This is a genomic window from Lysinibacillus sp. NPDC096212, from assembly GCF_044763105.1.
GTDB lineage: Bacteria > Bacillota > Bacilli > Bacillales_A > Planococcaceae > Lysinibacillus.
On sequence record NZ_JBIWFQ010000005.1, the window covers coordinates 141,254 to 198,339 of the forward strand.

Sequence of the window (57,086 nt, forward strand, 5' to 3'; positions counted from 1 at the left end):
CTGTGCGAAAGCGAAGCGTCAGCAACAAATGTTTTATCTGTGCGAGAGCGAAGCGTCAGCGGCAAATGTTTTATCTGTGCGAAAGCGAAGCGGCAGCAACAAATGTTTTATCTGTGCGAAAGCGAAGCGTCAGCAACAAATGTTTTATCTGTGCGAGAGCGAAGCGTCAGCGGCAAATGTTTTATCTGTGCGAAAGCGAAGCGGCAGCGGCAAATGTTTTATCTGTGCGAGAGCGAAGCGTCAGCAACAAATGTTTTCTGTAGCGAAAGCAAAGCGGCAGCTACAAAACGCCCAGCCGGAACGGAAATCACCCTCACGCTATAGCGATAAACGCAATTCTCCCCTCAGCATAAAGTATTATCAGAGCAATAATGAAACATCCAATATTTAAGAAAAACAGGAAATCTGATTTTATGGTAAAATAGAAAAAACAATTCTTTAGGAGATTTAAAAAATGATTTTAACAAAGCAACAAGCAATACAAGCACTTAAAAAGAACAAATTTATCGGTTTTACTATTAAAACAGGAAATATTATTATGAAAAAAATAAATAAAACCGAATATAATATTTTTGTATTTGAAGAAGGCAAAGATAAACCTGTACGTTATGTAGGTTCTATTATGAACATCATGGCGACAATGAGCGACAAAGCTTCTAACAAGGATTTCGTCATTGTGGAACAGCTTTCAACTCCAAATAAAGAAGAGGCTGAATCTGTAGAGAAAGATGAAGTCAAAGAAGTAGTTGAGCCTGCAGAGAAAGCTGAAATTAAAGAAGCTGCTAAGCCTGTAGAAGAGAACGAAGTCAAAGAAGCAAAAAAAGAAAAAGTAACGAAAACAGCTGATTTCGATGAAGAAAGACGTGCTATTTCAGGTTACGAGGGCTTATATGCTGTTACAGCGAGCGGTCGGATCATTACAGTGCGTGAAAATCGTCCATTAGCTCGATGCAACGATGAATATGGTTTCCATATTGTTCGACTAACAAAAGAGGGTACTGCTTCAAGTCACAATGTATTTGAACTTTGGAAACAGGCATACCCTGAACTTGAACAAACTAATTTTAAAGGTGCTTTAAAAGCGAAATATGGTACAGGCTGCAAGCTAAGCGATAAACCAGGTATACACTTTTAACTCTTTTAATGAGTGTCACAGAATTTTGCAGAAGCATAATTGATTTATAAAAATCCCCAGCGTCGTTGCATTGACGCTGGGGATTTTTAAATTATGGTAAGGAACCTACTATAATTTGCGATTGATATTTATTCCCGCTTGATCACACAGATTTCGATAATAAAACCCCTAAAAATAGATTTATCGATAAAATAACCTCTTACTTTTTAGTAATTCATACAATGGACCTTTTCTAAAACTTACGACTATCATATTCGTTTCTACTTAGCATATATTTTTTAAAACAGCTTAAAGAATATATAGGGTGGAGGATTCGCAGTTGAGTGCAATGATACTTGGTGGTTTTCTTTTTTTTAGTGCTAGCATAGGAGGAGCTCTAGCTTGGGTATTCTCTAGGCTATTCCAGCATACAACTCATGGATTATCATTACTAAGTGGAGGATTTTTAGTTGGCATACTTGTAGTAGACGTTATTCCTTCTTCTTTTCACATGTACAAATCAATGGGCCTTTTACTTGGAATTTTGATGGGTTATTTAATGTTTGAAATACTTAATAGTTTATTTCACACTTCCCATACACAAAACCCCTCTGTATCACTACTTGCAATCGCTATAATCATCCATACTATTCCAATGAGTCTTACTGTCGGACAGTTACTAGGGAAATCCGCATTAAGTATTGCCATAACAGCTTCCATTATTCTACATCATCTACCAGAAGGCTTTGCACTATCAACAGCATTACTATCACAAGGAGAAAGGCTATGGAGACTCTTTATGTATTTTGTAGCATTCTCGATTTTCTTTAGTATTTTTATACAGATCGGCCAATATTGGGAGTTATCTGATAAGGCACAAGGAGTACTAATGGGCGTATCGATTGGGTTAATAGCAACAGCCAGTATTTCAGAATTTATTTTGCATCATATTCGTTCAGTATCACGAAAATCCTTTATAGCGTATATTTTATTAGGATATTTATTAAGTCATGTATTTCATATGCTAGTCGAATAAAAAAGCAATCCACCCAATATTGTGGATTGCTTCTTCTTTTAATTATTCATCATCACTAATTAACATTATTGTTAGTGATAAGATTTTAGCGAACTGTGCACGTGACAGATTACCTTTTGGATTAAATTGACCGTTAGCTCCATCAATCACACCTAATTGCTTTAATAATCCGATTGATTCAACAGTTTCCTTACGCATTTGGTTTTTGTCTGCAAATGGGTTATTTTTGCTAACCTTGCTTACATCAAATTCCATTGCTTCTAAGTATCTTGCTGTTACAAATGCCATTTCCTCACGTGTAACAGGTTTATACGGCTCAAAATTAGCACCATCAAAAATATCGATTAGGCCATATTCCTCTAAAATCGCTACTTCTTTCGCGCCCGGGTATTTTGCCAAATCTTTATATGTAGCAGGACCTTCATAATCTTCCTTCACATCTAATCCTGAAGCACGGAAAATCATAGTAGCTAATTGTCCGCGTGTTACTTGTCCATTTGGATTAAATGTTGTAGCAGATGTACCATTAATAATGTCTAATTGGAACAATAATTGGATATGTCCCTCTGCCCAATGCCCAATAGTATCCGTGAAGTAACCACCTGGTTTTAAGTCAAAATCCTCTTCTTGAATTGATCCAATAAAATCATTCAAATCTTCATCAGCTAAAGCTTGCCATTTCCCTTCAGCATAAACTTCCGCCTTAAATGCATTTCCAGATGGAGTAAATCTCATTTGAATAGAGTCACCGAAAACCTCTTTAAATTCTTTTTGTTCTTGTGCACTCATTTCAGTAGTTTTCAATAGTCCTTGTAACGAAATCTTTAATGTCATATTATTTTTCGTCGTTACTAATGTCATCTCTTTATCTTCATAGGCTAATTTAGAGATTACTAGTGTTTTATAAAGATCTTGGTATGTCATCGATTGCGCTTGTTTAGTCGCTGCAACAGCATGTTTTGGGTGGATAATGCTAGAAACATCTACAGTTTCTTGAGCATTTGCTTGTAATCCAAAACCTCCTGTAAAACATGCAATACTAAGCGCGCCAGCTAAAAACGTCTTTTTCATTATACTTGCCCCTTTCAATTCATAAATTCAGTGTACTAAAACAACCGTTAGTAAATCTATAAAAATATGTAAATTATTCAAAATTATAAGAAAGTCCTATATCCCCTAACGTAAAAAATTACTAAATCTCCACAGAATCTCAGGGGGTATATTACTTAATTTCTACAATGTATCATGTACTTTTTCCAATAAATCAAACGTAATGTACAATTATTCTTCGTTTAGAATAAACACCATATCATAAATATGCTTTATGTCTCTTTTTATTTATCTAGGAAAATTAGTATACCTATTTATTCTTTAGTAGGTATAAAGTAGATAACCAACACCCAATCATGCGAAATAATCAAGGGATTTTCTTTGCGTGGAAAAAAATTCAATGCTAAGTATAGTTCTATTTTATTCTATATATTAAAATATTTGATAAATAGAAGATTTCGATCTTAAGAAAGGAGAGTTTTAGTACTTGGTAAATATATTACAACTTATAACTCTAATCAGTATCATTATAGCGATTGTCTTTCTTATTCTTGCAGTATTCAATTTCATAAAGTTGGATCGAATTAAAGCACTAAAAATGCTGAAATTAACCGCGATTCCCATTATCATTATCATTTTTTGTACGTTGGCCCATTTGGATATTTCACCTAAATCTTAAGCAAATAAATCAGATGTGGCTATTACATATAAGGAAAAACCCGCAGCTAAAGTAGACTCAACAGAAGATGCAACTTGGCAGGATAAAGTTGAAAAGGTTGCTTCTTTTAATAGCACTCCTTCTAAGAAGCTCGATACAGTTGATGCCTTCGCTAAAAAATATCCGGCAACAAAGGCTTAAATCAAAGAATTCGAGGATTACATTATAGCCGAATATAAGAACAAAAAATATTTAGCAAATGTACAAAATGATGAATATATGCTAGGAAATATATTTAAGGCATATGTAGTGAATAGATACAATGGAGAAGAAGAAACACCTATTAACGATATTGTCTCTGGGTTTTATCAAAATTCTAATTATACTTTTAAGGGACTCGAATCCACTAATAGTAATGCAATAAAATATAATGAACGCCAAATGGACAAAGCATTAGCAGCTCTTGAACATTAAATGTCACTCTCTCGGGTGACGTTTTTTTTATTTTCGGTGGAATTCATTCAGCGTAGATTCTTTATATCATTATAATAATCGAGGCTTTTATTTGATTTTTCAATATCGAAAGAAGTAGTATGGAGTTGTAATAAGGGATGCACACCCTATCCAAACAATTATATTAATGTAACAATTTCAAGGGAGGAATTTAGGATGGATTATCAAAATATTACGGTTGCAGGCAGCGGTGTTCTAGGTAGTCAAATTGCTTATCAATCAGCTTTTAAAGGATTTAATGTAACGGTATACGATATTAATGATGAGGCATTAACAAATGCACAAGATCGTATCACAAAATTAAAACCGTTATACCAACAAGATTTAGGTGCGACTCAAGAAGAAGTGGATGCTGCATATGCACGTTTATCATTTAAAAGTGATTTATCAGAAGCGGTTGCAAATGCTGATCTTGTGATTGAGGCGATTCCTGAAGTTGTTAAAATTAAAACAGAATTTTACACAAACCTTGGCAACGTTGCCCCTGCTAAAACAATCTTTGCGACAAACTCATCAACGTTATTACCAAGCCAATTTGCAGAAGCAACTGGTCGTCCAGAGAAGTTTATAGCGCTTCACTTTGCAAATACGATTTGGAAAAACAACACAGCCGAAATTATGAAACACCCAGGCACTGATATGAAAGTGTTCGATGAAGTCGTAGAATTTGCACGTGCAATCGGTATGGTTCCACTGCCATTATATAAAGAACAACCAGGTTACATTTTGAATTCTTTACTAGTTCCATTTTTAGATGCTGCTGAATCACTATTAGTAAAAGAAGTAGCAGACCCAGAAACAATCGATAAAACATGGATGATCGGAACAGGAGCACCACTAGGTCCATTCGCCATCCTTGACATTGTCGGTATTAACACTGCATTCAACATTGTAGAAGCAAAAGCCGCTGCTACTGGTGAAGAAAACTTTAAAAAATTAGCCAATCTCTTAAAAACAGAGTATATCGATAAAGGCAAACTAGGTCGCGCAACAGGCGAAGGCTTCTATAAATATCCAAACCCAAACTTCGCAAAGCCTGATTTCCTAAAAGGCTAGGATAATTAATCAATAAAACGATGTACATAGTGTCTACGCTATGTGCATCGTTTTTTTGAGGTGTCTGCAATTTGAAGTGATTGGGTTGGCCAGGAATGTGATCGGGTAGCTACTCAATTTGCTCGGGTAGGCTGCGAATTTGATCAGGTGGCTACTTAATCTGCTCGGGTTGGCCGTGAATGTGATCAGGTGGTACCCCAATCTGATCAGCTAAGCCACGAATGTGATCGGGTGGTACCCCAATCTGATCAGGTAAGCCACGAATGTGATCGGGTGGTACCTCAATCTGATCGGGTATGACGTGAAAATGATCAGGTAGTAACTCTAACCGCTCGGGTAACCTGTGAATGTGATCGGGTAGCTACTCAATCTGCTCGGGTAGGCTGCGAATTTGATCAGGTGGCTACTTAATCTGCTCGGGTTGGCCGTGAATGTGATCAGGTGGTACCCCAATCTGATCAGGTAAGCCACGAATGTGATTGGGTGGTACCTCAATCTGATTGGATAAGCCACGAATGTGATCAGGTTATACCTCACCCTGCTCGGGTATGACGTGAAAGAGATCTGCCACTAACTCGAGACAATCGGATTTACCAAGAACTATTTACTCAAACTGATCAGATTTGCCAAGAACTTAATTAGGTTTCCAACCCGAACCACCTTGGATATAGTTCACGAGAAAAAATCCCAAAAGCTAGGCGCATCTTGAAACTTTACTGTTGCAAGCTTTTCTATAATTTTCAATTTAATTTCTTGCTCCAAGTCTTCCCTTTCTTGATAATCTGTATTGTGCAAACAATGTTTAATTTTAGGTATGAAATTCTCTATAATCGTTAGAGTCTCTTCGTTATGTTGATTTTCAAAATTTGCCATAAGTCATTCCTCCTTTTTTCTGAGTGTATTATTGAGTTTATTTAAAGCCTTCCTGTGAAGGTTTGATATATTCTGTGGAGTTGTTCGTAATGTTTGAGCTATTTCTTTTATAGAAAGTTCTTTTACATAAATCATCTCTAAAATTTGGAGCTGTCTAACCGTTAGTTTTTGTAAGGATTTTAAAAGCTGTTCATCTTCAATATTGTCTAATAGCCCTTCCCCAACAATAGTATCAAGTTCCTTTTCAATGCTTGCATCTTCTACTTGCTCTTTTGCAGTTGTGCCACCTTCTTCTGATAAGCCCTTATCTAATATTAATAAAGTATGCTTTTGCAGATTTTTCCTTTTTTTATCAAAATCTAAGCTAAAGAAATAAATTAAATTACTAACGTATTTGATCTTCCTAACATTTATATAATGAGATTGAAAAGATTCATCAACGAGTTTTTTATTAATATCAGTTGGATATAAGATCGCTTTTTGCACCAAATAAAGATTTTTGGAATCCGACAAAAAGCTTTTTATAATTGGATTGTTTACCTGTTCATTATTCCTATAGAAGAATTCCTCTATTTTTTGATTATCTTTCTCCATTTAATAATCCCTCCTATATATCCGCCCTCTTTCTATATAAAGTGAATGTAGTATCTATATTATAAACCAAAATAAGAACAAATGTTCTTAAAAGAGAATAAAAAAATCACCTTTTATACAAAAAAGGTGATTTAATCCAACTTCTTCAACTATCTAAAATAGCTTTTATTTTCTCTGGCTGATAACCTTTAATTTCCTCCGCTTTATTATCAGTGACTACTAAAGTAAATGGGATAGCGCTACTATTAAATTGCTTAAACTCCTTTAATACGTGCTCTTCATTAATATCCTTATTAATATAAGTAATATTATTTGCTTCTAACCATTCCTTTAACCTGACACAATATTGACATTCCTTGCTTGAATATACCGTTATATCATATTTCATCTTAGAGACTTCCTTTTTTCTAAAAGAGAACTAAAACATTAAAAACGAAATCATGCACAAAATAATATTTTTCAACTGGAAGGTTGTCTTTATTAAAGAAAGATTCTCTTTACATATTACAATTAAAATTTTGGTGATATAGCCAAGCGGTAAGGGTCTGTCTAGCAGATGTCACGGATTTTGAATAAGAGGGAGGGTGATTTACATTATGACACCAGAAAATGTTCCCATGTGGATTAGCTTAATAGGAAATTTTGGGTTCCCTATTGCCATAACAGTCTATTTGTTCATTCGCTTTGAAAGGAAAATAGATAAATTAGAGGCTGTCATCATGGAGTTATCTGAAGTTATAAAATCTCTTAATTACAAAAAAGGAGGGTGATCCATATAGAAATTGAAAAATTATTGGCTTGTTACTGTAAAGCGAGAGAAATTCAATCATTTTATACAAATTGCTTAACTAATGATAGTCTTTCTCCAAAAGAACGCGATTTACTAATAAATCTTATTAAAAACGCCAGTACTTCTTCTAATTTATTGCGTGAATATTGTCAGCATACTAATGAAATATGATCTTTTTACAAATAAACCCACCAAATAATTTAGGTTATAGACAACCTAATTTTATTTGGTGGGTTTTAATTTTTAACGGAATATTCCATTGCCAATTTTCTTACATCTTTCATCCAATTAATGTATGATTGTATGAACAGGAGGGGAATTTTATGATAGCCTACAAGAGAATAGCTATACTATATCTTCTTATAATAATCCTTAGTATATTTATTGCTACACAGATGAACAGCATATTAAATGGATTGTTGGTTCTTGCTTTTTTGTATTTGTTGTTTATTGGCCTTCCTTATTTATTACAAAAAAAGGTGAAGTTTTTCGAGATGTTTTGGAGTTGGTTAACAAAAGGTGAGCGAATAGGTCCTAAAAATTAATTTTTTCCAAAACAAAATAAAGAAACACTCTAACTGTTCTACCGTGTAGGCCCAAGCGGCTCATCGAACGCCTCAGAAAAGCGCCCAGTCGGAACTGAAATCAACCACATGTTATTGTGATAAGCCTTATTTTTCTTAGAAAGTAAAAATCACATCTTGTATATTATGGTAAAATGCGATAGAATTCATTAACTGTATTTGGTGTTGAACAAAACGGTTCTAATTGTACTGGCTTTTTCTTGTATGGAAGTGAAGTAAAGTAAATATATATCCTAATATCGAATGTTGAACTGGGCCGCTTGTTCAATAAAATACAAATTTTTCATTGTAGTAAATAAATTCAGAATAGTACAAAAAAGCGGAGCACCTTCTAACTTTGGCTCATCTATCCAGGTTCTAATTAATTCCATGACATTTAACTTCTATCAGCAAGTATTTTTTGTACTTAAAGCGAAGCGTCAGCGGGTGTTCAAACATCTGCTTAAATTTAAATGAAGGGTGGGAGGGTCTAAATTGGGAATTGGATTAGTTGCTTTGGGATTAGTATTGGTACTAGGAGTAGCTTTTATGATAAGTCTTGGTAAATCGAATAAAAAGAAATATATAATTTGGGGAATAACTATGATGTTAGTAATCGCTCCTTTATTCTCAGGGGTTGTTTCTATTCTGTATGGGAGATATGAAGGTGAGGGGTTTGCGGCGGTCGCACTAATGATGGTCATGTTTCCACTTCTATTTTTAACTGGACTTGTGCTTCTTCTTTTAGGAATTTTAAAAAAAGGGAAAGCTAAATCTATTAAGCCAACGGATGCGTAACAGCTTTTATTGCTTTTCATATGAATTTCATTTGTAAGCGTCAAATAGCGCCCACCTGTTACTCAGGGGGCGCTATACATTTAAACAGTGATTATGTAGAGTTGACCGGAACCTCTATGGCAGCGCCTTTTGTTGCTGGTGCCGCTGCACTTATTATAAAGATGATAGATCGTACTGAGCCACATTTGATTTCTATGTATGTGTATGATTACTTATTGTCGCATGCTCTTCCATTGGAAAACTTCTCAATCAATCAAGTCGGAAATGGTTTTATTCAAGTGAAATAAGCAACTACTTAAGGAATGTAATCAAGGCCATGACGTTTAAATTCTTTAGCAGATTTTTATTCCAAGCATACTATACATCAATACAAGGATCGATTGGAGGCAATTATGACTAGCAACAATAAAATTGCATCGACCAATATTGTGCTGTCAATTTTACTTGTTCTAGGTATTACCTATAATTATTTTTACAATCAATCACCCATTCAAATGGAACGCTTAGGTCATTTAGGGTTTTGGTTAGCTTTCCCTTTATCAATAATCAATATAGTCCTGAGTTTGAAGCTACTGAAAAATAAAACGGGCAAGCGCTAGTAGCTATATACGACACAAAACCCCTAGAAAAGATTCTAGGGGTTTACTTGATAATGGTATTTTAAATTGACTTTTTAAAAGATCCATTAAACGGACACATCAATAGAACCGCTGGATGTACTGATATGACTTTGATTATTTTGACTTGCTGCTTTAAATGAGCGCCAAGCTTCTGTATAAATCGCATTAAATTCACTTTCACGGAGATGTTCTTCTCGTGTACCAATCGCATGCCAACCATTATGGGGCGAATAGGTAGAAGTAATATTCCCCCTCGCATCCTTCACCTCTAAATAGCTCACATTTCCACGCTGCATGAATGGTAATTGCCTTAACATTTGTGCTATCGAGCCTTTACGATCAGGTGATGCTACAGATACAAAACTCTTCTTTAATGTCCTATAAGAAGAATTTTTATGCCCACCAAATTTGTCATTTTCAAAATCTTTTTTAGCTTGTGCAATAATTGCTTCCTTATATTTTTCTTCACTCATCGCTGGAGCTGATTTTGTCGGCATCGCATTTATTCCTGAAAAACTTGGCATTGAAATAGGTGTTAATTTACTTTCAACACCTAACAATTTTAATGCATCACTACTTATAGTTGGAAATCGCATTTGTACCTCCTATATTTGAGAGAACATTATAATTAGTTACATTATTATTTACTCATAGTTATAGTAAACAGTTAATTTTGGAGAGGAATATTTCTTCCATGAACTACCTGCTAAAATACTTACATTTGTCCCATTATAATAAATAGACCATGTACCGGCAGCTGGTTGTCCTATAACTCCAGTAGTTATTTCAGTTTTATTAAGCGAACCCCAAGGGGCAGAAGTATAATTGTCCATAGAATCATTTTTGATATGCACTCTATTAGAAACAATTGCTCCGTTACCTCCATATGTGAGACCACTATTGGCATCAACTACCACTTTAGTAACTACAGCATCAGATGGTAATCCAGAAAAATTAAATGTAGCTACACTAGAATCTCCACTTGTTTGTTGAGCAAGAGTTAGACTCATTGTATCCCTAGAAGTAACCGTTTTTGAAGATGATGCAGCAAGTGTTGTAGATGTTGTGAACGAAAACATCATTACTACTACAAGCAGAAAACTAAAGAATTTCGTAAATTTCATTTCAATGATCCTCCTTCGTAAAGATAATTAGGTATTATTACCAAAAATAAACCTAACATTGTTATTGTTAGTATTTTTTTACAATAACACCTCTATTATCATATCGGATAGGCAACCAAAATTTTTAGTTTAAATTATAGAACACTCGCTATGCTTATGAAATAGATGTTCTACTAATGTTACATAAACATGCTACTACCCCCTTTGCCCCTAAAACTTTTCTTGGAGAAAACCCATAAAACCTTATACACTCACATACAAAACGAGTTTACGCATCATTAGAATTAGGCAGTAACGACAAAGGGCAAACCCTTGTCATTACTGCCTTTTTGGTTGAATCACTAGTTATTATGTATACAGTATTTTATACATTGTTGGTTTCATAGTGTTTTTCGACTGGTTCACCAACAAATAAGTAGCTATATATTTGTAAAGGTCGTAGGAATCTCCGACCAAGTCAGTTTCATGTACTTTCACCACAAAACTCCCTAAAATGGAAATGACAGCATAAAGGAGATTCTAAATTATGAAATCTAACACTATGGCGCATCATTTTCATACATTACAGAAGCAGCGAATACACTACCTACCTTGTATTCAATCACTCTCGCTGGAACAACTCTGGCATCGTGAGAAAGAAGAAAAATGGTCTATCGGTGAACATTTCTATCACCTTTATCTCATCCTAAAAATGCTAAAAACAGCAACAAAATTTTCCTTACTACTCACCCCTTACGCAAAAATGCGAAGAAACAAGCCTTACGCTACTGAAATACATGATATTTACGAGGAATATAAAAACAAAAAAGGACGAGGCATGAGAGCACCAGGAATATTAGTGCCTCCTACAAAAATTCGTTTTACCTTGAGCACCGCTGAAATCGAACAATTACTAGTAAACGAAACGAGCGCAATGCAAGAATTAGTAAAAAATATTGAGGAGGATATTGCCGGGCATATTATCTTTCCAGATCCCATTGCCCACTATCCTAACCTTATTCAATCTATCCAGCTCCTTGCCATCCACGAAAAACATCATTTTAGAATAATGGAGGGGCAATATAATCGATTGAGTGCATCTAGCGAAGTTTTAATTTAAAACAAAAAAATAAGTAGATTTTATTTATGAAAAGAGGTTTGAAATATGAAGATTCTAGGAAATGTTATTGATGATCAAGGAAGATGTAAGCACTATTTTAATAAGGTAGATACAATTTCACTTAAATTTAAATGTTGTGGAGAATATTATCCTTGCTATAAATGTCATGAGGAAAATTCAAATCATAAGATTCAGCCGTGGAAGAAAGAAGACTTTGATGAAAAGGCAATATTTTGTGGCGTATGTAAAAGTGAATTAACGATTCGTGAATATATGAATAGCACAAACTGTAAGCATTGTAATACACTTTTTAACCCAAATTGCAGTAAGCATTTTCATATATACTTTGAGACGGATAATAATAATTCTACATGTACTTTCTAAATAGAAAAGCCTTTGAAGGGATAATGCCTTCAAAGGTTTCCTCTTAGGATCTATGCGTAATGATTATTTATCATACTTTTGAAGAAATGCTTTTACTTTCTCCTTGGCAAATTGCGTGCTCAAACTACCTGGATTTGCATCAAAGCCATGATCGACCTTTGGAAGAAGATAAAGCTCATGCGCTACACCGCTTTTAGTCAGTTTCTCGTCTAAAACGTTCGCCTGCTCTACAGGAACAATACGATCCCCCGTTCCTAAAAACGTAATAGTTGGTGGCGTATTTTCCTGAATATAGCATATAGGGGAAAGCATCTTATAACGCTCAGGGTATTCAGATAGTGAACCTCCAATGTACTTATTCATAACATCTTGGACATAATGCATACTTGGATTGCTCTTGTAAAACAAAGTCATATCTGACGGCCCACACATGTTAATCACCGCCTTGATTGGTACATCCGGTACATCCGTTGATGGTGGTAAATGCTTATCTCCCATACTATATGTAGCAAGCATAGCTAGATTTCCCCCAGCAGACTCACCCATTAAAATGATTCTGTTCGGATCAATCTTATACGTATCTGCATGTTGCACGATCCAACCTAACGCCGATTTAACATCCCCTACTTCATCTTTCCAACCTGCTTCAGGAGGCATACGGTATTGGACATCAAAAACAGTGTACCCTTGATCATTCATCCACTGATTCCAGTCTTGAACTTGGCCTTTATCTCCACTTACCCAACCACCCCCATGCACTTGAACAATGACAGGTGTTAAAACATCCTCTGATTTTTTCTTTGCTGGCCACACATCGAGCTTTAATTCAATGCCGTCCGTAGTTTTCCCATACACCACATCTACACTAGGCTTTGTTGAGATATTTTGTTTATAGAAAAAAAGTGAGCTAAGAGAAACCGATACATTCTCGCTTTTGGCATAGCTTTTCATATTACTAATTGGCTGCACAGTTAAAAAAATTAATAACAACAAAATAGGAATTAGAACAGTAAGAGCAATTAAGGTTTTCTTCCAAAAAGAAAGAGCTAGTAAAACTATTATTATTAATGCTGTAATTACTAGAATAATCGGAAATATAGAAGCCCCCCATGCAAGTAGACTCATTATTTTATCCATATTACTTGGATTTAAAATATAGTATGCCACTATAATGATAATGAAACATACTATCACAGAGAGGATTGTGAGTAGCCACTGAAGAAAACCTCTAGGTCGCCAATTTAAATTTGCTTTTGTCTGATCCATCTTTTAAAAATCCCCCATACTACACCATATTTTTATAATGCCTTAAAACATAAGATTTCTAGTAAATATTTCAAAATCCATACTTTAATATAAATGATATGCCACATTGAAAACTTTAGGAATAACAATCTCCATTGTTCAAAGACTCCGTTGTGGTTACCTGGAATCTGCATGTTTAAAGCACCTTATTCTGTATGTAACATGCGCGAATCCCAGAGTTGTAGCTGATTGTCCTCAAATTTCAGAATTTGTAGAAAAATATACAAAAAATGATTTCGAAACTTTATAGCTGATGGTTTTGTAATAACATAAGCAAAAAAGAAAAGCAGGAGTGCCGTGATGAAAACAAAAAGAATCTTAGGAAAACCCTCTGTTTAATTGGAAGTAAAGCATCATTAATCTAGTTTGAACATCACTTTAAAACATTAAGGAATGAGTTAAGTCAAGTTATCTGAATTATCAATTTTTGACAATAAAATAGCAAAAGTTGATTATAAAACTTTATTGCAAATGGTATGGTATTCACATCACAAAAAAGAAAAGAGGAGAATTTATAAAATCAAAAAATTCCGAAAATTATTAATGTTTAAGGTGTTTAAGTTCGTCTAAAAAAATCATTGATTATAAAATAATTCATAAATCTAAAGAGTTAGAAAATGAAGATAATAAAAGTAATACTCTTTTTTATCATAATTGTAATATCTCTTGTGATTTCAGAACGTGGAATCATATATTATTTGATGTCAACTCCAGAACCGGGACCGGTAAATCCATATCCGTTATCTGAAGTGACACCATTTGTGCGCCATGGTATCGCAGCGTTTATTGTCCTAGTAGCGCTTTGGATTACAAATAAAATAATGCATGTTTTCTCGCTCATAAAAACTAAATTAGTAAAAAATCCTTCTTAGCCTTGAAGTTTGCCTTCAAGGCTATTTCTCTTATAGTGGCAATTTGTTCGTCTCATACTTACTCGGGATGTGTTTTACACTGCTACGCTACCTCATTTTTCCACATGCATTTAATTTTCAAAATACTTATTGCTTAACTGTCTTCAATTTCGGAAAACTCTTTTAGCCACTCTGTCATTCTACTCATAGCATAATCCTGTTCAAATTGGTACCAATGATTTTCGATGCCTAATTCATTAATTTTTTCTTTAAAAATTCGAAAAGGTTTTCTTCCGTTAAGTACATTGATTAAATGCATCGTAATCGGATCTGATTGCTTTTTAGCAAAACTGACCATGACATCATACATTTCAGATGATGAAACGTTTGGAATCATCACTAAATCCACAGCCACTTCCTCATCATCCCAATCAATCTCAGGCTCACCAGTTATAAATTCTGGCGCATCCAAAAGTACTTCACCCGTTCGACGATTTAACACATACGATATGCCATTATCATTTCCATTTAAAAATATATCCACAAGTTCATCTAGTAGTTTCAATTTCCTCACCTCATATTAGTGCTACACGGACAGGGGTAGAATGCCTAAGCTCAGTCAAAAACTGCATAAAAAAGAGCCGAAAAGATTCGATTCGGCATTTATTCAAACATTCCTATACTGAGCTCCCTACAAAACGATTCTATCGTGTCACGCTCTTCTTTTGGCAATGCTTCGTACTCAACCAGATATTGTGCTGAGAAGTCTTCTAGCTCCTTATAACTGACTTCTCTTGTCAGGACGATTCCATTGACCTCATTAGCCAATTCGTTTGCCGCCACAATATCCGTAAACGCAAAGGCCTGTTCTTCGTCATCCGTAAATGTAAGAAGGTCAATTTCCCCCTGGTAATAGCGATTATCTACTTGCACTACATAATATCTAATTGAATCCATTATACACCTCCCTAATTCATGATTTTCATTATTACCTTCTTACTAAAAATCCATCCCTCATCAATTCGTACGGGCGTTACCTTCAATAAACTGATGAATCCCCATGTAACAACGCAGTTATAAAAACCCTGACTTTTCTAAAGTAGCATTCGTAAAAACTTTTCAAAATTCACGCCTGCTTCGCGAGGAATCTGCTCCTTCGACGTAGCTTCAATTGAAACGGCTAAAAACGTCTCCGCAAGCTTCATCGACTCAACTAAATCCTGCCCGCGCATCATGCCACCCATAATGACGGATGCAAACAAATCACCTGTCCCTGAATAGCTCTCGCCGTTATATTCTCGGATGCTAGAAAATGAACGATGTGCATCGATATACATATTGCCTACATAGCGCTTATTCGCATCTGCTGGCGGCGGATTCAAACCGGTAATAATAACGTTCGCTCTAGTTTCCTGCTGCAGCTGATGGCCCGCTTCCTCTAAAGCCTGAAGATAATCTGAATCGTCCTGATAGCTTTGTAGCTTTTCGTATGATAAACCCGTAAGCAAGCAACATTCTGTAATATTTGGCGTAATAATATCTGCACACTTCACCAGCGCCTTCATACGATCAAGCAACTCGCCTGTATACATTTTATAAACCTCGCCCAAATCGCCCATTACCGGATCGACAAGCAACGTTGTTTCACTCGAGTGGAAGACGTTTAAAAACCGAAAGATATTATCGATTTGCTCCTTCCCTGTCACAAAACCTGTGTGAATACCATCAAAAGTCGCACCAAGCTTACTCCACTCATCCACAAAGTAGTCCATCTTTGACGTTAAATCCTCACAATAAAAACTAGAATACCCTGTTTGCGCCGTTAATATTGCAGTTGGTAATGGCACCGCCTGAACACCCATCACTGACAGCACAGGTATCGCAGCCGTTAACGAGCACTTCCCAAAGGATGACATATCCTGAATTACAGCAACTTTTTTCATCATACTCTCCACCTAACTAATCCTGCATGTATTCTCTTCATCGTATCATAATTAGATAGATGCGAAAATGCACTCCCTTATAGAAAAACAAACTGACCTTTAATATTTTTATCAAATTGGCACTTTTATGATAGTCAGTCCTTTGCTAAAGTAAAAATTATTAAAAAATTCATCCTAGCGAGGACATGCAAATGCAAAATATACAAAGTCAACCCTATACAAAACCACGTACGAAAACATTTGATTTAGTCATTACTTCAATCCTTGCAGCACTTGTTTTCGTCGCGACAATGTTCATTAATATAAAGCTACCATTCGGGCAAGGTGGACTTATTCACTTAGGGACATCCATGCTTTTGATCGCGTCGATTTTATTTGGTCCTAAAAAGGGAGCACTTGCTGGAGCAATCGGAATGGGCTTATTCGATATCGTAGGTGGCTGGTTAATTTGGGCGCCAACCACAATAATCTCCCGCGCATTACAAGGCGCCATCGTTGGGAAAATCGCTTGGTCTAAAGGTCATAGAGGCGACAATATTGGGTTAAACATTTTCGCAGCAGCTGTTTCAATGCCTGTGATGATGGCAGTCTACTATATCGGGCAAGCGATTATGTTCAAAAGCTGGGTTGCCCCTTTAGCATCCATTCCAGGAGACGTAATCCAAAACGTTGTCGGTTTAATTATCGCTATTCCTGTATGTATCGTGATGAAAAAAACACCGTATTTTAAAAAGAATTTTTAACTTCTTTCAAAAGAAGTTAAAGCCTCTGGCGGATGTCACGGAATCGGAAAGGAGTTCTTAAAGGATGTTAGCCTAAAATCATCGCATCCATGCGATAACGGCTAACTGACCTGCATCGGTAAAAACGCCACGTCCTGTGGCATTACCGAAATGACCGACATCGTGTCGGCCCTCACGCAGGCCTTAGCACAAAGCCGATTCCGGACGCAATTATGCCGAGGCATAATTGATTACTACAAAATAAACACGCCATCTTGTTGTTTTGCTGACAGCATAGATGACGTGTTTTTTGGTTGGCGTTTCGTTTAAAATTTCAAGTCGCAATAATGGAGGATTTTTTCCATACTATATCTTTAGGGCGAAAATGCCACGAGTAAAATTGAATTAACCTAAGGAGTGGTTAGGAATGAACGGAGATGCTATCGTTTGGATCGTTCTATTACTATCTATTGTAGTTTGTGATTATTTAGCAGCCTATTTATACAAAAATAAGAAGATCCCTATATGGGCTTCTGCAATTGGCATGGCGGTTTTAATCCCAGTAATAGTCGGAAGCTTTGTGTATTTAGGGGTCAGTTATGCTAAAGCCTTTGAACCAGATAACACAAGAGAAGGGATTGCTTTTGCAGGAGGATTTATAGCGGTGATCATTGCATTAAATGCAATAATTATGTTCGTTATAGGAGTTATTTTAAATATTTATACATTCGTTAAAAAGCATTAAAACAATCATGTGTTATAAAGCATAACTGCTTGTACTTGGCGTTTTCAATATAGAATGCTCAAAATCTAAAGCTAAATTAAAGGGAATTGTTAGCTCACTTTCACAAAAGTATTTCGAAATGACTTTTCAACCTTTTCTGAATGAATAAATTTGATTTTCAATAATGAAGGTTTTTTTTCATACTATATGGTGGAGGTGAAAAAATGCCAAGAGTAAAATATATAAATTCTGACGTTGACTTAGTGGCAAGGATGATGAGAGCAGAAGCTGTAGGTGAAGGAAATCAAGGAATGCTATATGTTGGCAATGTCATTGTGAATCGTGTTATAGCAGAGTGTCCAGACTTTAAAGATTTAAGAACCATTAATGATGTCATTTATCAGGTACAGGGAGGAAATTATTCTTTTGAAGCTGTTCAAAAAGGTAATATGTTTTACCAAAGAGCGCGACCTAATGAAAAAAGATTAGCAAAATTGACTCTGGATTATTGGCGAGATCATCCAGCGAAATACGCACTTTGGTATTTCAATCCATACGCACCATGTCCTCCAACATGGTACGGTCAACCTTTTACTGGTCAATTTAAAAATCATTGCTTCTATGAACCAGCACCTGATACATGTGAAAGTGTTTATCAAGGATAGGTAGCTATTTTCCTTTTTTGTTACAGTTTTTCTGTTGAGCCTTTTACAGTCTCAAAATATTAAAGTCTATAAATAAAAAAAAGACATTCTACCCAAGTAGTTTGTCTTTTTTGTATCAATATTTTTTTGTAGATATTATTTAAAAATCTACCACGCCATTCTTGTGCTTTAGTTCAAATATTGTTTGTGATTTAATTTTATTTGTATTTTTCAGGTATGCGTTCTCCATTTCTAAACGCTCAATTTTTGCTTGTAATGTTTCAAGAGAGCCTTCAGCTTCTCTTACATTTTTGGATTGCTTCTTATTGGTTTCTTTTTTCTTGGGAGAACGTCCCCTTTTCTTTGGCTCTAGAGCTGTTAGTCCTTGTGTTTTTAATAGCTTTGTCCACTGATATATTGTACTCGGAGAAGATATATTAAATTTACTTGCTGTTTCTAGAAAAGAAGCACCTGTTTCGTTCATAAAGTTTAGTACGTCTAGTTTAAACTGAACAGGATACGTTGTATAACTTTTTTCAAAACCTTTAATCCCTTGAGCCTTAAATAATTTTACCCATGTGATAATTTGATTTTGATTTGAACCAATACTTTCTGCAATCTCTTTATAAGTCTCTGTTCCATTTAAATAACGATTCACTGCGTTTAATTTTATTTCAACTGTAAATTTAGACATATAAACACCCCATTAATGTTAGTTAAGACACATATTTACGGGTCATATCAAAATAAGAAATTTTCTTTCTTATTGCATTCTCTTTTTATTTCTCGTCATTTCCCATTTTTTAATGGCCAACACGGAACCAAAGAAAAATACCGTGGCAACCAATATACCTACCGGAAGACTAGTCACAATGTCTGCAGGTAATACAAAAGTAAGCAGAGGGAAAGCATACACAGCTGGTAAACGGATGCCAACGATATGCAACAAAATAAACATTAGCAACATAGCTAAAATCGTAATGAGTATCCAAGAATTAATATTCAAATACAAAAGCGTTCCTACAGTTGTTGATATGTTCAGTAGCAATACTTGCTTAAACGCCATTTTGCTACTGTACATTGGTTTTTGAAGCACTTCATACACGGCGACAAGGATGACCGCAAGCTGCTCATAACCAACAATCGTGACTGAATCAATCCAAACCAAATTGAGGAATATAAAAACCAACATATACTTATACTGAATTGGCACTTTCTTTACCAATCCCTTATTTAATCCAAATAGGAGAACACCACGCATTAAGAGGAGCGTGAAAATGAAAACCGCTATAATAATTCGACCTCTCCATAGCTTAGTTGCAAAGAATTTTGCAACCTTGGAGACGATTGCTAACTATAAATCTAATATTCTTACAGCAGAACTAGTGCCTATTCTAGATGCACCAGCATCAACCATTAATTTTATATCATCGATGTTACGTACTCCGCCCGATGCTTTGACCCCAACATTTGGTCCAACTGCTTTTCTCATGATCGCAACATCTTCAACAGTTGCTCCGTGCAGAGAACAACCTGTGGAAGTTTTAAGATAGTCCGCACCCGCTTTTACAGATATTTCGCAAGCACGTACTTTTTCTTCATCCGTTAATAGACATGCCTCTATAATAACTTTTACTAGGGCCTTTCCTTTTGCAGCGTTTACAACTCTACTAATTTCTTTTTCAACTAGCATATTGTTTTTATTTTTTAATGCCCCGATATTAATCACTACATCTATTTCCGTAGCCCCGTTACCAATTGCATTTAGAGTCTCAAATACTTTCGTCTCAGTAGTGCTCGCACCTAAAGGAAATCCTATAACTGTGCAAATATTAACATCTGTTTCACGTAAAAGATCTGCAGATAAGCTTACCCAAGCAGGATTCACGCATACAGACGCAAAGTAAAATTGTTTTGCCTCTTGGCATAAATTAATTATTTCTTTTTCGGTAGTACAAGGTGAAAGTAATGTGTGGTCTATTAATTTTGGATAGTCCATAAATATATCAACTCCATCTTCAAGATATGTTTAGTGAAATTAGGTGATCTGCGTTTTTTTTACCTCAAGAGCTTTTTATGATAGACCAAGAGGATTTTCATTTAATGCTACTTTTTTCAAGCCTAATCCATTTGTTTTCATTTCTAAAACCATTATGTGAAAAGATAATTGTGAATTGTGAATCATTCCACATATTTAATTTATAAACCATTTATTTTAGCCTATATGGATGTTAAATTACCCATGTCTCTTATAATAAAGGGTTTATCATTTTTTTGACCATCCAGTACATTTGTTTTTTACCCATCCATTTATAATTAAAAAAAGAGACAAAACTGGTCAAATCCTAAAAAAAAGCGAGAAATCAATTTTAGAAACATTGATTTCTCGCGCTTTTCTGATGTGAAATTTTCATAGTGTTAAAAAATAAAATGGTTAAGGTTCGCACCAAAATTATCTGTTGCTGTCACTTCTTTAGCACTACGTAAATCAATCCCTCGTTTTGCCAGAGGGTCATACTTAACTGACACCTAAATTTCATTAGTTTTTCAATAAAAAGAATCAAAATAGTTTAAAGTTTAAAGCGAATGAAGTGCTTCTGCAAACCTTTTGATTCCTTCTTCAATTGATTTTTCATCTTCCCTTGAGAAAGTAAAACGCACAAAATTCTTTTTAGACCCAATTGTAGAACCGGGGACATAAATTACTCCTCTTTTAATGGATGTCTCAAGTAATTGGACTTCATTAAAGTCTTTTAATATTTTACACCAGATATGAATCCCCCCTTGAGGAACAAAAAATTCCACCTCATCCTTTAAATAATGAGTAAGACTTTTAACAATTTGATTTCTTCTTTTTTCTAATTCCACAACTAATTTATTCATATGAGATTGGAAATTTTCTGATTCTAAAAAATCATTAGCAATCCATTGTGTAAAGCTTGAATGACCAAAGTCTATTTGCTGTTTTGCATCGGATAATCTTTCTATTACTGATTTGGGCCCTATAATCCAGCCAATTCTTAGTCCTGAGGCAACAATTTTGGACAATGAGCTAATGTATAAAACATTTCCGTTAACATCCATTGATTTAAGTGTAGGGATTTTTCTCCCTGTAAAAGCTGTTAAACTATATGGATCGTCTTCTACTACTGGGATTCCTAGTTCGGAGGATATGTCTAAAATATCTCGTCTTTTCTTTTCATTCATGACAGAACCTGTAGGGTTTTGAAAATCAGGATTTAAAAAAATCATTCTAATTCGATGTTTTTTATATAATGAGCGTAAATCTTCTGGTTTTATGCCATCCTTGTCCACAGATAAATAATGTATTTGAATGCCTGCTGTTTTGAAAATTTGAAGATTATAACTGTATGAAGGCTCTTCTAGCGCAACTGCATCTCCTGGTTTTAACAAACACTGCACGATTAAATGTATGGCTTGTTGTGCACCAGATGTAATGAGAATGGAAGCGGGATCGGTTTCTATTTGACGATACTGTCTCATATGTTTCGTTATTGTTTCTCTAAATATCTCATTCCCTTGTGGATGATCATATCCTAAGCTCCCGATAAAAGAACGGGTAAAAGTAATCTCCCTTAAATAATCCAACGGGAAAAGATCCTCTGACAATTCTCCACTAGCTAAATTGATTAGTTTATGTTCAACCGCTTCTTTTCTTATTCTCTGCGTTACAGGTTGATTAGGTAAAAAAGGCCCCGCTTCAATATATCTATTCCAACTAGGAATGCGTTTATTTGTAATTCCCCAGATGTCTTTACTGATTGTTGTACCGCTTCCTCTATTTCTTTCAATCAGTCCATTGGATTCCAACTCATCATATGCACTTACAACAGTGCTTCTGTTTATATTAAATTCTTTAGCTAAAAACCTTTCAGACGGTAAGGATTTATCAGCCGGAAATGTGCCATCTGCTATCCCTTTTTCAATATATTCGGCAAGTTGTTTATATATAGCTTTCTTTGATTCTCGATCTGGTTTCCAATCCATAAAAACTCTCTCCTTAAAATTCCTAATTGTTCCTATCCCCAAAAATGGGGGTTCAATAGAATTATCCTGTATTCTCTTTTATCAAACTGCAATAACTTCCTCTAATCTTTTCGATTAAAAAGAATTATTTTAAATAAATCACACTCATAATAAACCACCCATTTAACCTTTAATTTAACCATCCACTTTGTTTATCAAACCACTTTTGCATTTTAAAAGCTTGATATAATCCCTTTTTTCACAAAAAAATTATATCAAAATATTTTTTTCATTTGAGAACGTTTTGTGATAGATTTCATATTTTCTTGCCTTTCGATTTTTATGCAACTAATATGAAACTCGAATTGTGAATCAAATTCCGCACAAACCCTTATTAGCCTTTAAAACATACAAGAATAATTGAAAGGGGTTTGTCTATGAAAAAGATGTGGATCAGTTTCATTAGCTTTTTCACTATTGCCACTATATTAACAGGGTGTGAACCGTTGTTAGTATTGGATCCAAAAGGGCCTCAGGGTCAAGTACAAGCTAAAGATATAATGCTATCGATTTGGATTATGTCCGTTATCCTTATCGTTGTGTATGTCATCTTAGCTTATATGTTATTTAGATTTCGCGCGTCTAAACAAAGCGCAAACTATAAACCTCCCTACATTAAAGGAAGTACACTAGTTGAAATAATTTGTGTTGGTATACCTGTATTGATCGTTATATTCCTATCAATTGTTTCAGTTCAAAGTAACAACAAGGTTGAATCAACACCTGCAGAATATAAGGACAAAGAACCTCTTGTCATTTATGCTGCAACATCTAACTGGAAATGGCACTTTAGCTATCCAGCAGAAAACATTGAAACAGTTAACTATCTGTATATTCCTGTTGACCGTCCAATTGAGTTTAAACTCTACTCTTACGGACCTATTACAAGTTTCTGGATTCCGCAGCTTGGGGGGCAAAAATATGCAATGTCAGATATGGTGAATACATTGCATTTAGGTGCTAACACACCAGGTGAATATATGGGACGAAACGCAAGTTTTAGTGGTAAAGGATTTGCTGAAAATACTTTTAGAGTCGAAGCAGTACATCAGGAAGAATTTGATAGCTGGGTAAAGGACATTAAAAATACTTCTCCAGAAATAACGGAAGAAAAATTTGATAATTTACTAAAGCCAGGTCATGTGGATGAAGCTTCGTTTAATGGGACTCACTTAACATTTTATCCGGCACCAGACAGTGAACATGGTGAACATTAACACAGGTTTCTAATTCATTAGAATAGTGTTCATTCAAACACCACTAATTCTTATGATGAATCATTTAATTATTAAAATTCCACTATTTTACTATAGAACTCTTGAAAGGAGTATTAATCGTTATGGAATTCTTTGAACGATTTGCTATACCTCATCCAAGTGCTGCGATTTACGGATCAATGGTTGCCATTGCACTAACGATTATAGCAATCATTGTCGGATTAACTTTTTTTAAAAAATGGGGCTATTTATGGCGTGAATGGTTAACGACAGTTGATCATAAGCGAATTGGGATTATGTATTTAATCTCTGCATTACTAATGCTTTTCCGCGGTGGAGCAGATGCGATTATGATTCGTGCTCAACTAGCTGTACCTGATAATAAATTACTTGATGCTCAGCACTATAATGAAGTATTCACTACTCATGGGACTGTGATGATCATCTTTATGGCAATGCCCTTCATTATGGCATTTATGAACTTCGTTGTACCATTACAAATCGGGGCTCGTGACGTAGCTTTCCCAAGGTTAAACGCATTAAGTTTTTGGTTATTCTTTATGGGGGCAATGCTCCTAAACATTTCCTTTGTCATTGGTGGTTCACCTGATTCAGGTTGGACAAATTACTTCCCTCTAGCGAATAACGATTATAGCCAATCAGTAGGTACTAACTATTATTTATTCGCTCTACAAATTTCTGGATTGGGCACATTAATGACTGGTATTAACATGATCGCAACGATTCTTAAAATGCGAGCACCTGGTATGACATTAATGAAAATGCCAATGTTTACATGGTCTGCTTTAGTAGCTAATGTTATTATCGTTTTCGCTTTTCCTGTATTAACAGTAGCACTTGCTATGGGGACTATGGACCGCTTATTTGGAACTAACTTCTTCTCAACAACAAGTGGTGGTATGGATATGCTTTGGGCCAATTTCTTCTGGGTCTGGGGACATCCTGAAGTATATATTCTAGTGTTACCAGCGTTCGGTATTTACAGTGAAATTATCTCCACCTTTTCTAAGAGAAACCTTTATGGATATAAATCTATGGTTGGCTCAATGGTGATTATCTCCTTCCTATCATTTTTAGTATGGACGCACCATTTCTTTACGATGGGACAAGGAGCTTTAACAAACAGTGTCTTCTCTATTACAACAATGGCGATAGCCGTTCCAACAGGAGTTAAGCTTTTCAACTGGTTATTTACACTTTGGAAAGGAAAAATCGAATTCACGACTCCAATGCTCTATTCATTACTATTTATCCCCACTTTTACAATTGGTGGAGTAACCGGAGTTATGCTCGGAATGTCAGCTGCTGACTATCAATATCATAATACGATGTTTCTAGTGGCTCATTTCCATATGGTTATTATTCCTGGTGTTGTATTCGGTATGTTAGCCGGTTTACATTACTATTGGCCAAAAATGTTTGGCTTTATATTAAATGAAAAAATCGGAAAATTGACAGCTTGGATTATCGCTATTAGTACGCTTGTGGCGTTTATGCCAATGTTCTTCTCAGGTCTCGATGGACAAGCACGTCGTATGTACACATACACTGAAGAAACTGGTTTTGGCATATGGAATATGATTTCGTTTGTAGGTGCAATTGGCCTAGCAATTGGATTTGCCTTAATCGCCTATAACGTTTACTACAGTATTCGTTACGCATCAAGAGATATTGGCTCAGATCCATGGGATTCACGTTCACTAGAGTGGGCTACGCCAAATCCTGTACCTCATTATAACTTTGCTATTTTACCGCATGTTAACTCTACTGAAGCTTTCTGGGATTCAAAGTATAATAATCATGTTTTATTCCCAGATAAATATGAAGAAATTCATATGCCAAATAACAGCGGTGTCCCATTTATATTAAGCTGTATTTTCTTTGCTTGGGGCTTTTCTTTTGTATTCGGAATGTGGATTCCAACGATCATCACTACCATTGGGATATTTATATGTATGGCTTTACGTTCTTTAGAAAAAGATCACGGACATTACGTATCTGTAGAAGAAGTAATAAAAACAGAAACGCAATTGCGAGGTGCTAAATAATGAAGATTGATAAAACACTTCCACTCGAATATAGTACACAACAGAATCAATTAAACATTCTCGGTTTTTGGATTTTCCTAGGCGCCGAAATTATGCTTTTTGGAACGCTCTTTGCAGGTTACTTCGTTTTATTTAATCGTGTTGGTAACGGTCCAACTGGGGCAGAGATTTTCGAACTCGCGCCTGTCCTATTTGAAACATTTATACTCCTAACAAGTAGCTTTACGATCGGGTTAGGAATACATGCCATGCGACATGAAAACAAGAAGGCCATGATTACATTCTTCGTGATCACACTACTTCTTGGTCTAGCATTTATAGGTTTTGAAGTTGCTGAGTTTGCTCACTACATTCATATTGGTGCAGGACTACAAACAAGTGCTTTCACAGCTATATTACTAACAACACTAGGAACTCATGGAGGTCACGTAACATTCGGTGTATTCTGGGGATTCCTTATTGTCCTACAACTAATAAAACGTGGACTGACTCCACAAACAGCTAATAAAGCTTTTATTTTCTCCCTATATTGGCACTTCTTAGATGTCGTTTGGATCTTTATATTCAGCTTCATTTACTTGAAAGGAATGGTATAAAATGAGCAATTTATTCCCTCTTAAACAAGTAATAGGTTTTGCACTTTCAATAATCCTAACTTTAATCGCAGTTAGTGTTTATTTTCTGGATGTATCCTTTCCCATTATTATGACGATTTTACTTGTCACAGCATTTATTCAGGCAACCCTTCAACTGATTGTGTTTATGCACGCAAGTGAAACGAAGGATAAAGGAGCAATCTTTACAAACATTTACTATGCTTTAATTATTGCCCTTGTTACAGTATTCGGGACAATATTATGTATGGTTTGGGGATATTTATAATATCATTATATAAGCAGACAAATACTCTGATAGAAGTATTTGTCTGCTTTATTACATACGAAATTAATTAATAAATTATATATTTGTGTACCTTTTATCTGTTCAAGTAAAAGTAAATTTACTATATAATGTTGAGAAAATATTTGCGCTATTCTCCAAATAAATTCATTGGTACGGTTTTCAAAAATTCTCTCACTTCTCGAATGCCAGGAAGTTCACTTTCTACAAGCTCCACCCCGACAATTTTTGCTAGTGGCTGAAGCATCGGTCTTAATTCTTTAGAGACAAATATTTTACTTGGTCTTACCTCTAAGCCTTGTAAAAATGCCCATAACATGCCTTGTGCAATTGGTGGCGTTTTAGGCATAGAAAGCATTTCGTGTTCAATAACTAAATTGCTTCCTCGTTCAACAAGCATACCAGAAATCGGATAAACAGTGCGGTTCGTTTCTTCCGACTCTACGCCAAAAGGCATATAAAATAAATCATATTCTAATTGTAATGCACTTTTAGGTTTTTTCTTATATTTTGCTTTTTCAAACATTGATATTTCCTCGTAGCACTCATACGTTGGCTTCGTCATATTTATTTGCAAAATATAGATTTCTTGTAACTCACCATCCATTTGCACTTTAAACGTTGGATATTGATGTGCAGCTAGCTGCGGATATTCCCAGTCATCCTTCCGAGCTTCTGTAATATTAATCATCCTACTTACAACATCAATTAAAAGCTCTACCTCAAGATAATTTGGTCTTTCAGGATGCGTTCCCTCCAGATAGCTACGGAATTGAATCCAATTCTTCTTCCCTCTATACGACAGCCCATAATCTTTAATTAGCAGATAATCTGCTGTATCTAATTCTTCTCTATCAACAAAATTCACAGTTAAAGCATTTAAACCATAGGAGAAATCGCTCGATAAATTTTTCTCAAAAAGAATTTTTTCTAAGCTATTATAGCCAAGCTCCATGTCAAAAATCATTAATCCAAACTCTTCACCACCAGCTCCCATAACAGAAACAAGTACTTTGTAATCTACATCTTCAAAGTGAATGGCTACGACTTCATCATCCCTTAAATATTGCCATGGCTTTAATTTTTTTAGGTCATTAGTAAGCTCCAATAAAGTAAGATAATCTGGCTCCAGGTTTTCTAGTAAACTATTTGCCTCTTCATCCTCCCGTATCAGTTCATTAATTTCCTCCAAATCAATCTTGTCCATTTTACCTGTATGAATATTGCCTGCTCCAGCAATACATAAAGGAGTTTCAGAGCTCATCGGTAAATCCTCATTGCTCTCTAATCGAATAGTAAATGATGCACTATTATCAATTACATGTGCAATGGCTTCATCACCGGATTCTCGAAGCCATTCATCGACCAACTCTTCATCTGTATCTAATTCCTTATCATTTTTAGGTAAAAAACAAATCTTTTCTTTAGATACTCGTCCATCTTTTTTAACCATTTCAAAATCAAAATAGTCTGCCCCATCCAAATCAAAACTTAGTAATATAATTTCATCTAGCAAGGAAAAACTACTGCTCTTCGGTAACAATAACTTTCGATAAATCTCCGGTTTTTTCTTACTTTCAATATGCAACTGTATCATTGTTTACCCTCCTTCTTCTATTTGTTAAAGGATGCTGATGAAGCTATTGCTAATCTGCTTTCACACACAAATGCAATAATCACTTGCTCTATCTCTTCATTAAATACTTCTACTTTGTAGCTATTCTCAAAGTGAACCACTTTCTATTCACTTTACTAACAACCTATCCGTTCTGCAATACTTCGAAATCTATTTCTCACCAATTGTCACATACCTCAATACTTGTCGTGTTAATTGTGAAAAACAGCCTAAGTTGTCTAGTAACAGCGCTTTATCGTAATTATAAAATCCACATTTTAGAAAGCAAAATATAGTTTTCTGACTTTTATCAATTTTTGTTCAATTATTGACAAAAGTTGATTTTGAAACTTTTATAGACTGGTGGCATAGGGTTATCTATAGGACTTTATATGGACTTTAATACCTCTAATTAAATAAATAAGTCGAATTTTTACTAGTCTTCTTTTCTTTCTTATAAGGATCATCTGTGATTTCAAACTCCAATCAGAGCCTATTTTTTCTGATTTTTATCAAATTTCGTTCAATTATCGACAAAACTTGATTTTGAAAGATTTATAGCTAATGGTATGGTATTAACATCCCGGGGAAAAAGTAAAGAAGAATGATTATGAAAACAAAATAATGACAATTTTATAGAAAAATTTAATTTTATAAAAAAGGGTATCAATACAAGGTATCAATTCTTTGATATCCTTTTTTAATCGTTTAAAAGAAGGTGAAATCTTTGGGTTATATACTAATAAATATATTTATTTTATTACTTATCGTTTCATTTGCTGAATCATTAATGTATTTATTTAAAATAAAAAATACAAAATTAAAAAGCATTTTAACTTATATAGTAATGGCAGTAATAACGTTTATTACAAGTCAATATATACCTAATGATTATAAGGAATTTACAAAAACATTAGCTATAGCATTTTTAATTATAGCATTAGTATCTTTGTTTAAAAAAAACACAAATATTAATTAAACTAGTTTAAATTAAATATATTTAAGTTTATTAGTTTAATTTAGAGTGGAGATATTAAATATGTAGTAGGTGAAGTTGTTAATCATTAAGGTAGTAATTGCCTCAATTAAATTCAAAGTCGAATCATTTTTATAACTTCCAAAAATTGACTTAATGTAATCGATATATATGGCCTTTAGCAATAACTTGTTTCTTTTCACCTTTATACGAATAGGGAGAGTTATTACATTGAATAAAATTTAGAATGAAATGCGGCGTGATGTTCATAACTAGTCTATCCCCACTTTTTACCAAAGTAGACGAAAATCTATTTTCTACTATTTACTTAAGTATCGCTGTAGTTGGGGTTGGCTCGATGTCTTTATTCAATATAAAAAGAAGATGAAATACATTTTAGAAAATAGTAATTGATACTATAAAGCTCAATATTATATGGTAACCCTACCATACCTATTGAGCTTTTTAATTATGCTCTCATAATTCTCAGGTTCTATAGATGGTCCAAAGTTTACGCCCATATAGTTTTAACTTATATATTTTCCTAATAATTTATATAAGTACATAACATTATGTCCCATATCTTATACAATTATCGTAAAATAAAAACACAGACTTTTAAAATTAATACAAAGGGATGACTTACTTGCAAATACCTACATATGAACAATTTATGTTTCCTTTTTTAGAATATCTAAAAGATGAAAACGAACATACATTAAAAGAATTATATGAATTTTTACCTCAATATTTCAATTTATCAGAAGAACAAGTAGAAGAACTTCTCCCTAGTGGAAATCAAACAGTTGTCGTTAATCGAATAGGTTGGGCACGTACTTACCTTAAAAATGCTGGTCTAATCAACAGTCCAAAACGCGCTGTATTTAAAATTACACCCGAAGGCTTTAAACTTCTTCAAGATTCGTCTGTTAAAGAAATCAATCAGAACGTATTAGAACGCTACCCCCAATTTTTAGAATTTAAAAATCGTACAAAACCTTCCACAGATTCTGAAATAAAAACAGTTATTTCTGAGGATTCCAGAACCCCATTAGAAATTATGAATGAAAACTATCAAATCTTAAAGCAGTCCTTGCAAACTGAACTATTAGAAAAAATTATGAAATGCTCTCCTCAATTCTTTGAGCAACTAATTGTAAACTTAATCGTCGCAATGGGTTACGGGGGATCGATTTCAGATGCTGGGAAAGCCGTAGGAAAATCTGGCGATGGTGGAATCGATGGCATTGTCAAAGAAGACGTCCTAGGATTAGATAAAATCTACTTACAGGGAAAACGTTGGGCAAACCCAGTTTCAAGACCTGATATCCAAGCATTTGTTGGAAGCTTGGTAGGCTTTAAAGCTAACAAAGGTATATTTATCACTACATCTCGCTTCACAAAAGAAGCCATTGCATATTCCGAGAGTATTGATAAATCATTAATTTTAATTGATGGAATGAAACTTACTGAGTTAATGTTTTTATACAATGTAGGTGTATCGAGTGTTCAAACCTTTACGATAAAGCGTATAGATTTAGACTTTTTTGAGGAGAGCTAATAATAAGAAAATGCAGCGAGCTTCATTCGAAGATTGCTGCATTTTTTTGACCATCTGTTATGTTCAACAGAATTTTGTAATTGCCCTTATTTTCGATAATATATTTAATACTGCTGTCTATCTTAAATAAAGAATTAATATTTTCAAATCATAATTTTGTTTTCTATTCGTGTACTATATACATCAATTATTGAAGGAATATATGCATATTTACGTGCCAACAAATCACTGACTGAGTTATAACTACTAAAATCATTATCTATTTCCATTTTCATCTCACGATTCTTGCCTACACCATAAACACGTACTAGCCAAATTTCATCCTTATACTGAATGAATTTTTCTAATTCAGGCTAAGCCATACGTGCAGAGATTGGTCCTCCTGACATTTTAGACGTCCCTGGGTAAGTGCACACCCTTGCACTCGACTAACTCTCTACTTCTGTATTCGGCGTTCGGAACTTACATCCTATCGTTCATACACATGCTGGGTACAAAAAAAAGAAGAAGTAACTAAGTTACTTCTTCTTTTTTTATAGACATGTCCATTTGTCTTATATTACGCCATTTATAAACTTCCGAGGTATAGCTGACTCCCTTTTCAAATACATGGTGCCAAAAAAGTGTTTTACATATTATTTTCCTAAGAAAGAATTTAACATCCATATATGTTTTCAAGAGTTGAATATATAGCCAAAAGCATATCTCCAGTAATTTCATCCTTTACGGATTTCGCAATTTCCATTCCCTGTTTTAATTCAGTTATCATTTGAGTAAAGTCATTGACTGTTGATTGTACCATTTGTTCTGCTGTGTCATTTCCTTCTGCTTCTTTAATCTATGCAATCTCCAGTACCCCCTTCATTGTTAAAGATGGTGCCCTATCAAAATTGAATAATGTACTGTTAAATTGTTGGTACCAGTAAACTAAAGCAAAATAATTGAAAGCAAAGAAATTTCATATTAAAATAACATATAGATTATCGATAATCTATAATATATAACATTTTTACTAGCCACTCTATACACCCAGCTATTAAAATAAAGAGACATTAATTTATTGGAGTGGTTTGATGGGATTTAGTGAAAATTCAATTTCAAAAAAAACAATTGCAGAACAAATAGCAGAGCAATTATTATTTCGCATATTTTCAGGTCATTATGTACAAGGTCAGCGTTTGATAGAATCGGAAATCGCAAAAGAGCTACAAGTAAGTCATGCACCTGTCCGAGAGGCTCTATATCTTTTACAAAAAGATGGTGTAGTTGAAAAAATACAGCATAAAGGTGTAAGTGTTAAAATTATTTCGGATCAGGAATTGAAGGATTATTTAGAGACGCTTTATCACTTGTTGGATATTGCACTTACAAAGTGTGAACAAAAGTGGAATGCCGATTTTCAAAATGAACTATTACTTCGTTTTGAAACCATGAAACAAAGAAAGTCCGTTGAAAATATTTACGAGTATGTTGTATCGTTTGCCCACTTGTTAGAATTGTTTTTTGTTATTACAGGAAATATTGCGATGTTACGTTTCTTTAAAGAAACCATATTTGTTACAAATGTCGCAGCACAAACTAAATGGAAAATGAATCTAGTTGAATCCTATCATATGTCCATTCATACGTTTATCAAGTGTATAGAAGCCTCGAATTTTGAAAATGCACGAACGGCTATTAAAGATGTTATTTTATGGCATCATTTTAATTAAATTGTTTGGGGGCAAGGTATATGAAAGCAGCAGTTTGGCATGGTGTAAAAGATATTAGAGTTGAAGACGTTGAATTACGAGCTTTAAGAGAAGATGAAGTGAAAGTAAAAGTAGCATGGGCCGGTATTTGTGGAAGTGATTTACATGAATATCAAGAAGGACCAGTATTCATACCAGTTGATCAAAAAGCGGATTTAACTAAAGAAATTGCACCGCTGACAATGGGGCATGAATTTGCTGGTGTAATCGAAGAAGTTGGTTCTATGGTTACAAACTATAAAGTAGGAGACCGTGTGGTAATCAATCCTACATTAACATATAGAAAGAAACATGAAGATATAGATCGCTATGATGGATTTAATTTCATCGGATTACATGGAAACGGTGGGTTTGCAACATATGCTAACGTACCTGAATCAAATGTACATCATTTAGCAGACAACCTAACATTACAAGATGGTGCTTTAGTAGAACCGATGGCTGTAGCTGTACAAGCTGTTAAAGATGCTGGAGTTACTTTAGGAGATTCAGTTGCAATTTTCGGCGCTGGACCAATTGGATTATTAACAGTAATCGCTGCTAAAGCATCTGGTGCAAGTAAAGTCATCGTATTGGATTTATCTGATGATCGATTAGAAAAAGCGAAAGAATTAGGTGCAACCCATATTATTAACTCTGGTAAAGAAGATCCTGTTCAAGCAGTTCGAGCTATTGTACCAGATGGGGTGGATGTGTCCTTTGAAGTTGCTGGAGTTGCGCCTACTTTTAAACAAGCTATTGATGTAACAAAAGCACGTGGTAATATGATGATTGTTTCTATTTTTGCGAGACCAATTGAGTGGAATCCAATTCATCTTACAAACACTGGAGTGAATATCTTATCTTCAATTGTTTATACACCAACAATGTTCCAAAGAACAATTGATGCAATGAGCACTGGTCAACTAAATCCACAAGGAATAATCACAAGTCAAATAAAGTTGGATGAAATCGTTGAAAAAGGTTTTGAAGCGTTAACAAACGACAAAAACCAATCCAAAATTTTAGTCGAATTAAGTGGAGTAAAATAATCAACAATAGAGTAGATTTAAATCTAGCCTTTAAAAAAGGAGCATGGCCTATATTTTAGCTATGCTCTTTTATTTGTGATATTATGGCAGCTGCTCATATTGGAAAGAAACAATCATCCAATCAAAATATGACCTTGTATTAGCTTTGTAAAAGATTTGGTCAAATCTAGCAAGGGAAAGCCGTAGGAAAATCTGGCGATGGTGGAATCGATGGCATTGTCAAAGAAGACGTCCTAGGATTAGATAAAATCTACTTACAGGGAAAACGTTGGGCAAATCCAGTTTCAAGACCCGATATCCAAGCATTTGTAGGAAGCTTGGTAGGCTTTAAAGCAAACAAAGGAATTTTTATCACTACATCCCGTTTTACAAAAGAAGCAATTGAATATTCCGAGAGTATTGATAAATCATTAATTTTAATTGATGGAATGAAACTTACGGAGTTAATGTTTTTATACAATGTAGGTGTGTCGAACGTTCAAACCTTTACAATAAAGTGTATGGATTTAGATTTTTTTGAGGAAGGTTTATAAACCGAAAGAAAAATGCAGTGAGCTTATTTGAAGTTTGCTGCATTTTTTATGGTATATCAATATTTATATTAAGATATAAATTATTGTCTTAGTGGACTTTTCCTCTAACCAGGTATACTTCCTATCTGTTATAGTCCAGGGAATTTTGTGATTGCCTTTATTTTATGTAAAATAATAAATACCGCCGTCTTTTTTATGTAAATGAATATTTTAAAAGCTCTCCAGTAATATCCTACTAATTGATAAAATTCTTACTTAATCAAAATATTAAATAAGGTAACACTAATAAGCATCTACATCTACATCTAAATACATAATTGGCTCATCATCTTTTACATCCACCACTTTTAATCCAAATTTTCCATAAAAATTAATCAGCTTTTCAATTTTCTTTTTACGTTTTTCCTTACTTAATTTTGATTTTAATGGAGCTGGTTTTAAAACAAGATAATCGATATCTAAGACTTTACAAAATCGAATAAAATCATATAGTGCTTCGCTACCATGTCCTTGTCCACGGTGTTTCTTTAAAATCTTTATTGTGCTCAACGATTAAAATTTTCTTTTTAAAAATATCTACATCTTCATTTTGAATTTGCTCTAAAAATTTTATAATAACGTAATGTTCATCACTTGAAATAGAATCCGCTACATCACCAAATGCAAGTTCACTATTAAAAAGCTGAGCATTAAAAATATTATAATGAATATGTCCGATTTTTTTCTGTGTGTATTCATTATCTCTAATGATAGTAGAACTCCCTTTTACATAATTAAACTCATCATCAATAGTTAACATATTATTTAGTTCAATAACTATAAGAGTATCTTCTGCATACTTTTTCAAGATTAGCTTCTCCCCTTCCTATTTCTTCTTTACTTCCATACGCTATGTTAGAGAAAAAACCAAGTAATCCCTATATTCGTTTCGAACTTTTATATAATTCATTTATTATTTTCTACTCGTGTGCCATATACATCAATTGTTGATGGAATATATGCATACTTCAGTGTTAACAAATCACTGACTGAGTTGTAACTACTAAAGTCATTATCTATTTCCATTTTCATCTCTTGATTCTTGCCCACACCATATACACGTACTAGCCACATTTCATCCTTATACTGAATGAATTTTTCTAATTCAGGGTAAGAAATTGAATAGACCGCGCTTGTACTTGTTGATGTTGTACCCTTCACTTCAATTTTTATTGGTTTTGGAGGAGACTGTGGCTGTAGATAATCGAATGCTGTAATATCGTATCCTAATCCGTCACCTTGTGTTTGCGCTACATGCTCTACCTGTTCTCCGTATTTTTCGCCGAATACTTCTATTACTTTCTTTTTCACATATTCAAATACTTTTTGTTCTGCTATATCACCAATTTCTTTAAGCTTTCTCAAGTCTTTTTGTAGCTGTTGTTGACTTACTACTCGGCCACGTTTGTTAGTACCTCCTGCTACTCTGTTACTAACCCTAGACTCTCCCAGCTCGTAACTAGAAGTCGAAAACCTCTCCTCTTTAATTTCACCATCTTCTATTAGTTCTGCTTCTGCTTCTGCTTCTGCTTCTGCTTCTGCTTCTGCTTCTGCTTCTGCTTCTGCTTCTGCTTCTAAGCTACCTTCGTTAAGAAAGCTATCAAACAAACTAGCCCAGGCTTCTGAACAGGGAAATAAATAAGCCTGATTTCCTCGTCCATTTTCTTGAAAGGCTGAATATTTTTGCGGACGATCAGATTCCATATCTCCCCAAACATCTCTAATCATAATTGGATGTTCTAAAATTGTGTAATCTACATCCACCTTATACCCTTCATCTGACCATAGATTTTTCTCCTGTAGCTCATGCGGTTGTTCTGCAATATAACAATCAGACGTTGTTATGCCTACCGCTCGAATTGCTTGATCATAACAACTGTAAATTTTATTACCAGCCTTAATTGTAGCCATTCGTTCGTACGCATGGTTGCTATTTCCATTTTTATTTTTTTGTGGGGACCACATATATCCTCCGCTAATTTCTTCCTCATGTGTCGCATTTTGCATTACAATAAAATTACTCATATATTCACCCTTAATAGTCCAATAAACTTTCCGTATAGTTTTTAATATTATTTAAAAATTGTATTTTTACTATAATTTATGATTACTATATTGTCAAAAAGTTCATCAATAGGTAAATTTAATTAATCGTGTACAGTTAGGATCTATCAATGATTTTTTTACAATTCATACAATTAGTTTAATATATTCAATACGACGAACTTCCACAAAGTTTTAAGGATATATACTTAGCCATCAAATGTACGTGATCATTTCTAGAAGGTCTACGAACATTTCAAATATGCCATTTTCTAAGGTGATAAGAAAAAAGATATTGCACAAGAGTTCAACTCCCGTTCAATATCCCTATTCTTGAAAACATGTTATCACTGCATTTACAGTTATTGTATGGAGACGGCGGGAGTCACTACACACCGTTAAACCGTATTTACATAGTTACGATAAACCGTTATATATCAAGGTTTTATTCATTTTCTTGTGAATAAAATTACGATGGAAAGTAATGTTGTAAAACATATTTTGTACTTTTTTTGTACTTTATTTGTACTGAAAACCAAATGTTATTAACACGAAAATAAGTAAAACCATTGTTGAAATAAAATACTTTAAATACCATTCCCGAAGACCTTCTTCTTCCTCATATCCTTGTGGCATAAAGAAAAAATTATCAACGATTTTATAGATGCGTTTTATCATAATATATCCCCCTCATACTTCCAATGCAATTGCTCTTGTTGTTCCATGTATTCAAAATGAGTCATCTTCTATCTCCAACCTTTCTAATGCTTCTCTTGCTGTATCACCAGCATCATGTTCAACTACAGAATCCATATATTCATCAGAGTTGTAGCTGTATTCACGTAAATAATTTCTTTCATCCGCATAGAATCTTAATGCTTCAATCAATGCTTCTAATTTATCCATACTTATTCCCCCTTCACCATTCAAGCCAGTTTTCTAGATTTGGTCTACTACTTATTGATTGTGGAAGACTATCCCTTTCATCTAACCAATTATTGAAAGGCACCGGACGCTCTCTATGCGGTTTGTCCTCCGCAGTTAATGAATTAATCGACTTATTATTCAAACGCTCAACAGCCCTACTATAAGCCCCTACAAATATTGCTCTTAATGTACTAGCAATTGTTAATGTACCGTTCGCAATATCACGGATAATGTTAGCTAAAACATCTTTAGCGTTCACAAAATCACGTATATCGTTCATTTCTGTGGCTAATATGCATTTATGCAGTTGGTCTTTTAAATCGTCACGTATAGGCAACGAGTGCATGAAATCGAACAACATTACTTGGTACTCATTCATCCATTCCTTACAAGCTTCTTTTTCAGCATGAGCGTAATTATATATATCTTGTAAATTGCTTGTTTTTAAATGATTAAAAGAATTAGATGGTTGGTTTTCTGAAAAAGTCTCAGAAACCGTGTCATCACTAATGTCTTGCGCTGTCTCTCGTTGGGACACGCTCGATGGGACATATGGTAAAACACGATAAATACTAGCCCCTTTAATGCCGTTCAATTTAGTAGATGCTACCTTTTCAATGATGCCAAACTCAACCAATTTCTTAACGCTACGGTAAACAGTCTTTGTACTGATTTCTAATGCCTCAGCAATTGTGGCAGCCTTTAAATGACAAGCCCCAGGATGTTCCAAAGCGTGACTAGCAAGCTTGAAAACGATGGCACGTTCTGATTCTGTTAAGTCGTAATAGTGAGCCGCCATATGGTCCTCCACACTCTTATCCATATCTGCTACTGATTCAAATGTTTTGTAAGTTGTTAAATATTCAAATGCCATCGTTTTCACCTCGCTTTCTAATCACGAACCTTTGTGGATCCTAAACAGAAAAATTATTCGTCTTTTCTTAATAAAGATATTTACACTCAATGTTTTCTGCGCGTTGCTGTTGCTCTCTTAATTTGATTAAAATACTATCTAGCTTCTGCATAAACTCATCATTACTTGTTGGATAATCTGAAATGCGTTGTTCAATCTCAGTAATATTTTTCAAAAAATACATTTCAGCAAAGGTTTTTAAAAATGCAAAGTCATCAAGCGAGACATTAACTTTTTCCGTCATCCGTTACACCTACCTTTTGTTATTTAAAAACTCAATCGAGAGCACCAGCTGTGATGCCCCCTGTTCAGCTTTTAAATTTCCCCATAATTTGGTTCGCAGTTTATACAAACATCATCTGGATAATCCACAATATTTACATCTGCTTCATTAAAATTTTCACCGCAAATTGAACATGTAATTGTTTCAGAGTCAAACCAATCAAGTGCTTTATGGCTTTCGGCAATTATTTTGTTTGCTTCATATGCTCGTCTTTGATAGAAGCTATATTCAAAAATTAAATTACTGAATTCTTCTAAAGTTATATGTCCTGCTCCATACTTTCTAAAAGCTACAATAGCTGAAGGCTTTAACTGCTCCGCTTTTTGTACATACCCTTTTTCTAAATCGATGTTTAAATTTAATGCCCCTACCCAATATTTTTTTGTGTGTAGTTTGTACATAACACCATTCATTCTAATTCCGCCTTTCGTTTTTTAATTTCGTAACACGTAAATTAAATACGTATAAAATAACTTAATTACATAATAAATAAAACAAAAAGGTATGTCAATTACAAATTGCGTAATTAATTAATTTGATTTATAATTGTGTTATGAAATACAGATAAAAGGGGTGAATTGTTTGGCGCGAAAAGAATTAAAATTACGCTTACGTGTACTTCTTGCAGAGCGTGATTGGGAACAAAAAGATTTAGTCGAACGTACAAATTTAACAAATCGTGCAGTTAGCGAAATGGTAAATGGTAAACAAAAAAGCTATCCAAAGGCGTCACTTAATGAACTAATAAACGCTTTCGGGATAACCGACATGAACGACTTATTTAAAATTGTGGAAGTAGAAGATAATGAAGAAACAGATAACTAATTTGGTTGTCTGTTTTTTTTGTATGTACATCGAAGGTACAATTCCCTAAAATGGTAATAATAAGGGGGTTCTATAGAATGAAAAAATTAATATACTTAATAACACTTTTAGCTCTATTACTCGTAGCATGTGAAAAAGATGAAAAAAGTTTTAACTTCACTGTTGATGAATACGAGACTGCTTTAAAAAATATCATTAATGAAAATAAAGGTAATTCATTCATTGAAATGAAGGGTAAGGAGATAAAAGACGGCAAATATCAAATTGAATTAACCAGTGGGATTCTTGTAATTATAACTCCTGATAAAGACAGTAAAGTAAAAAATGTTAGCGTTGGGGCAACTTCAAATGCATTAATGGTTCAAAATAAAGAAGTGCAAATAGCATTTAAAGCTTTACTTAAAAGTGTAGATGACACACTAAGTGCAACTCAACAATTAGCTATATTTGATAAATTAAAAATAACAGGAAATAGCGATATGCTTGATCGTACAGAAGTCTACTCACTTAACAATATTATGTATACATTTAAAGGGAGTATCGAGAGGGATGCTATCATATTGCAAGCTAAACCAAATTAAGTCACTCAAACGAGTGGCTTTTTTTATTGAAAATTTTTAACAAAACAGTAAAATAAATCACCTATATCTATTTACTCTAGTATGTAGTTATGCTATAATAAGAGTATAGAAAGGGGGTAAGAAAAATGGAGATTGAAAGAGTAGTAGCGCTAACAGCGTTCATCAACTTAATAATCACACTGATTAACTTACAGATAGTGATTAAGAACAACAAAAAAGACACCACTTCAAAGAAGTAGCGTCCAACAAAAGTTTTAAAAAGAAGGTTAAGGCTAGCACCCTTAACCTTCACATTAAATATAAATGATTTTCTGATGATATACAATCAAAATGAAAAGAAGAGGTGATTTTCATGACAACTTTAACTTTAATTTTCACAGTTGCATCACTATTAGTTATTGGTGCAACAGTTGTTATAATGAGAAGAAAATAATAAATGCTAGGTGGTATAATCCTATGTCAAAAAACTACTCTTTCAATAGCAAAGAAGATTTTATTAAATTAGTTCAAACTGAAATCTTAACATCATCAGAAGTGTTGGAGGAATTGCAAATTTCTAGACAATCATTAAATTCACTTGTAAAGCGTGGAAAGTTAGTTCCTATCAAAGAGTTACCAAGAGATAGAATGTTTTTACGTGAAGATGTGGAAGCTAGAAAAGAAGCAGCAAAAGAATTATATGCTAAATACAGACCATATGACGAATAAACACAAAAAGCCCAGGTACTCACCGTTTTTATGATGAGCGCCTGGGCTTCAGTATTGTTATGATTAAATTCAAAAGGTACTGTTCTAATTTTGACTATTTCTTATTATTTCTACGCTGTTGAATCGTCATATGCAATCCTAATAAACGGTCTGTAGTCATGTTACCGTTTTGTAAATCCTTCAAATGTGAAGATTGAATAATACCATCCTTAATAGCCTGTGCGATATAATTTTCTGTTTCTGTTTTCATAGCAGGTGAACCCGGATTCCAATTTGTATTTGTCACTTTATTTCCCTCCTTTTTATCTGCCACAATTAATTGAACTTGTAATTTACTATTACTTGGTACGATTACTTGTCCTTCTAGCTTGTAGCCTTTCGGTATCTTCCAAGATGATTTAACTTCAAAATGAGGTCGGTCAATACTTCCTACCCAATCACCGCCCCATGTAATACCTAACTTACGAGCGATAGCACCAATTCGATTGAGCGTTGTCACGTCATATAATGATTTTGGAGGGCTTACTGCAACGTCCCATGCTAAACGACTACTGTGATTACTTGAAAGCGTCCAAGTAACAATTTGCCCTGGTCGTGTTCGTCCTTGTGCATATAGGTATTTTTGTCGTTCCTGAGAGCGATATGTTTCCGTGATGAAGATATTTTTAATACCAGCTTTAAAACACTCTTGAAACAACAATCGGCATGCTGTTTGTGCAGCTATTAATAGTTCAGAAAGATCTCGACATGTAGTAGTAACACTTGTACTCATTATGCTTCTCCCTCTTTCTTCATTTTTCGTTCTTCAGCACGTGCAAGCTTCGCTTCAATTTCGCTACGTACCCACTCAGTAAGCTTTGTAAGTAGCCAGTCTGGGAACCATTGTCCCCAACCTGCACGAATAGCGTTAGCAGTCATCGATTGAATAATGTGATACAACAATCCAGCTGCTAATAAACCAAATACAACCCCAGGCGCACCGAAAATCATATCTAACAAATGTCCACCTGCAGGTAGAAGCAATAAAAAGAAGCTACGGAATAAACCATCGATACCATACGATGACCCGTAACTTTTATCTTTCTTACTTGCACGAACTCCACTAATCCAATCCATTACTAAAAAGAAAAAGAGTGCGGTCATCGTATACATTACGACTTCGCCCTCTCCATACAAAAATTCAAATAATGGTACAAAAATAGCACCTACAAAACTAGCTATTAATCTTTGAACATTTTCCATAGAACACCTTCCAAATGTTATGACTTATCAATAATTTCAACTGGTTGTAATCCTAACTTTTGTCGATTTTCATTAATTCGTTGTTTCCCTTTTTCGCAGTATTCCGGCTCTAATTCGAAACCGATCCATTTACGTCCTGTGTTGTCGCATGCTACAGCCGTTGTAAATCCGCCCATACAATTGTCTAACACTGTATCGCCTTCGTTAGTGTAAGTTTTAATAAGATACTCAAACAATGACAGAGGCTTTTGAGTTGGATGAAAAGTACCACTATCACGCGGAAAATCAACAACCGACTTAGGATAATTTTTCTTTTTTACAACATGAGGCTTTTTTAGTGTGTCATTATTTTTACCTAGCACTTGCATTCTAGGCGAATTCTTAATAATCACTTTAGGCTTAACATATTCAACACCTTGTGGATTGTAGGTCGGTAGCCGTTTATAAAAAACACATACATTTTCATGATTCTTCATTGGCATTCTATTAGCATTTGGGAACCCTGTTACATGATTACCTTTCTTCCAAATCCACTCATATCTAAACAATTTAGGATTGGACATAATTAATTTACTGGTAAATGGCTGGCTTGCGGTTAATATAATTGCTCCGTTATCTTTTATAATTCTCTCGTACTGCTCCCATAAAAGCTCAAATGGAATGATGGAATCCCACTTGCAATTTGTAGTTCCATAAGGCAAATCGCACAGGATCATATCAACCGAATTGTCAGGTATATATTTCATACCTTCCAAGCAATCCATGTTATAGATGGTGTTTTCGCAAATTTTCATTTCTTTTTTCCTCCCGATATGTAATAATAAATATCAGATAGGAACATTTGTTCTTATTGTGAAGTAAGAGGTGTGCTTTTATGCACGCCTCTTTTTTTATTTCATGTGAAATCCCAAGCGTTTGGGATTTTAAACAATAAAAATAACGCTAAGCTTCTGCTTGCGTTTCTCTTAAATCATATTTGAATACATGTACGTTTAGTTCTTCTACCTCACCTACTTTAATCTGTTGGTGTAATAAATTCGTAAGTAACTTTCATTACTTGGTTGTTGTTCTTAGTGATTGGTGCTGCAAGTTTGACACGAGAACCAATGTACATTTTATCGACTATATACCCGTTTTGTGTATAAATCTTGTCTTGGCGAATAGCACCAACTGCTCCACTAGTTAGGATTGGATAGTTGAAATCCTCTTCATGATTCCAAAACCTACCAGAAACGATAAAGCCTTCAGGAATCTTGAAAAGGTAACCACTTGAATAGCTCCCTGATGAACTGTTCTCCATCGGATATACTTTCTTATCAGCGAAAGTAGTACCATCAAGAACGAACAGCTGTTTTGGTGTAGAGTATTCGCCGATATAGAACTCATTCTTCACCGGATCGTAATCTATCCCACCAGCGTTTTGGAGTGTCCAAGTTTTTTCCTTTACTGGAGTGGCTGTCAAATCGCTAAGAGGCATTGACCATAAAACATCGGCAGCATCTTTAACAAAGTAAAACCTATCACCTTTGATTGTAAAGTCTCGGAAGTTATTTACTGGCTTATTGTAGCTGGCAATAAGTGCAAGTGTTGTAGCGTCCCTAATTTCGATTTGTTTATCGGCACTCGGTTTAAACATGTAAAGTTTATCTTGGTGTTCAACTACTTTGACTATACCGACCAATTCAGGAACAGGCTTTTCTCTATAAGGTGAACCATTTACGGCACCGCTTATAGGTTCGAAATTGATACTTTGGAAAGTTCCATTACCTTTTTCTGTTGACCAATCGAATACTAGCTTCGCTTGTCCGAAGATTGTGCGGGATTCATTACGATTAATGTTTCCCTCTTTCATATTCGTTGTGTTACTGTCTGAATTGTCTGTTCGTGCAAATGCTGTAGCGTTCGCCTTACGTAACCATTCATTCATCGGATCTTCTGGTGAGGCATCATTCGTCAAAATAATGTAACGGAATAGATCCGCATAACGTTCTGAGGCCAAGTAGTTAGTAGTTACACCATCTGAATGTCGATATCGTGTGAAGATATCACTAATGTAAGAGTTAAAGACATGCTTCAACACACCCTGTGAGATAAAGTTATGTGTTTTCTCTTCATGTTGCAACTCCCCAGATTCTGCATCGAACAATTGCACAGTAATTAATCCCTGTACTTGTCCTTTTTGTATGATTTGCTCTACAACATCCTTCATGATTTCACCTCCAACGTAATGACCGGTTCGTTATGCTTCACAGCAGTACGGAAACGATCTACTTGACTCTTGTGAACTTCATCACTAAGTGGACCTGGCCATATCGGAACACCAATAGGGCCTCCACCTCCACCATTCATTACAGCATCAACTAATGCCTTGTCCCATTCTTCTTCCGTGCCTTTGTATCCTGCAGCAACAGCCGCAGTATACGAATTGTCACCTTTAAGTGATCCAAGCCATTCTTGCTCTGTTCCTTTAAAGCCGTTATTAACGGCTACTTTGTAAGCTGAATCCCCAGGATTCCCTTTCGGACCTGGTAGACCCTGCTCTCCACTACCACTTGAAGATGTTCGAGGGATAAACTTCTCACCATCCCAATATTGCGGTATGACTGCGCCAACTGCATCACGGATTAGCTTCTTTTTTGTAAAATCAACACCTTCTCCGCCTGGTACTACAAAAACTTGCTTTACATTATCCCAACCCTGACTAGGTATAGGGCTTCCCAATGCATCACGGATTAACTTTTCTTGATTAAATTTTGTCATATTATCACCTTCTGTAGTTTGTTAATGGCATCCGCTTGCATTTTATTTGTGTAATCTTTAATTTAAATCGAGGATAGTCTCTACCTTCGTCTATTGTCCATACCGTATCAAAATCCCATCCATCGAATGTTGATTGTGTTTGCATTTCTGTAGTTGTACGTGCCTCGGTGTAAATTTCTGTTACTTGCTTCCAGAAATTTGACCATACTTCACCTGTTATAGGTTGTGCCCTATAATAAGGTTTTGGCCACCATGAGGGAGGACCTGTACTATTCCATTCAGGCTCCCAATAATCACGATCTTTATTGTACTGTGATTCGTAATTTACATATAATTTATTATCTGTGCCTCTTATAAACATTTCTTCAATATAATTTAAATCGCTAGACCAACCCCGCATAGTTACACCTAACGATACATCACAATAACAGGAAATTATTTCAGCACCGTAATTTTTAGCAAAAACATCCAACTGTTTCCTACTACGTGACGAATAGTTATAAATCTCTACACATGTATAACAATTCTCAACATTACCACTATATAGAACGTTAGCAAATGTACCAGCCTGTATATACTTATCATCTGGCTTATCTTCATCTTGTACGCCACCAATTTTACCTGTAACATAACAATCTTTTATAACAGCATTGGAATAGCAAACAAGCCCTCCCGCCAATCCTGCTGTTATATCTACATCAGCAGAACACCTATTTATTATTGTCCCTGTACCAGCTGAACTTATCAGGCCGCCTGTACTACTGTGTACATTTGTGGATTCCATTTTGCCTGTTACATGGCAATTGGTAATTGTACAATCGTTTGTTGATGATACTAAAATAGCTATCCAGGTCCATAACGTGTTAGTAATATACGCATTATCAATCGTGATATTTAAAAGTGTTGCTTCTATTGCTGAGCTGATAAAAGCTGGACCCTCAATATCTTCAGTGATTGTTAAATTACTTATCGTATATCCACCACCATTATAGGTACCACCAAACGCTTTACCTTGATAGCCTATTGGTAGCCATTCAGCACCTGATAAATCGATATCCGCTACTTGTTTATAATAATACTTAGGGTTTTCATTATTTTTATTCCTCACATTGATAAGGTCTTGTACAGTTTTAATTAAAAATGGGTCATCTTTTGTACCAGTTCCACCACTAAACATCATCCCCCTCTCCTTCTTCCTCTTCTTCTTCTTCAATTCCCTCTTGACACATGGCTTGTACACTTATATCTACATTTCCGCTTTCCAAGCCTATCAAATTAATTTTAACGCCTGTATATTTATCTTCTGCATCTTTAATTAATTCCCATAGTGCTGTTATCGGCTCTGCTTGCTCTACCTGGCCAATCCCCGTAGTCACACTAATTACTTCATCGTAGGAAGTTGTAAAAAGAAATTCAGCCCCGTCACTATCTGCTGATACAGTTTCTGACTCTAAATAATACGTTGGTCCAAGTAAACCAGGGTCAACAACCTCATCATTTTGTGCTGTAAATCTAAAAGCATACCAAGCTTGCCTATGCTTTGATGAGTCAAATTCTGATGGTGGTTTTTCAAGAATACTAATAACAATGTACATCACATTTTTACGTGGGAAAGTCCAATCCTTTATACCCTCGTATGATCTGACAGTTCTTATACCTTTACTGCTGTAAGTACGTATACTAACGTAATAAGAACGATATTTTCTTAATAACTTCAAGCGTAATCCATTGTGTTCGAGTAATGCTTTATAAAATATTTCTGCTTGAATAGCATTTAATGAAGGACTAGCAGGTACTAACACACCATTTAATTGTAAACAATTCACTTCTCCAATACGTAACTCGAAAAGAGGTTCAAATGGTATCTTTTCGAAAGCAACTCCATACATCACATTCTTATGAACAGTTGGATCAAATTGTGAATTTGGAACTTCTGAAATAGTAATTAATAAGTATTCTGCACCATCACGCGGTAGTTTCCAATTGAGCAACTGATCCCTTATCGTTTCATACTCGTACACAAATGGAACACCGTCAGAGCCGAACGTCACAATATTTATTTTATAATTACTAAATTCAGGCCTTAATGATAATTTAATACCTCCGTACTCTTGCATCAGGTGATAGTTTAACTTGACAGAAAAATCATCAAGCTCTATATTTTCCCCTTCTGTGTCAATTAACAAGCTACTGTTGCCTAACATGTTGTTCTTACCAATTTTAAATTCACGTAACGGGGCAATATAAACTTTATTGAATTTCACTGCATAATCTCTTACTTTGTGAATCTCTGGATTAAGTTGTTCGAGTGGCACTTCACTTATGGTAATACTGATTGCTTGCATTTTAGGTTTTGGAAATGTCCAGTTACTCATAACGTCAGTTATTTTCTCAAGTTTGTATTCTTCAAATTGATTGTCCTCATACCACTCACTAATGTACACGTGGTACTTACTGTATTGGGGCTTAACCTTTAAAGACATACCTTTTAGTTCACCTTGGATATAATAATCAATAGAGGTAGATATATTGTCAGGTAAGATTTCTTCCTCGCCAAGTTCGATCCCATCAAGAGCCATACAATTGATCTTGCCCATTTGCCAACTCTGTAAAAAGTAATTTAAGGTAGGGTCTTCTTTCTCTTCATATCCCTTATCTTCATTCATGACATTCACAATATCACGTATAACTTGCCCTACATCCAACTTCGGTACTTCTTTAAATAAAGGATTATAGCGTTTACCTACGATACGTTCCGTTGCATCAATGGCTAAATCTGTATCAATCATGCGAACGGTATCCCCTAGCTCAGCTGATACGATTTCTTGCTGTTGAGAGCCTGACATTTTACTAAAATCGATAATGTCTACTTCATGTGCATATTCAAACGAAAAATTTTCATCCAAATCAATTTTTTGTGTAATCGATTGAATGTTTTTCCCAACCTCTAACTTAAGGCTTTTATTGGCACCACGTCTGTTATGAATCGTAATGACAAACTTGTTAAATTCAACTTCTAACCCATTTTGGCGTGCAAATTCATTAATGCGACTCCTACCACCTTTAGCGCTTGGCCTATAGTAATAATAACCGCCTGCTAAATCAATAATCTGAAATCGGTTCATGCCCCAGCATTGTGAAATGATACTCCGTGGTGAACCCTCATAAAATTCTTCTTCATCTTCTGCTACAAAGGGCGCTTCCGATGGATTATTTAATATATAACTTACATGCTCAAGCATCAGCTTAATTGCTTTACTTCGATCACGCTGCTTGTCTACCCCAGCAATAATAAAATAATCCCTATCCATTTCCACTAAATTAGGATAGTGTAAAAAGGAGGGGAATATATTTTCAGCCATTTGTATGTCAGCAGTGTATTGGTCATTGATGACTTCATAAATCTCTGCGTTAATGACATTTTCAAGCGTACCGATAAGCGATAGATTGCTATGATTTAAAACCTTAATATCGTAACTCATACAGCCACCATATCAGGTGAACAACGGAACGTTGCCCAAAATAACCCGTCATCCACGATACGCTCAAAATCTTCACTAGAAATAAACTTGGCCATGTATGCCCACTTTGAATCTTCATCAAAAATTAATCGCTCTTTCTGCGATGATTTAAAATAACCACGCAAAGCCCGACAAGCATCATAATAGGTTTGACCAGGCAACGGTGTAAGTAGGAATTGTATGCGAATTTCAATATCACTTTCACTATTATCAGTTACCACTACACTGCCACTAACCTCCGGTAATTTTATAAATGAATCACTAAATTCACCAAAAAGGGGCCTCTCGGTGTCCATAACCTCAAGCCCAAATCGTGAACAGTGTATTCCTTTAAATGTGATGTCACGCATACTATTTCCCCCTTCGATCACGTTGCTGCTGTTCATAAATTTGACGTGTAATTTTCTTAACATCAGCTTCTTCGCGAATAATAAATTGTGCGCCCTCTAACATGCGTTCATAATTATTGTGAATTATTTGCGGTTCTTGTTGTCCTCCACCTGCTGCATCAAATATTGCTTTACCAATTGCACCTAACACTCGCTCATTAAGAGGTAATACGGCTTCTGGACCAGCTTCTCCTACCCCGTGTAATCCATTTCCTGTATTAAACAACGTTGGCTTATTAAATACGCCACCTTTTGCATGCCATTGAATATCGATTTTAGGAAGCCCTTCACCGAACCAATCTAATGGATTGATAGAGCCCTTAATACTAAATTTAGGCTTCTTGAGCTTTGGCCAATTAAAATCGAATTTAAAGAATCCCTTAATAGCATCTATTGCTTTTTTAACGGCATCCTTTGCTTTGTTTATTGGTGTCTTAATGGCCGAATAAATAGAATCCCATTTTTCTTTGACCTTCCCAAGCAAATCACCGAATGAAAAGAATCCTTTGATTTTGTCGACAACAGTCTTAGCAATATCGGAAATTTTTGACCAGATATTCGAAAAGAAGTTAGAGACACCTGTAAAAATTTCAACTGTCTTACGTTTTATTGTGTCCCAGTTTTCAACAATCGTTTTTACTAATATGCCAACTGGTCCAGTAACGACAGCAAGGATGGTTTTCCAGTTTTCCTTCAGGAAGTCGACTATAGCGCCACCAGCTTTTTTAAAAACGCCAACAATAAAATCCCATAAATCTGTGAAGAATTCTGCTATAGAATCCCAGTTTTCAATAATTAACGGAACTGCTATGGTTAACGCTGTGACCGCGATACCAATTGGTCCTGTTAAAGCGCCAAAAGCAAGTCTTAAAGCTGGTAAGACTTTCGAGGCTAGATTAGCAATGACCGGAATGAGTTTACCTAAAATCGAAGCAAAGCCAGCACCACCCTTTCCACCACCAAATAAGGTTGTTATGGTGTATACTGCTGGGCTGAGTGCGGTAAATGCACCTACTAATGTGCCAATAGCACCGACAACACCAACAATAATCGATGCTAAAGTGGAATGTTCTTTTGCGAAACTAGCAATACCCGATACTACTTCAGTAATAACACCAAGCAACGGATCAAGTCCTTCTTTTATATCTGATATGGCTTGTTTTAATGAAACCATCGGATCTGTGTCTAATTCATTCGCCATTTTGTTAATTTCTGCTTGACCTTCTGAAACAGTAATCTGTCCATTAGCTACATCATCTAGCACACTAACAATTGCATCGCCCTGGTCTTCCCACATAGTCCCGAAAATTTCAACGCCAATCGTTTCACGTAAAGTAGCATCTTCTATTGTTGATAACCATGTTGCCATCTCGGAGAAAGCTTTCGAACCTTCTTCGCCACCTTTAGCAATCGCTTTTCCCCATCCCTCTAACTGAGAGAATAAGGCTTGTACAGCAGCACTGTCAGGAGGGTCTTTTGCTATCGCTAACTTTTCGGCATTCATGGCTTTAAATGAATCTAATTCAGCTTTGTGCGCTTCTCTTACAGCATCCATTTCATCACTTAATCTCTCATTAAGTGCTTCTTTACGATTAGTATGTTCCTCTTGAAGTGCCGATAATTTCGCCTGATTCACTTCTCGTAACGCATCAATCTGTGCCTTATTAGATTCACTAAGTACCTTTAATTCCTCTTGTTTGCGTTGTTGAAAAGCTTCTTTTTGAGCGTTATGCCGTTCTTGTAAGCCTGCTTTTTCAGCTGACTGCATTTCTTTTAATGCATTTTTCCGCTCATCAAGTCCACTTTTTAACGATTCTTTTTCGTTTGCAATTTGCTCCGAAAGTTGTTCTTTTCGAGTTTCAGTCTCTGTTTTAAGCGCTTCTTTTTTAGAATCCGATGCTTCTTTTACTGAATCTTTTTGGCCTTTTAAAACTTCAATTTGTTCTTTGCGATCTTCTCTGATTTTTTCAAGACGTAACCGTTCTTCAAAATCACGTAATTCTCGCATTGCGTTCTGGCGATCCGCGTTCGTTTTCGCATTATTTACACGTAAGGTTAATTCAGCACGCTTCTGTGCGTTTTCTTGCTTCTTAATGGCTTTATCTTCAGCTTCGGTTTTAGCATTTAATGAATTTATTTGATTGTCTAAAGCTTTTAACTGATTATACTTTTCTTCATCAATAAGCTTCATGCGCTCTTTGTATTCGTTGTCTATGAGCTTTATTTTTTCTTGAGAGTTTTTCTCAAAAATTTTCAACTCTTCTTGTTGCGCTTTTTCAAGCTGACGTAACTGTTCTTGCTGATTTTTAGTTAATGTCTCAGTTTCAGCAGTTAATCTTTTTTCCAATGTTTTTTGTTGCTGTTCATAGCTTTTAACCGTAGCATCATAATTAGCACTTAATTTTTTTTCGAGTGCTTTTTGTTGCTGGTCATAACTCTTAGATACAGCGTCATACTCATTTTGCAACATTTTATCTAAAGCTTTTTGTTGTTGAGCATGACCTTTTGAGATGGTCTTCTCTCGATTACTTAGCGATTTTGCCATGGCAGCTTCTTGTTTAGAAAAGTTAGCTTCCATCGCGGAGAGTTGTTCATCTGACATTTTTTGCGTATCCCCAACAACATCGCGAATAGCGTCCTTCATAGATTCTTTCAATCCATTGCCCATTTCAACAGCGCGAATACGCCCTTCTTTCAAGCCATCTAGCAAGTTGTCGATATTCCAGCTTTTTTCTTGAGCAGCTCTCGCTAAGATAGTTTCAATCTCCTGAGCATTGTAGCCCGCTCGTTTTAGCTGTCCGCCATATTCGCTTATAATATCGAGCTGTTCAGGCGGGAAACCGATTTTCAATAAACGACTAATTAAGTTGGTTGCCTCGATATTGGATATACCAAGAGCTTTGCCAACTTCATTCGTTTCTTGAATCAGTTCAGTAAAATCGATTCCACTATATGCTCGGGCAATGACAGCTGCACCATTTACAACTTCTTGATTAGCCGCATCTGTAGCATCTTTATTTAAAGCCCATTGCCTACGAACTCCTTCGAGTGAGGCTTCTCCATCAACACCGTACGCTTCTACATCTCGTACAGCCTGTCTAACGGTTTCTCTTGATGATTCAGGTACATCAAAAGAAATCTTAATAGACGTATCCAAACTAGCGCTTTCTAATGTTGCTGATACTGCTGTACCTACACCTATAGCCGCAGTCGCTGCACCTGCCATAGACTTTAAGCTATCCGCAAGACCATTCACTTCTTGTTCAGCTTCATTTGCTTCTTGTCCCAATCGAGCTAAATCTTGTCGGACTTGTTCAACAGAAGAACCGCTGTCTAACGAACGAATGGATGCTCGCAACTCTGTTATATCACGACCTGCGTTTAATGATGAGCGCGCGATTTTATCGAATGCAGTATCTAATTCTTTTGCACTGGCAGAACCATTTTGGATAGCTCTTGTTAAATCTCGCCCCAATAAATCAGAAAAATCACCAACCGATTGGCCAGTGACTGAAAATAAATTTTGTAGTTGTCGTAAAGACTCCGTTTGATCAGCCTGAGCTTGCTTAGCACGTTGTAATGCTTGTTCTGTTCCTGTGATGGCATTGGCTGCTTGTTGTTCAGCAATTTGATTACGTTTAAGCTGTTCCTCTAGTTTTTTTGCTTCCTCTGAATTTTCACCCCATAGATTTTTTGCACGTGCTAAAGTTGCTGTGGTTTCTTCTGTTTTACGCTTTGCTACTTCATAAATTTGTTGTAAACCACTCATTTTCGCCTCTAACTTTTCAGTCTCAGAAGCATTGTGTTTCATCTGTTCTTGCTGAAGCTTCATCTCTTGACGTAATGATGTTGTTTCTTTGTTCATTTCCGTCATTGATTTATTAAATTCTTGGTTAAATGCCTTGAAGGTTATCTTGACTTCGTTGTTATTGTTAGCCATATACTCACTCTCCTATCAGGCTATTACTCCACCCATCAAACGCCAATTTATTCGCATAAATTCGTTCCACTGTTGCTATTGGACCATGCCAAAAGGTTTCGGGGTCGATGCCTGCTATTAATACGTAGAGTGTGTAAAGGTCCTCCACATGCTTGATGACTAGCTTTGGTGGTGTTGTTTTTTTTTGGATTTTTTCGTTTGTTTGTGTAAAGCTTTAGCAAATTCATTCGATTCACTCATTAATCCAACAATCAAATTAGCATAAAGTTGGATTGTATCTGTTAATGAATAATGGTACATTTCTAAAAATTCATCAAAGGATAATCCAAAATTTTTATTGGCGCCAATTGCAGCTAGATAAATAACAGCAATTAATTTTTGCTCATCAAAAGCATTCAATAACTCAAGGGAAGCTTCTTCATCGGATTGAGTAATAAGTGTTTCAAGTCCCTTTATTTTCAGTAAATCTTCAAACAAGCTTGATTCTAATAACCCTGTATCGTATCCTTTTTTCACTGCAGCGTTCGTTAAAAATGCTGGGTGTACTTTTGTGTTAACAAATCGCTTTTCAAATTCACCGTCAACTTCTACAACTTCTACCTCTTTTAACTCGACCTTTTGAATTTTCATGTGATTCTCCTCCATCTATTTAAAAATAAAACACCTCCAATTCGGAGGTGTTGGTTTGAAATAAAAACTACTAATTATTAATAACTACTGACTCACTAAATATTTGTTTTTAACATCATTTTTTATTCAATTAGTCTGCCCTACAGCTACAATTTTGCAAGTTGAAATTGCAAATCTAAAGATTGGTTGGTTAGGACTTATTGATAGAGTACCTAACACAATGCCAAGACCTGTTTGTTCCACATTAAAATCTACTGCAGTAGACCCATTACTTGCCAAAAGATTTACTGTTGAACCAATAAGTGTATTCAACAATTGTCTAATTGGTCGTTCGCGACAATTGCATTCACATCCAGAATCAACAGGTGGCAACAAATTGATAGTAGGTCCTGGTGGAAAAAAACCTACCCCTGTTACATCAGAAATATTTACAACATAGGTTGTAGTTCCATTTGTAACAGTAACTAAAAAATCATTCACCTCAACAATAGTGAATAAAAAAAGGAGAGGAGGTACATTAGGTGCGTCTGCAATAGTACCAAGAATTACAGTTTGCCCAACAAGTTGTTGTAAGACGGACTGAAGTGGAGAAACACAACAGTCACAAAGACATGAAGATGAAGGGACAGAAGGACAATGACTATTAAGCGCTGTGTATTTAACCGGAGGACAACATCCGTTAGGTTTTATTGTAGTAATTTTCTTTTTTTTAGACATAATTTCACCCCACTATTTCTTATAGAGTATGCTTTTAAGAAATATTAGATTGGTTTAAAAACTACTCAAGTTTTTATTGAACTTGAACAAACCTGCACCGTTAGTTTAAATATATTTCTTCACAATCTTTCAAATTCAACATAAATATCTAATTGAAAATCACTTCTAACTAAAGAAATAATTGTTATCAATCTTTTTTACAAAGCTACAATAGGCGCTCATTAAGGTGTATCTGGTTCAGTTTTTTCAACTAATTTTCGTGTGAAGTTTGTATGCCAAGTTTCCGCAATTTCTGGTTCTTCTAACTCAGCTGTAATCGCCTCATAGTAGAATTGGCCATATGCATCCGCAACTGCACTAAATGCTAGTTCAAGCATCGCTAACTCTTCTTGTGACGTATCAATGTTGATGGTAAAACCACCTGCATTAGATGCTTTAGGGAATGCAATTAATTTTGTGAGATCCTCAAATTCATCGACCACATCAGCTGTAAATACAAAGTCTTTACCTAATGAATTGGAGCCATAACTATAGATACCAGGCTTTAAATCCTCATTAGATAAACCGAAATAATCTCGTAAAACCTGTACAGGTACATGGGCACTAACTGTTACATTTAGCTTTAATGTAACGGTTTTTTCCGCAATTGTTGCACGACCACATTTTTTCGATAAAACGGTTGTCTCAGGTTCAGATGCAATCGTACCTACACAACCAAATTTTGTACCTGGTTCTTGTTTGCCTCCTTTCATAAATTGAATCGATGCGTTTTTGATATTCCACGCATCAAATTGCTCAATTACTTGTTTTGCCATTATAAGCCCTCCTCTATTAATTCTTCTAATGCGCCATGTAAATTCTCTAAAATTTTAGGCGTTGATTTCTGTAATGAACGATCACTAAAATGCTGTGCCCAGGGATTGGATGGTCCTCGACCTTCATCAGGGAAAACCAAGTAACCAAAACTACCTTTTTTATTGGCGGCTCCTCCCTTTGTTTTCACAACAAACCCCAAATTATGTTCCTCACTTGTTGACCAATTACTTTCTTTCGCGTGTCTCTTATTAGTAACATTTGAAACGGGTAAAAGATTGGACATTTCTTTTGTAGCAATTGCAATAGCATCCGTGTGTAGCACTTTGTTAATGGCTTCCTCAGCCCGACCTGGTAACGCCTTAATTTTTTCTTCCAAAGATGTTAAATCGTTAAATTCAACTAGTGACCTCATAATTCAACACACCCAGTCACAATTTTGCGTTGATAAAGAAATACAACTCTATCAACATAGTTATCCGTATCTTTTCTTTTTAATCTTTGTTTTTGGGTACGTTTCAAAGCCATGCGAGGTAAGTTAGAAAGCTCTGTAATAATATCAATCGTACGTTCATCGATGTCATCACGATTTTCCGAATAATAATAGATACCTACATCTTGACTGATAGACTTATTATCATCGTTTTTACTCATGTCACCTGTTTCATAAACAAAGAAATGATAGTTCTTTTTCTTAAACTGAGTTTCTTCATCCTCAGCTAAACCATCCTCAAAAACAGGAATATCAAAGGTGTTTAACGCTGTAAGTAAAGCGTCAATCTGTTCCTGCATCTTGATTTTTGTTTTGCTCATGTGCTCCCACCTCCTGCAAATAAAAATAGAGATACATCTTTTCTCGATCCGAATCGACCTTAATCACGTCATACTCATTTCCATCCACAATGACTTTTAATTTACTTTTATCAAATTTGCGTAAACTTGGAGGGCAGAGCGTGCGAATTTTTAAACTCAAAACAGCACTCAATACTTTGGCCATTTCATAATCTTCATCACGACATGACATTTCCTGATAAGCAAGCCGACCAATTGGCACAAATTTTTCGCCAATTCGCTTTCCCTTTGCAGACCGTTCTGTTTCTTTAGTACCGTACTGGATAAAACCATCATTTAAAACATCACGAATCTTCTTGTTGGCCATTTTCAGCCCTCTTTTCTAATGCAACATACATAATAAGGCGTTTCAATTCATCTGCAAAGTTCTTTTCAAATTCATCTGCTGCATTGTTATATACATAGCGACAGCGCTCTAATAACAACTCTGTTTCCCATGCGTCTAATCCAAAAGAAAAAGCCTTACTCGTCAATTTCTCGAAGTAAGACTTTGCTCTATTAATGATACGTTCTAACTCAGCATCTTCATCATCCCATGTAATACGTAATCGATGCTTTAATTCTATAAGCAGTTCATGCATCCTTATTCACCGCTTTTCAATGCATTTTCCGCTTCGATAGCTTCCTCTTTACCTTTTACTTTAGTGCCGTTAGAAAGCTCATAATAACCTCTTCCTGTGTGCTTTGGAAACTCTGACACTTGTTCTTTATGTTCTTCCTGCTCGTTAATCGTAACTTCTGCAAGATAGATTTTTTTGTACTCAGGATGCACACCTGTTAAAAAATACACACGTTCCTCATTTGCTGTAAATCCTTCAGCTGGATATGTGTCACCTGCTTTATACAAACGGCCATTATGTTCAAGCGCTTTAAATGGATTTACTACTTTTGCTGTAATCATGTTCATTTCCCTCCCAAATTAATTAAGGTGTATCTGGTGTATTTGTAGTGACTGTGTTGTTGATAGCCATATTTGTAATATCAAATACGATGAACGAATCATTATCAAGTGGACGTCCATTTGTTAATTGACGAGTCAAATATAAACGTTGATCTTCAATTAAGCGTAATACGTCAGTAGATTCTAATTTTGTTTCACCAGCTACCCCCATGAAATAATCTTTCGGTTTACCGGAAATCATTGTATTCAATGGGACAGCAGGTGATTGAATGATTTCCAAACCAGGAATAGCAAAATTATTATGTGTCCAAGAACCGTCATCGCGTTGCTTTGCCCCATACGCAAATAATTTTGTCGCATAATCGAACGGGTTAATGATTAATGATACGCCCGTATAACTACGAGTACCGCCTTTTGTTGTTGGTGCCAAGATTTTTTCTCCGATTTCTTGAGGTGTGAAAACATTCAAAGTTACTTTGGCTTTATCTGGATATGCGCCATCCACAATAGCACCCGCTAAATTTTTAATCATACCGATTGGTTGTTTTTTACCGGTCCCTTTAACAATGACATTTTCTAACTCTGTTGAAATAACTTCTGTTAAAAATGCACGTACATAACGATCTAACCATTCAGGTCCAAGTTCGAACATTGCTTTGCAGACAACTAAAAAGCCAGAAAGTTTATACATACCTTGCTCAATTGTTTCAAATCCGTGGTCAACCATTTCTTTGATTTCATCGCACACATCTCCCCAGAAGGCTGTTGTTGCCCCTTCCTTACGCACGACCCATTGCGTAGTTGCACCGACGCGCTGAAAATTAACGCGAGACAATAATGG

The 57,086-nt window shown here is 35.3% G+C and carries 65 protein-coding genes and 3 pseudogenes (1 of these 68 cut by a window edge); 27 read left to right on the plus strand and 41 right to left on the minus strand.

The features are described from left to right. The 3 genes from ACIQ7T_RS07115 to ACIQ7T_RS07125 all read left to right on the plus strand — a co-directional run. The coding region (locus tag ACIQ7T_RS07115) for a hypothetical protein (protein ID WP_402869364.1) at positions 1-391 on the plus strand (391 nt) is incomplete at its 5' end. Between the two features lie 63 nt (positions 392-454). Then, positions 455-1,135: an NUMOD4 domain-containing protein gene (locus tag ACIQ7T_RS07120; protein WP_402869366.1), complete on the plus strand. Its 681-nt coding sequence runs from the start codon at positions 455-457 to the stop codon at positions 1,133-1,135. Between the two features lie 328 nt (positions 1,136-1,463). After that, on the plus strand, positions 1,464-2,150 hold the full coding sequence (locus ACIQ7T_RS07125) for a ZIP family metal transporter (protein WP_402869535.1): 687 nt from the start codon (positions 1,464-1,466) through the stop codon (positions 2,148-2,150). A gap of 42 nt (positions 2,151-2,192) precedes the next feature. Here the strand turns inward: ACIQ7T_RS07125 and ACIQ7T_RS07130 are convergent, their stop codons facing one another. Continuing rightward, the gene (locus tag ACIQ7T_RS07130) at positions 2,193-3,221 is read right to left on the minus strand and encodes an S-layer homology domain-containing protein (protein ID WP_402869368.1); all 1,029 of its coding nucleotides are present in this window, start codon (positions 3,219-3,221) and stop codon (positions 2,193-2,195) included. A 673-nt stretch (positions 3,222-3,894) separates the two neighbouring features. On the opposite strand from ACIQ7T_RS07130, the gene ACIQ7T_RS07135 reads away from it, so the two are divergent. Beyond that, on the plus strand, positions 3,895-4,059 hold the full coding sequence (locus tag ACIQ7T_RS07135) for a hypothetical protein (RefSeq protein ID WP_370078198.1): 165 nt from the start codon (positions 3,895-3,897) through the stop codon (positions 4,057-4,059). 468 nt (positions 4,060-4,527) lie between these two features. Then, positions 4,528-5,427 carry a 3-hydroxyacyl-CoA dehydrogenase gene (locus ACIQ7T_RS07140; protein WP_370078200.1) on the plus strand — a complete coding sequence of 300 codons (900 nt, stop codon included), beginning with the start codon at positions 4,528-4,530 and terminating at the stop codon, positions 5,425-5,427. A gap of 672 nt (positions 5,428-6,099) precedes the next feature. Here the strand turns inward: ACIQ7T_RS07140 and ACIQ7T_RS07145 are convergent. From ACIQ7T_RS07145 to ACIQ7T_RS07155, 3 genes are all read right to left on the minus strand, one after another. Beyond that, positions 6,100-6,300 (minus strand): hypothetical protein, encoded by a 201-nt coding sequence (locus tag ACIQ7T_RS07145; protein WP_370078202.1) that lies wholly within the window; start codon positions 6,298-6,300, stop codon positions 6,100-6,102. Positions 6,301-6,303: 3 nt separating this feature from the next. Next, positions 6,304-6,894, minus strand: a complete 591-nt coding sequence (locus tag ACIQ7T_RS07150; protein WP_370078204.1) for a sigma-70 family RNA polymerase sigma factor — start codon at positions 6,892-6,894, stop codon at positions 6,304-6,306. A 145-nt stretch (positions 6,895-7,039) separates the two neighbouring features. Further along, positions 7,040-7,282 (minus strand): glutaredoxin family protein, encoded by a 243-nt coding sequence (locus ACIQ7T_RS07155; RefSeq protein ID WP_402869371.1) that lies wholly within the window; start codon positions 7,280-7,282, stop codon positions 7,040-7,042. Positions 7,283-7,490: 208 nt separating this feature from the next. Here ACIQ7T_RS07155 and ACIQ7T_RS07160 point away from each other — a divergent pair, with 208 nt between their 5' ends. The 4 genes from ACIQ7T_RS07160 to ACIQ7T_RS07175 all read left to right on the plus strand — a co-directional run bounded on the left by ACIQ7T_RS07160 (position 7,491) and on the right by ACIQ7T_RS07175 (position 9,644). Then, positions 7,491-7,664 (plus strand): YvrJ family protein, encoded by a 174-nt coding sequence (locus ACIQ7T_RS07160; protein WP_083227054.1) that lies wholly within the window; start codon positions 7,491-7,493, stop codon positions 7,662-7,664. Between the two features lie 1,078 nt (positions 7,665-8,742). After that, positions 8,743-9,045 carry a hypothetical protein gene (locus ACIQ7T_RS07165; protein ID WP_402869374.1) on the plus strand — a complete coding sequence of 101 codons (303 nt, stop codon included), beginning with the start codon at positions 8,743-8,745 and terminating at the stop codon, positions 9,043-9,045. A gap of 20 nt (positions 9,046-9,065) precedes the next feature. Continuing rightward, entirely contained in the window at positions 9,066-9,332 is a 267-nt protein-coding gene (locus tag ACIQ7T_RS07170) for a S8 family serine peptidase (RefSeq protein WP_402869375.1), read from the plus strand. Positions 9,333-9,437: 105 nt separating this feature from the next. Continuing rightward, entirely contained in the window at positions 9,438-9,644 is a 207-nt protein-coding gene (locus ACIQ7T_RS07175; protein ID WP_402869377.1) for a hypothetical protein, read from the plus strand. Positions 9,645-9,730: 86 nt separating this feature from the next. Here the strand turns inward: ACIQ7T_RS07175 and ACIQ7T_RS07180 are convergent, their stop codons facing one another. Then, entirely contained in the window at positions 9,731-10,261 is a 531-nt protein-coding gene (locus ACIQ7T_RS07180; RefSeq protein WP_402869379.1) for a hypothetical protein, read from the minus strand. A gap of 48 nt (positions 10,262-10,309) precedes the next feature. Next, positions 10,310-10,789 (minus strand): hypothetical protein, encoded by a 480-nt coding sequence (locus ACIQ7T_RS07185; protein ID WP_370078216.1) that lies wholly within the window; start codon positions 10,787-10,789, stop codon positions 10,310-10,312. A gap of 526 nt (positions 10,790-11,315) precedes the next feature. Here ACIQ7T_RS07185 and ACIQ7T_RS07190 point away from each other — a divergent pair. After that, positions 11,316-11,888, plus strand: a complete 573-nt coding sequence (locus ACIQ7T_RS07190) for a DinB family protein (protein ID WP_370078218.1) — start codon at positions 11,316-11,318, stop codon at positions 11,886-11,888. A gap of 45 nt (positions 11,889-11,933) precedes the next feature. Continuing rightward, positions 11,934-12,272, plus strand: coding sequence for a CHY zinc finger protein (locus ACIQ7T_RS07195; protein ID WP_370078220.1), 339 nt, complete (start codon positions 11,934-11,936; stop codon positions 12,270-12,272). Between the two features lie 63 nt (positions 12,273-12,335). Here the strand turns inward: ACIQ7T_RS07195 and ACIQ7T_RS07200 are convergent, their stop codons facing one another. After that, the gene (locus tag ACIQ7T_RS07200) at positions 12,336-13,538 is read right to left on the minus strand and encodes an alpha/beta hydrolase fold domain-containing protein (RefSeq protein WP_402869382.1); all 1,203 of its coding nucleotides are present in this window, start codon (positions 13,536-13,538) and stop codon (positions 12,336-12,338) included. 656 nt (positions 13,539-14,194) lie between these two features. On the opposite strand from ACIQ7T_RS07200, the gene ACIQ7T_RS07205 reads away from it, so the two are divergent. Continuing rightward, positions 14,195-14,449, plus strand: a complete 255-nt coding sequence (locus tag ACIQ7T_RS07205) for a hypothetical protein (RefSeq protein WP_402869384.1) — start codon at positions 14,195-14,197, stop codon at positions 14,447-14,449. A gap of 133 nt (positions 14,450-14,582) precedes the next feature. On the opposite strand, the gene ACIQ7T_RS07210 is transcribed toward ACIQ7T_RS07205, so the two are convergent. From ACIQ7T_RS07210 to ACIQ7T_RS07220, 3 genes are all read right to left on the minus strand, one after another. Further along, positions 14,583-14,993: a UPF0158 family protein gene (locus ACIQ7T_RS07210; protein WP_402869386.1), complete on the minus strand. Its 411-nt coding sequence runs from the start codon at positions 14,991-14,993 to the stop codon at positions 14,583-14,585. A gap of 98 nt (positions 14,994-15,091) precedes the next feature. Continuing rightward, entirely contained in the window at positions 15,092-15,385 is a 294-nt protein-coding gene (locus tag ACIQ7T_RS07215; RefSeq protein WP_248717057.1) for a hypothetical protein, read from the minus strand. A 137-nt stretch (positions 15,386-15,522) separates the two neighbouring features. After that, positions 15,523-16,371 (minus strand): pyridoxamine kinase, encoded by an 849-nt coding sequence (locus ACIQ7T_RS07220; protein ID WP_402869388.1) that lies wholly within the window; start codon positions 16,369-16,371, stop codon positions 15,523-15,525. A 191-nt stretch (positions 16,372-16,562) separates the two neighbouring features. Here ACIQ7T_RS07220 and ACIQ7T_RS07225 point away from each other — a divergent pair, with 191 nt between their 5' ends. The 3 genes from ACIQ7T_RS07225 to ACIQ7T_RS07235 all read left to right on the plus strand — a co-directional run bounded on the left by ACIQ7T_RS07225 (position 16,563) and on the right by ACIQ7T_RS07235 (position 18,482). Continuing rightward, a complete protein-coding gene (locus tag ACIQ7T_RS07225; RefSeq protein ID WP_370078230.1) occupies positions 16,563-17,114 on the plus strand; it encodes an ECF transporter S component in 552 nt (183 codons plus the stop codon). 406 nt (positions 17,115-17,520) lie between these two features. After that, positions 17,521-17,838, plus strand: coding sequence for a hypothetical protein (locus tag ACIQ7T_RS07230; RefSeq protein WP_370078232.1), 318 nt, complete (start codon positions 17,521-17,523; stop codon positions 17,836-17,838). Positions 17,839-18,041: 203 nt separating this feature from the next. Continuing rightward, positions 18,042-18,482, plus strand: coding sequence for a cell wall hydrolase (locus tag ACIQ7T_RS07235; RefSeq protein ID WP_370042418.1), 441 nt, complete (start codon positions 18,042-18,044; stop codon positions 18,480-18,482). A 139-nt stretch (positions 18,483-18,621) separates the two neighbouring features. Here ACIQ7T_RS07235 and ACIQ7T_RS07240 read toward each other — a convergent pair whose 3' ends face one another. The 4 genes and pseudogenes from ACIQ7T_RS07240 to pdxR all read right to left on the minus strand — a co-directional run bounded on the left by ACIQ7T_RS07240 (position 18,622) and on the right by pdxR (position 22,469). Further along, the gene (locus ACIQ7T_RS07240; protein WP_370078234.1) at positions 18,622-19,155 is read right to left on the minus strand and encodes a helix-turn-helix domain-containing protein; all 534 of its coding nucleotides are present in this window, start codon (positions 19,153-19,155) and stop codon (positions 18,622-18,624) included. A gap of 69 nt (positions 19,156-19,224) precedes the next feature. Then, positions 19,225-19,755 (minus strand): annotated as a pseudogene (locus ACIQ7T_RS07245) (hypothetical protein); the annotation flags it as partial. A 60-nt stretch (positions 19,756-19,815) separates the two neighbouring features. Beyond that, entirely contained in the window at positions 19,816-20,460 is a 645-nt protein-coding gene (deoC, locus tag ACIQ7T_RS07250) for a deoxyribose-phosphate aldolase (protein ID WP_370078236.1), read from the minus strand. Positions 20,461-21,038: 578 nt separating this feature from the next. Continuing rightward, a complete protein-coding gene (pdxR, locus tag ACIQ7T_RS07255) occupies positions 21,039-22,469 on the minus strand; it encodes a MocR-like pyridoxine biosynthesis transcription factor PdxR (protein WP_370042423.1) in 1,431 nt (476 codons plus the stop codon). Between the two features lie 416 nt (positions 22,470-22,885). On the opposite strand from pdxR, the gene qoxA reads away from it, so the two are divergent. The 4 genes from qoxA to qoxD all read left to right on the plus strand — a co-directional run bounded on the left by qoxA (position 22,886) and on the right by qoxD (position 26,676). After that, complete coding sequence (qoxA, locus tag ACIQ7T_RS07260; RefSeq protein ID WP_370042425.1) at positions 22,886-23,725, plus strand: cytochrome aa3 quinol oxidase subunit II; 840 nt, start codon at positions 22,886-22,888, stop codon at positions 23,723-23,725. A 122-nt stretch (positions 23,726-23,847) separates the two neighbouring features. Further along, positions 23,848-25,794 (plus strand): cytochrome aa3 quinol oxidase subunit I, encoded by a 1,947-nt coding sequence (qoxB, locus tag ACIQ7T_RS07265; protein ID WP_370042427.1) that lies wholly within the window; start codon positions 23,848-23,850, stop codon positions 25,792-25,794. Beyond that, positions 25,794-26,390 carry a cytochrome aa3 quinol oxidase subunit III gene (gene qoxC / locus ACIQ7T_RS07270; RefSeq protein ID WP_370042428.1) on the plus strand — a complete coding sequence of 199 codons (597 nt, stop codon included), beginning with the start codon at positions 25,794-25,796 and terminating at the stop codon, positions 26,388-26,390. Before qoxB ends, qoxC begins: the two co-directional genes overlap by 1 nt. A 1-nt stretch (position 26,391) precedes the next feature. Further along, positions 26,392-26,676, plus strand: a complete 285-nt coding sequence (gene qoxD, locus ACIQ7T_RS07275) for a cytochrome aa3 quinol oxidase subunit IV (RefSeq protein WP_370042430.1) — start codon at positions 26,392-26,394, stop codon at positions 26,674-26,676. 148 nt (positions 26,677-26,824) lie between these two features. On the opposite strand, the gene ACIQ7T_RS07280 is transcribed toward qoxD, so the two are convergent. Beyond that, on the minus strand, positions 26,825-28,291 hold the full coding sequence (locus tag ACIQ7T_RS07280) for a DUF7309 domain-containing protein (RefSeq protein ID WP_402869394.1): 1,467 nt from the start codon (positions 28,289-28,291) through the stop codon (positions 26,825-26,827). Between the two features lie 745 nt (positions 28,292-29,036). Between ACIQ7T_RS07280 and ACIQ7T_RS07285 the strand changes: the two genes are divergently transcribed. From ACIQ7T_RS07285 to ACIQ7T_RS07305, 5 genes and pseudogenes are all read left to right on the plus strand, one after another. Further along, entirely contained in the window at positions 29,037-29,288 is a 252-nt protein-coding gene (locus ACIQ7T_RS07285) for a hypothetical protein (RefSeq protein WP_402869396.1), read from the plus strand. A 643-nt stretch (positions 29,289-29,931) separates the two neighbouring features. After that, positions 29,932-30,846 carry a restriction endonuclease gene (locus ACIQ7T_RS07290; RefSeq protein ID WP_402869398.1) on the plus strand — a complete coding sequence of 305 codons (915 nt, stop codon included), beginning with the start codon at positions 29,932-29,934 and terminating at the stop codon, positions 30,844-30,846. Between the two features lie 1,073 nt (positions 30,847-31,919). Then, complete coding sequence (locus ACIQ7T_RS07295) at positions 31,920-32,558, plus strand: GntR family transcriptional regulator (RefSeq protein WP_387083571.1); 639 nt, start codon at positions 31,920-31,922, stop codon at positions 32,556-32,558. 20 nt (positions 32,559-32,578) lie between these two features. Then, entirely contained in the window at positions 32,579-33,628 is a 1,050-nt protein-coding gene (locus ACIQ7T_RS07300; RefSeq protein WP_402869400.1) for a 2,3-butanediol dehydrogenase, read from the plus strand. Between the two features lie 188 nt (positions 33,629-33,816). Then, positions 33,817-34,161 (plus strand): annotated as a pseudogene (locus ACIQ7T_RS07305) (restriction endonuclease); the annotation flags it as partial. 282 nt (positions 34,162-34,443) lie between these two features. On the opposite strand, the gene ACIQ7T_RS07310 reads toward ACIQ7T_RS07305, so the two are convergent. The 8 genes from ACIQ7T_RS07310 to ACIQ7T_RS07345 form a co-directional block, all read right to left on the minus strand. Then, on the minus strand, positions 34,444-34,710 hold the full coding sequence (locus ACIQ7T_RS07310) for a hypothetical protein (protein WP_402869402.1): 267 nt from the start codon (positions 34,708-34,710) through the stop codon (positions 34,444-34,446). Continuing rightward, the gene (locus ACIQ7T_RS07315) at positions 34,661-35,008 is read right to left on the minus strand and encodes a hypothetical protein (RefSeq protein WP_402869404.1); all 348 of its coding nucleotides are present in this window, start codon (positions 35,006-35,008) and stop codon (positions 34,661-34,663) included. The genes ACIQ7T_RS07310 and ACIQ7T_RS07315 overlap by 50 nt, the downstream gene beginning before the upstream one ends. Positions 35,009-35,106: 98 nt before the next feature. Next, entirely contained in the window at positions 35,107-36,225 is a 1,119-nt protein-coding gene (locus ACIQ7T_RS07320; RefSeq protein ID WP_402869406.1) for a protein NO VEIN domain-containing protein, read from the minus strand. 537 nt (positions 36,226-36,762) lie between these two features. Continuing rightward, the gene (locus ACIQ7T_RS07325; RefSeq protein WP_402869408.1) at positions 36,763-36,921 is read right to left on the minus strand and encodes a hypothetical protein; all 159 of its coding nucleotides are present in this window, start codon (positions 36,919-36,921) and stop codon (positions 36,763-36,765) included. Positions 36,922-36,972: 51 nt separating this feature from the next. After that, positions 36,973-37,149 carry a hypothetical protein gene (locus tag ACIQ7T_RS07330; protein ID WP_402869410.1) on the minus strand — a complete coding sequence of 59 codons (177 nt, stop codon included), beginning with the start codon at positions 37,147-37,149 and terminating at the stop codon, positions 36,973-36,975. 13 nt (positions 37,150-37,162) lie between these two features. Further along, positions 37,163-38,044, minus strand: coding sequence for a helix-turn-helix domain-containing protein (locus tag ACIQ7T_RS07335; RefSeq protein ID WP_402869412.1), 882 nt, complete (start codon positions 38,042-38,044; stop codon positions 37,163-37,165). Between the two features lie 67 nt (positions 38,045-38,111). Beyond that, entirely contained in the window at positions 38,112-38,327 is a 216-nt protein-coding gene (locus ACIQ7T_RS07340; protein ID WP_402869414.1) for a hypothetical protein, read from the minus strand. Positions 38,328-38,398: 71 nt separating this feature from the next. Then, positions 38,399-38,779, minus strand: a complete 381-nt coding sequence (locus ACIQ7T_RS07345; protein ID WP_402869416.1) for a hypothetical protein — start codon at positions 38,777-38,779, stop codon at positions 38,399-38,401. A gap of 169 nt (positions 38,780-38,948) precedes the next feature. Between ACIQ7T_RS07345 and ACIQ7T_RS07350 the strand changes: the two genes are divergently transcribed. The 3 genes from ACIQ7T_RS07350 to ACIQ7T_RS07360 all read left to right on the plus strand — a co-directional run bounded on the left by ACIQ7T_RS07350 (position 38,949) and on the right by ACIQ7T_RS07360 (position 40,480). Then, positions 38,949-39,191: a helix-turn-helix domain-containing protein gene (locus ACIQ7T_RS07350; protein WP_370048262.1), complete on the plus strand. Its 243-nt coding sequence runs from the start codon at positions 38,949-38,951 to the stop codon at positions 39,189-39,191. 77 nt (positions 39,192-39,268) lie between these two features. Beyond that, positions 39,269-39,772 carry a hypothetical protein gene (locus ACIQ7T_RS07355; protein ID WP_402869418.1) on the plus strand — a complete coding sequence of 168 codons (504 nt, stop codon included), beginning with the start codon at positions 39,269-39,271 and terminating at the stop codon, positions 39,770-39,772. Between the two features lie 456 nt (positions 39,773-40,228). Next, entirely contained in the window at positions 40,229-40,480 is a 252-nt protein-coding gene (locus tag ACIQ7T_RS07360) for a helix-turn-helix transcriptional regulator (RefSeq protein ID WP_402869420.1), read from the plus strand. A 94-nt stretch (positions 40,481-40,574) separates the two neighbouring features. Here the strand turns inward: ACIQ7T_RS07360 and ACIQ7T_RS07365 are convergent, their stop codons facing one another. The 18 genes and pseudogenes from ACIQ7T_RS07365 to ACIQ7T_RS07450 all read right to left on the minus strand — a co-directional run. Continuing rightward, the gene (locus ACIQ7T_RS07365) at positions 40,575-41,252 is read right to left on the minus strand and encodes a M15 family metallopeptidase (RefSeq protein WP_402869422.1); all 678 of its coding nucleotides are present in this window, start codon (positions 41,250-41,252) and stop codon (positions 40,575-40,577) included. After that, positions 41,252-41,722: a phage holin family protein gene (locus tag ACIQ7T_RS07370; RefSeq protein ID WP_402869424.1), complete on the minus strand. Its 471-nt coding sequence runs from the start codon at positions 41,720-41,722 to the stop codon at positions 41,252-41,254. Before ACIQ7T_RS07370 ends, ACIQ7T_RS07365 begins: the two co-directional genes overlap by 1 nt. 17 nt (positions 41,723-41,739) lie before the next feature. Beyond that, positions 41,740-42,516, minus strand: coding sequence for a DNA-methyltransferase (locus tag ACIQ7T_RS07375; protein WP_402869425.1), 777 nt, complete (start codon positions 42,514-42,516; stop codon positions 41,740-41,742). Positions 42,517-42,737: 221 nt separating this feature from the next. Continuing rightward, on the minus strand, positions 42,738-43,931 hold the full coding sequence (locus ACIQ7T_RS07380) for a hypothetical protein (RefSeq protein ID WP_402869426.1): 1,194 nt from the start codon (positions 43,929-43,931) through the stop codon (positions 42,738-42,740). Further along, positions 43,928-44,482 (minus strand): hypothetical protein, encoded by a 555-nt coding sequence (locus tag ACIQ7T_RS07385; protein ID WP_402869428.1) that lies wholly within the window; start codon positions 44,480-44,482, stop codon positions 43,928-43,930. Before ACIQ7T_RS07385 ends, ACIQ7T_RS07380 begins: the two co-directional genes overlap by 4 nt. Positions 44,483-44,486: 4 nt before the next feature. After that, entirely contained in the window at positions 44,487-45,659 is a 1,173-nt protein-coding gene (locus ACIQ7T_RS07390) for a GLUG motif-containing protein (RefSeq protein ID WP_402869430.1), read from the minus strand. Beyond that, positions 45,652-47,964: a hypothetical protein gene (locus ACIQ7T_RS07395; RefSeq protein WP_402869431.1), complete on the minus strand. Its 2,313-nt coding sequence runs from the start codon at positions 47,962-47,964 to the stop codon at positions 45,652-45,654. Before ACIQ7T_RS07395 ends, ACIQ7T_RS07390 begins: the two co-directional genes overlap by 8 nt. Beyond that, entirely contained in the window at positions 47,961-48,353 is a 393-nt protein-coding gene (locus tag ACIQ7T_RS07400) for a distal tail protein Dit (protein WP_402869433.1), read from the minus strand. The genes ACIQ7T_RS07395 and ACIQ7T_RS07400 overlap by 4 nt, the downstream gene beginning before the upstream one ends. A 1-nt stretch (position 48,354) precedes the next feature. Beyond that, the gene (locus ACIQ7T_RS07405; protein ID WP_402869435.1) at positions 48,355-52,332 is read right to left on the minus strand and encodes a tape measure protein; all 3,978 of its coding nucleotides are present in this window, start codon (positions 52,330-52,332) and stop codon (positions 48,355-48,357) included. A gap of 159 nt (positions 52,333-52,491) precedes the next feature. Continuing rightward, entirely contained in the window at positions 52,492-52,962 is a 471-nt protein-coding gene (locus tag ACIQ7T_RS07410) for a hypothetical protein (protein WP_402869437.1), read from the minus strand. Positions 52,963-53,088: 126 nt separating this feature from the next. Beyond that, positions 53,089-53,577: pseudogene (locus ACIQ7T_RS07415) on the minus strand (bclA protein); the annotation flags it as partial. Between the two features lie 323 nt (positions 53,578-53,900). Then, on the minus strand, positions 53,901-54,494 hold the full coding sequence (locus ACIQ7T_RS07420) for a phage tail protein (RefSeq protein WP_402869439.1): 594 nt from the start codon (positions 54,492-54,494) through the stop codon (positions 53,901-53,903). Beyond that, a complete protein-coding gene (locus ACIQ7T_RS07425) occupies positions 54,494-54,907 on the minus strand; it encodes a hypothetical protein (protein ID WP_402869441.1) in 414 nt (137 codons plus the stop codon). Before ACIQ7T_RS07425 ends, ACIQ7T_RS07420 begins: the two co-directional genes overlap by 1 nt. Continuing rightward, positions 54,904-55,305 carry a hypothetical protein gene (locus tag ACIQ7T_RS07430; protein WP_402869443.1) on the minus strand — a complete coding sequence of 134 codons (402 nt, stop codon included), beginning with the start codon at positions 55,303-55,305 and terminating at the stop codon, positions 54,904-54,906. The genes ACIQ7T_RS07425 and ACIQ7T_RS07430 overlap by 4 nt, the downstream gene beginning before the upstream one ends. Next, a complete protein-coding gene (locus ACIQ7T_RS07435) occupies positions 55,268-55,651 on the minus strand; it encodes a phage head-tail adapter protein (RefSeq protein ID WP_402869445.1) in 384 nt (127 codons plus the stop codon). The genes ACIQ7T_RS07430 and ACIQ7T_RS07435 overlap by 38 nt, the downstream gene beginning before the upstream one ends. Beyond that, positions 55,629-55,925, minus strand: coding sequence for a phage head-tail connector protein (locus ACIQ7T_RS07440; protein WP_402869447.1), 297 nt, complete (start codon positions 55,923-55,925; stop codon positions 55,629-55,631). The genes ACIQ7T_RS07435 and ACIQ7T_RS07440 overlap by 23 nt, the downstream gene beginning before the upstream one ends. A 2-nt stretch (positions 55,926-55,927) precedes the next feature. Continuing rightward, positions 55,928-56,245, minus strand: coding sequence for a hypothetical protein (locus ACIQ7T_RS07445; protein WP_402869449.1), 318 nt, complete (start codon positions 56,243-56,245; stop codon positions 55,928-55,930). Positions 56,246-56,267: 22 nt separating this feature from the next. Then, a protein-coding gene (locus ACIQ7T_RS07450) for a phage major capsid protein (RefSeq protein WP_402869451.1) crosses the window boundary here: on the minus strand, positions 56,268-57,086 show its 3' portion. Its footprint extends 369 nt past the window's final position; the window shows 819 of its 1,188 coding nt (coding positions 370-1,188); its start codon lies off the right edge, out of view — the gene reads right to left on this strand; its stop codon occupies positions 56,268-56,270.

Bases quoted from the DNA above. Each gene is read 5' to 3' on its own strand.
- ACIQ7T_RS07235 (WP_370042418.1), top strand. From the start codon at position 18,042: ATGCCAAGAGTAAAATATATAAATTCTGACGTTGACTTAGTGGCAAGG.
- ACIQ7T_RS07395 (WP_402869431.1), bottom strand. From the start codon at position 47,964: ATGAGTTACGATATTAAGGTTTTAAATCATAGCAATCTATCGCTTATC.
- ACIQ7T_RS07130 (WP_402869368.1), bottom strand. From the start codon at position 3,221: ATGAAAAAGACGTTTTTAGCTGGCGCGCTTAGTATTGCATGTTTTACA.
- ACIQ7T_RS07140 (WP_370078200.1), top strand. From the start codon at position 4,528: ATGGATTATCAAAATATTACGGTTGCAGGCAGCGGTGTTCTAGGTAGT.
- ACIQ7T_RS07435 (WP_402869445.1), bottom strand. From the start codon at position 55,651: ATGGCCAACAAGAAGATTCGTGATGTTTTAAATGATGGTTTTATCCAG.
- qoxD (WP_370042430.1), top strand. From the start codon at position 26,392: ATGAGCAATTTATTCCCTCTTAAACAAGTAATAGGTTTTGCACTTTCA.
- ACIQ7T_RS07405 (WP_402869435.1), bottom strand. From the start codon at position 52,332: ATGGCTAACAATAACAACGAAGTCAAGATAACCTTCAAGGCATTTAAC.
- ACIQ7T_RS07160 (WP_083227054.1), top strand. From the start codon at position 7,491: ATGACACCAGAAAATGTTCCCATGTGGATTAGCTTAATAGGAAATTTT.
- ACIQ7T_RS07150 (WP_370078204.1), bottom strand. From the start codon at position 6,894: ATGGAGAAAGATAATCAAAAAATAGAGGAATTCTTCTATAGGAATAAT.
- ACIQ7T_RS07425 (WP_402869441.1), bottom strand. From the start codon at position 54,907: ATGAGGTCACTAGTTGAATTTAACGATTTAACATCTTTGGAAGAAAAA.
- deoC (WP_370078236.1), bottom strand. From the start codon at position 20,460: ATGGACTATCCAAAATTAATAGACCACACATTACTTTCACCTTGTACT.
- ACIQ7T_RS07195 (WP_370078220.1), top strand. From the start codon at position 11,934: ATGAAGATTCTAGGAAATGTTATTGATGATCAAGGAAGATGTAAGCAC.
- ACIQ7T_RS07240 (WP_370078234.1), bottom strand. From the start codon at position 19,155: ATGTCTAAATTTACAGTTGAAATAAAATTAAACGCAGTGAATCGTTAT.
- qoxA (WP_370042425.1), top strand. From the start codon at position 22,886: ATGAAAAAGATGTGGATCAGTTTCATTAGCTTTTTCACTATTGCCACT.
- ACIQ7T_RS07340 (WP_402869414.1), bottom strand. From the start codon at position 38,327: ATGACGGAAAAAGTTAATGTCTCGCTTGATGACTTTGCATTTTTAAAA.
- ACIQ7T_RS07295 (WP_387083571.1), top strand. From the start codon at position 31,920: ATGGGATTTAGTGAAAATTCAATTTCAAAAAAAACAATTGCAGAACAA.
- ACIQ7T_RS07180 (WP_402869379.1), bottom strand. From the start codon at position 10,261: ATGCGATTTCCAACTATAAGTAGTGATGCATTAAAATTGTTAGGTGTT.
- ACIQ7T_RS07320 (WP_402869406.1), bottom strand. From the start codon at position 36,225: ATGAGTAATTTTATTGTAATGCAAAATGCGACACATGAGGAAGAAATT.
- ACIQ7T_RS07400 (WP_402869433.1), bottom strand. From the start codon at position 48,353: ATGCGTGACATCACATTTAAAGGAATACACTGTTCACGATTTGGGCTT.
- ACIQ7T_RS07185 (WP_370078216.1), bottom strand. From the start codon at position 10,789: ATGAAATTTACGAAATTCTTTAGTTTTCTGCTTGTAGTAGTAATGATG.
- ACIQ7T_RS07355 (WP_402869418.1), top strand. From the start codon at position 39,269: ATGAAAAAATTAATATACTTAATAACACTTTTAGCTCTATTACTCGTA.
- ACIQ7T_RS07370 (WP_402869424.1), bottom strand. From the start codon at position 41,722: ATGGAAAATGTTCAAAGATTAATAGCTAGTTTTGTAGGTGCTATTTTT.
- ACIQ7T_RS07215 (WP_248717057.1), bottom strand. From the start codon at position 15,385: ATGGATTCAATTAGATATTATGTAGTGCAAGTAGATAATCGCTATTAC.
- qoxB (WP_370042427.1), top strand. From the start codon at position 23,848: ATGGAATTCTTTGAACGATTTGCTATACCTCATCCAAGTGCTGCGATT.
- ACIQ7T_RS07120 (WP_402869366.1), top strand. From the start codon at position 455: ATGATTTTAACAAAGCAACAAGCAATACAAGCACTTAAAAAGAACAAA.
- ACIQ7T_RS07225 (WP_370078230.1), top strand. From the start codon at position 16,563: ATGCAAAATATACAAAGTCAACCCTATACAAAACCACGTACGAAAACA.
- ACIQ7T_RS07420 (WP_402869439.1), bottom strand. From the start codon at position 54,494: ATGGCAAAACAAGTAATTGAGCAATTTGATGCGTGGAATATCAAAAAC.
- ACIQ7T_RS07365 (WP_402869422.1), bottom strand. From the start codon at position 41,252: ATGAGTACAAGTGTTACTACTACATGTCGAGATCTTTCTGAACTATTA.
- ACIQ7T_RS07430 (WP_402869443.1), bottom strand. From the start codon at position 55,305: ATGAGCAAAACAAAAATCAAGATGCAGGAACAGATTGACGCTTTACTT.
- ACIQ7T_RS07360 (WP_402869420.1), top strand. From the start codon at position 40,229: ATGTCAAAAAACTACTCTTTCAATAGCAAAGAAGATTTTATTAAATTA.
- ACIQ7T_RS07325 (WP_402869408.1), bottom strand. From the start codon at position 36,921: ATGATAAAACGCATCTATAAAATCGTTGATAATTTTTTCTTTATGCCA.
- ACIQ7T_RS07230 (WP_370078232.1), top strand. From the start codon at position 17,521: ATGAACGGAGATGCTATCGTTTGGATCGTTCTATTACTATCTATTGTA.
- ACIQ7T_RS07170 (WP_402869375.1), top strand. From the start codon at position 9,066: ATGAATTTCATTTGTAAGCGTCAAATAGCGCCCACCTGTTACTCAGGG.
- ACIQ7T_RS07375 (WP_402869425.1), bottom strand. From the start codon at position 42,516: ATGAAAATTTGCGAAAACACCATCTATAACATGGATTGCTTGGAAGGT.
- ACIQ7T_RS07385 (WP_402869428.1), bottom strand. From the start codon at position 44,482: ATGACAAAATTTAATCAAGAAAAGTTAATCCGTGATGCATTGGGAAGC.
- ACIQ7T_RS07200 (WP_402869382.1), bottom strand. From the start codon at position 13,538: ATGGATCAGACAAAAGCAAATTTAAATTGGCGACCTAGAGGTTTTCTT.
- ACIQ7T_RS07300 (WP_402869400.1), top strand. From the start codon at position 32,579: ATGAAAGCAGCAGTTTGGCATGGTGTAAAAGATATTAGAGTTGAAGAC.
- ACIQ7T_RS07190 (WP_370078218.1), top strand. From the start codon at position 11,316: ATGAAATCTAACACTATGGCGCATCATTTTCATACATTACAGAAGCAG.
- ACIQ7T_RS07280 (WP_402869394.1), bottom strand. From the start codon at position 28,291: ATGATACAGTTGCATATTGAAAGTAAGAAAAAACCGGAGATTTATCGA.
- ACIQ7T_RS07175 (WP_402869377.1), top strand. From the start codon at position 9,438: ATGACTAGCAACAATAAAATTGCATCGACCAATATTGTGCTGTCAATT.
- ACIQ7T_RS07155 (WP_402869371.1), bottom strand. From the start codon at position 7,282: ATGAAATATGATATAACGGTATATTCAAGCAAGGAATGTCAATATTGT.
- ACIQ7T_RS07205 (WP_402869384.1), top strand. From the start codon at position 14,195: ATGAAGATAATAAAAGTAATACTCTTTTTTATCATAATTGTAATATCT.
- ACIQ7T_RS07380 (WP_402869426.1), bottom strand. From the start codon at position 43,931: ATGAAGGATGTTGTAGAGCAAATCATACAAAAAGGACAAGTACAGGGA.
- ACIQ7T_RS07330 (WP_402869410.1), bottom strand. From the start codon at position 37,149: ATGGATAAATTAGAAGCATTGATTGAAGCATTAAGATTCTATGCGGAT.
- qoxC (WP_370042428.1), top strand. From the start codon at position 25,794: ATGAAGATTGATAAAACACTTCCACTCGAATATAGTACACAACAGAAT.
- ACIQ7T_RS07145 (WP_370078202.1), bottom strand. From the start codon at position 6,300: ATGGCAAATTTTGAAAATCAACATAACGAAGAGACTCTAACGATTATA.
- ACIQ7T_RS07125 (WP_402869535.1), top strand. From the start codon at position 1,464: ATGATACTTGGTGGTTTTCTTTTTTTTAGTGCTAGCATAGGAGGAGCT.
- ACIQ7T_RS07445 (WP_402869449.1), bottom strand. From the start codon at position 56,245: ATGATTACAGCAAAAGTAGTAAATCCATTTAAAGCGCTTGAACATAAT.
- pdxR (WP_370042423.1), bottom strand. From the start codon at position 22,469: ATGGATTGGAAACCAGATCGAGAATCAAAGAAAGCTATATATAAACAA.
- ACIQ7T_RS07220 (WP_402869388.1), bottom strand. From the start codon at position 16,371: ATGAAAAAAGTTGCTGTAATTCAGGATATGTCATCCTTTGGGAAGTGC.
- ACIQ7T_RS07410 (WP_402869437.1), bottom strand. From the start codon at position 52,962: ATGAAAATTCAAAAGGTCGAGTTAAAAGAGGTAGAAGTTGTAGAAGTT.
- ACIQ7T_RS07390 (WP_402869430.1), bottom strand. From the start codon at position 45,659: ATGTTTAGTGGTGGAACTGGTACAAAAGATGACCCATTTTTAATTAAA.
- ACIQ7T_RS07440 (WP_402869447.1), bottom strand. From the start codon at position 55,925: ATGCATGAACTGCTTATAGAATTAAAGCATCGATTACGTATTACATGG.
- ACIQ7T_RS07345 (WP_402869416.1), bottom strand. From the start codon at position 38,779: ATGAATGGTGTTATGTACAAACTACACACAAAAAAATATTGGGTAGGG.
- ACIQ7T_RS07335 (WP_402869412.1), bottom strand. From the start codon at position 38,044: ATGGCATTTGAATATTTAACAACTTACAAAACATTTGAATCAGTAGCA.